Genomic DNA, 43370 nt, shown 5'->3' on the forward strand with positions numbered 1-43370 from the left:
GCCATAGAGCTTGTTGTGGAGACTAAATATCTCTGCGGCAAGCTCTTTTTTAATATATGTATATGAACGAACCGTATTCTATTTTGATGCAGAAAACTACCGAGAATGCTCCAGTCAAAGACAGCTTGGCGCATTTTGGAATTGTGTGCACAGAATTTCCGTTCAAGCCGGGTGGGGAAACGAAAGATTTACCCAAACGGGATTGGCCGGATGAAGACGGTGAAGATACTTACATACCCGATAAGCTGCTATTAAAGGCATACGACTTGGAAGCCGAGATGTGCTATAAGGGAGATTTGGGTACTGCATACGATAAAATTATGGCCTTTCAAAACTATCTCACGGGAGAAAATGGTGACGGTGCCACCTTGAAAATATATAACTCGCACACGGGTATCGGGCGGCAAGGACTTTACTTACTGGAGGTTGGAGATTTTGAATTTAATAAGTCCAATATGGATGAAGTCTTGACCTTCCCGGTAAAATTCAGAGTAACTGATCCTCGAACTCAAATAATCCCCTCGTATAGTGTTGCGGAACCGACAAAGATAGTTGCATTGGTTGAAAAAGTATAGCTGTATGGCATGGAAGGTTTATGATAAAACTGGCAATACGGTACGTTGTACACTGAAAGGTTTGGAGTATAATGGTACATGGATGGGTGCATGTTTTGTGACAAGCACTCTGAAAAGTGCCGTACCCATTCTTTTTGAGATAGGTGACTATGTTATGTACCGTGGTGAGAAGTTTGAGATAAACTATGATCCTACGGCATTAAAAAAGGCGGCAAGAAAAACTTCGGGAGAAGCGTTTGTCTATGATAACGTAAAGTTCAACTGGCCGGGAGATGAATTGACGCGATGTGATTTTCTTGATTATGTGAAAAGTGATAATCAGATACACTTCACTTCTTTGCCTAAGTTCAGTTTCTTCGCTTCGTCTATACAAGATTTGGCAGACCGTGTTCAAGTAAATCTTGACCGTATATATACCGGAGCACAAAAATGGACGGTTGCCGTACACCCTGAATATGTGAGCACTACCAATGTAAACATTGATGTGAACAATATAAAGGTATGGGGTGCATTGGAGTTGTTCAATTCAAAATTTGGTGCGAACTTTGTTATTCGTGGCCGAACAATAACAATCGGTACTGCCGGTATTGCTGTGGGCAATATTTTCAAGTATGGACGTGGAAACGGTTTGTACGAAATTCAACGTACAGCCGATGCGGATCAACAGATTATTACGCGATTGCGTGCATACGGTAGTACAAGAAATATGCCTAACCGGTATTATAATAAGCTCTCAAACAGTTCTCTTACCAATTATTTGCCGAATAACATGGCCGTGGAAAATCTGATGTTACCTGATTTTCCTAAGACAACGCTTGATCCATATATTGACAGTAAGAATATTGCTGTGCTTGGCATTCGGGAAGGGAGTGTTTATTTTGACGGTACCGGTGGTTTGGAGGAAATATGTCCTTCAATGGAAGGTATGACCGCCGAACAGTTGAAAGATGCAGGTATTTATGTATCATTGGATGCCGGGGATAATGGCAATCTTGACGAAGTGGCTGATGCCGAACAACTGACAGATGATGGTACAATGGATAGCCTGAAGGAAGGTGAAGATGTCCCACCTTTTACAATAACGCTAAAAGATGTTGGTTTCAATATAAACGATTACCTGACTTCTGAAACAGCCACCATTAGCATGAAAAACGGCATGTGTGGTGGCCGGGATTTTGAAATAACCAAATGTGAGAAGAAGGGCAATAAATATGTGCTGACTTGTAACCGTGTATATGATGAAAGTCTGAAATTATATTTCCCATACAAGGATTACAATATAAAGTCCGGTGACAAGTTTGTCCTGCTTTATATTGATATGCCGGACGTTTATATTCAGGCCGCTTCACAACGGTTGCTTGCTACCGCGAAAAAATATCTTGCAAAGAATGACTATGTGCGCTATTCGTATGAACCGAAGGTGGATGATATTTTCATGGCACGCCAACATGATGAGGCTGTTGCAAGGGGGGAAGCAAGCATACATGATACTTTGAAAGAAGGGGACTTGATGCTATTCACTGATAGCGATCTTGGTATTGAAGGCAGCATCATTATTGATACCCTTATTATCAAAGAGGGAGAAGATATGATACCGAAGTACACTATGACACTTCGGGAGGAAAAGGCTGTTGGATCGCTTGAAAAAATCCAAAATCAGATAGACTCTATTGCAGGTGGTGGGCAGGGAACCGGTGGCTTGAATACCCAACAGATACAGTCTATCATCCGTTCACTGGGCAATCAGCTTTTTCTTTCGCGCACCCACAATGATACGGCAGCTGGGCTTATCGGCTTCTTAGCCGGTGCTATCTTTGGTGCAAGCGGTTTTGCAGAGGGTTTGACCGGCTTTGGGGCGAAAATAGACAGCATGGGACGTGGGTATATGGAAAGCCTCACGTTACGCAGGTTTTTAGAGGTGCCGGAATTGCGTTTTAACCGTGCTGAAATTGTGCTTGGTGACAAATGGCGTTCTCCCGGTGCTGGAATTATAGAGAGTGTTGAGCCTGATTATGATGCTGATGGTAACTTGCTACGTTCCGGGACAATAAGTTTGAAATTACAAGACGGTGAAATAGGTGCTGTGGCTGTGGATGATATTTGCATGGGGTATTTCCATGACTATGAAACGCCGGGGAATAATGCGGTATCTGATATAGATGATAGCCGTGGCAACCGTATGTTTGCCGGTTTCTGTACAATCTATTTTCGTATTACAGAAATATTGGATGCCGGAACAAACAAAAGGTTTCGCTATGTGCTTCGTGGTGTTTCTGATCGTTGGCAATATTCTTTCCATCCGTGTGAGGCTTTGCATTTTGTCGCTTATGGCAACTTTACAAACAAGGAACGCCAGACTTCCGCTTATGAGACGAGGACATACCGCCGTTTCTTGGTAGGGGTAAATGACTGGGAGTTTACAAAGAGTATGGTTGCAATGCAGGATGGGGATTTGAGCAATCTCAACATCTTCGGGTTGGATATGACCGGTTATTCTGCTTATCTGAATAACATTTATATGACCGGCACAATCGAACAGTTACAGATAGATGCACCGGTACGCATTGAGATTGATACGCAAGGTGACAATTTTCTTGCTTATGGTGAATCAATGGAAATTACTTGCAAGGTCTTTAAAGGTTGGGAGGATATTACAGACACAGTTAGACAATGGGCTATCCGAAGGGATAGTGGAGATACCGCCGATGATGAAGCTTGGAATATCAAGCATAAGGATTTCAACGGTTCAATAACGATACATAACACAAAGGAAATTAGTGATTTAGGAAATAATTCAGTAACAGTGGTAAGTACCTTGTTTACCATAACGGCAACAAATGATACTGCATCAGTAGAAGCAATTGTGACGATATGATAGAGAGTGAAAAGAAAAGAATCAGAAAAGAGTTTCAACCGCTTACGATTGCAGTAAGCTTGAAGATAATGACACCGAACAGTCCGGCCAATCAGGTCTATAATCCGGTGGCAAATGAATATGATCCTGACCGTGGGGTTACTCCGCTGGTGATTTTACCGGAAGTCATAGCGAATGCCGCTGACGGTAGCTGGGATATGCCTTATGTTAATTCTTTGTTGGCAGAAATGAACTGGTTTGCTAATGGAGAGAATATTTCTGCAATCAGTTCATGGAATGGGAAGTACAGTATAGATACGGTTGGAGATACACGCGGTGCCATTACCATAAGCAGAAATGTGGCTCCGGGTGAAAGTTTTGAGTTGTATTTTGAAGGTCTGATAGCTGATACCCGGCTTGGGGTGAATATTCCCGTTAAGACTGACTCTATCATGTTGACAACGGTAGATAAGAGTGAAGATACCTACGGTTTGTCTATTGGGGATAGTCAGATAATCCAGTACAATCCATTTCTTGACAAGCTTTTGTTGTATGATTACAAGGTAGCCAACAATTTGATTTCCGCATCTACGGCCAATAGGAATGCAGCTTTGGATGAAAATTCATACGAGCGCACCATTCCACTTATGGTAACAAAGGGAGTGAATAAAATAACTACCGGATATACAATTGAACTTTATCAGGTGAACAGCATATCAAGTCAAACAATGCTGACTACCGCAAACCATGAAATAGTGGCTTTGTCCTTAACCAGCCTGATAATGGACTTGCGTTTGGTCGAGAAGGGGGATTACTTGCTGTTGGTGAAGGTTGGTGGAAAGGAGGTTGCAAGACAGCAATTCTCCGTCAATCGTGTTTATCCAAAATTTACGTGCATACCGGCAAGTCAGGCTTCCATCAATCCTGATGAAATCCTGCATAGGAATATAGCTATGGTACAGTGGAATGGAGAAATTGTGCCGATACCGGCACCGATTATCCGCATGGTATGGTTTACGGACAGTGCAAATAAGACCGGGGTACAATGGCAGGAGGGGGAAAAAACTGTGATAATGTTGGATGGAACCGGTATTGGTGAAACTTATCTTGACGATTGGTTGGACGTGTACATTAAGGCCGAGCAAAAAAAGGCTTTCTCTGTATTGACTGATGGGACAAATGAATATACGGACAGTAACGGGAACATATATATAAATAATTGATATGAGGTATGTTGTAGCAAATAAGGAAAAGGCTTTGGATGCCGGGGTTCTGTTGTTGGGGCACTTGGTAAAGGGAGAATCCATCATCTTGAATGAAAAGGAGGTAATGTGCCTGCCTTCTCTTGATGGAGAACTGGAAGATAGAATACTGTTGTTGGACGGTATCGTTTATACTAATACAAGCATGAATCAAATTATATCAGAAGGAGGTTGGGAATATGGCAGAAAATTATAGTGCCCAAAATAGCATCACGATTAAACGTCTTCGTTCCAATGACAGCCTGATGCTGACTTTTGAAAATAATGGCATTCCATTGTTTCAGGCCGTAGATGAAGAAAGTGGGGCTGTCTCTCCTGATTGGAGTATAGCTGCGAATCAGCCGGTACGGACACCCAAAGTAACTTCGGCACGTGGGTTGGCGGTCAGTTTGTCTGGTCATAGTTGGGCTTACAATGGAGTGGCTTTAAATTTTAACGGTGCGGAAAGTGGAGGTTGGAAAAAAGACAGTACGGGCAAATTCTCTTTGAATACCAGTACCGGTGCCATTAAAATTGTCGGAAACTTGGCAAGCAAAACGAATATTGCAGGAGATACATTGACTTATTCATGTGTCGCTTCTACGGCAGGTGTTGAGTATAATTTGACCGGGGAACTGCCTATTGCCATTCAGAATATGGGAGCCAGCTCTTACTATCTTGCTATTCTTGCAAGTACCGAACAGTTAACAAGCAAAGTAACAAGTTGTACTCTGACTACCAAGCTGTATGCCGGTGCCAATGCCATTACCGATTACTATATAAAATGGTATAAGGACACGGCGGCTTGGACTGATAAGAACGGACAGAAAAGTGTAACTGTTACCCGTGGTGATGTGGACGGTACCCAGTTATTCATAGCAGAAGTTTATCAGTCTTCAAGTGCTTCACAACCGATAGCACGTGCCGGGGTACGTATCATTGATACGGCAGATGAATTTCAAATTGTATGTTATATAACTTCTTCCAACAAAGAGGTTGATACCGGACAACCCGTTACAGTAAGTGCCAAGATTGTAAATATGACTACGGGGTCAACTTATACTCCTACTTCCGCATCGTGGACTATGGATGTGATGGATAAGGAAAACTGGAAGAGTTTGAAACATTCTACAACAAATTCTATATCTGTAACAACAACGGAAACTGACAGAAACGGGACTCAATATGATGTTGATGTTTTGGCAGAATGTCATTTTAATTAACATAAAAACAAAATAATATTATGGCAACTAAAGGATTAGGAAATGAAACATTGGTGACCTCCATTCTGCGTTCCAATACAGTATTGGTGGAAGTTGGTGGTAGTGTCAGACGCATTACCGTGGAAAACTTCATGAATGCTATTAATAATGGTGACGAACAAATGTTGAGGCAGGTGGCTTGGGGGATTCCAATCAAACAATCAACCCAAAGTAGCACGAACTATGGTGTGATAGGTAATACAGCCGCATGGACAGAATACAAGTTGTATTGTGGCCGTTATCTCGTAACGAATGATGGAAGGGCTGCTAAAATGTCCCCTACCAATAGTGCGGTGTTTGCTGATGGTACTGCGGTGGATGAAACCAAAGGGCATGTGATGTGGATAGGGCCACGTTTGTATTATCGTGTACAGACTGACAGTGTAAGTGGTGTACCAGTCTTATGGCTCTCGATGCTACCTATTGGCGGTGAGTTTATTGGTGGGGCAAATGGTGGAATGTATAACTGTATCGGTGCATACAAAGGCTCCATGTCAGGTAGCGCACTTGTTTCACGTTCAGGAGTTGCACCGGCAGGCAGCAAGACAATCAACGCATTTTGGAATGCTGCACAAGTGAACGGTAAGGAATGGGGACTGACCGATTACGATCAGAGAAAGCTTATTATGATGTTGGGGCTGTCCCAGTACGGAGATACCAATATTCAAGCCAAACTTGGTTATGGTGTGGGTGGTAGCTCCAGTAAAGACTTGTGGGCTGCTGCGGCAGCATTGCAAACTGGCGCAACAAAGAGTCTCGGTGACAATTGGGGCAAAATAGCTATTTCTGTGGTGAATGGAAGTAATACTGGAGTGGATTGTTCACGGGTGAACATGATGGGTATAGAAGATCCTTATGGGTGGCAGTGGGAATTTCTGCAAGGAGTATTTTGCGGTAGTTCCAACAATAGTGCTCAAAGTGGAACGGAAATTTTCATTTACAAAGGAAACCGTTTACCGACTACTGCTGAATTAGCTGCGCATCCAAATGGTGAATACAGACAAGCTACCCGTCAGACAGCTTCCGGTCAAGTGCAGGAAATAATTCTTGGGGAGCATTTTGATATTTTCCCGAAAAAGATTGGTGGAAACAGCACTTCTTATTGGGCTGATTATTCATGGGCAAACACTACTGGGCAGCTGGTTCTTTGGGGCGGTGCTGCGGCTTACGGTGCGTCTTGCGGCCTCGCTTTTGCGGCCTCGAATGCCGGTTGGTCGCACTCGTCTGCGAATGTCGGCTCTCGCCTTGCGTATTTTGGGAATTTAACATTTGTTAGCGGTGCATCTTTGATGGCTGCATGATAGATTTTAAAATATTAGTTCTTTGAATTTCAGTTAATTAAAACCCGTCCACCTTCTCGTTTTACGACAACGGATAACGGGACGAAAGCCGAAAGGCGTGGACGGTTGGTAGAGGGGAACAAGAGCTGGTTCTTTGGGGCGGTAATGCGAATAACGGTGCGAATTGCGGCCTCGCTTATGCGAACTCGAATAACGATTGGTCGAACTCGAATGCGAATATCGGCTCTCGCCATACTTATTTATCGTAGAGTAATCTGCGAGTTCTCCGAGCCATGACCTTGCAGGATTTATATCGTTGCAACGTAGTAATCAATTGGTTACGATGTCAGAAAATCAAGAATGCGGAAAGGTTGCCCAATTTGCGAAAGGCAACAAGCGGTGTTAGTAGGTTGGTTCTCGAAAGCTCCGGGCGAATTATTCAAGCAAGTAAAAACAGCTTGCAGTTATCGGAATAATTAAAATAGTCTGAACAAGACAAAATTGGAAGTATGGTGTAAATTTTAAAACAAAGCAGCAGTGAATATTGGAAGAAGTGATATTGATTGGAAGAGTCTATCGCATAATGAAATTGATAGAATTATAGCGGAAAGGATAGAGGCTGACAATAAACGGATAGAAGCAAACGGTGGAAAGAAATCTAAAAGAGCCGGGTATATTCTTGAACGTATAGCAGAGATAAATAATTTACGTGAAGCGGACAAAGAAGCACAAGATGGGAAGGTTAAGAAAAACCGCTTTATCAGGCGGCATAATCTACACCCGGAAGAAGACCTCCGAGCTTTGCAGTTGATGATCCTGACATTGGATTTTCCGGCACCGGATTATAGCGTAATGAGAGTAAAAAGTGATGCAGGAAAGGTTCGAGATATTGTCAAACAGAAATATTTCCCGTGGCGTATATTGCACCATGCAATTATGAGGGTGATTGAAGAAGATGTTTATAGAAATTTGATTTATGATACAAGTGCGTGTATCAAGGGAAAGGGATTACATTTTGGAGTAAGGAGAATGAAACGTTTTCTTCACCGGTACCCGGAATACAAATGGTTCGTAAAGACTGATTTCAAAAAGTTCTATCAAAGTATTCTTCATGAGCTTATTGTTGCTGCATTGAGAAGGAAATTCAAAGATGAACGATTTATTAAATTGATCGAGATAGCTGTTTTATCGTATGACAGCGGAACAGAGTTAGTTGACGTATTGGAGAATGAAGTTGAACGGAAGAAGAGGTGTTCCGATTGGAGCATTTACAAGCCAACCTATCGGGAATTTTGCGGCAAGCCGGATAGATCATACAATGAAGGAGAAATATCGTGTCAAATGCCTGCATAGATATTGCGATGATAATGTTATGCTGGCTCGTTCTAAGGCCGAAGCGTTGTTTCTTATTCGTGCGTATGAACGGGAAAGTGCAAAAGTTGGGTTGGTAGTTAAAGCAAACAGTTGTATTGCTCCGATAGGAACAGAAACAAAAAATGGGAACAAAAAGCATAGAAAGCGAAAACGTAGTAAGAGGAAGAAGGATTAACTTTTTGGGCTATTGCTTCACGAAAGATAATGTTCGGATGCGTAAAAATATGAAAAAGAACTTTGCCCGAAAGGTGAAACGAATAAAAAGCCGGAAACGTAACCGCGAGATACGAGCTTCATACTGGGGCTGGTGTAAGTGGGGAGATTGTAAGAATTTATGGAGAACAATAACAAATAATGATATGAGTTTTGCAGATAAAGGTATCAAACAGAGTGGTAGAACAAAGGACGGAAAGAAGTTCTTCGATGTAAAAGAGACAAGATTGATGGATATTCTCAATGTCCCTATAACAGTGGTGGACTTTGAAACGAATGTGAAGACAAAGCAAGGTGAAGGTAGATATTGTGTTCTTTTTGAACAGAACGGACAACGTAGCAAATTCATAACGAACTGTTACAATCTGAAAGATGTGTTGGATCAGGCTCGCGAAGCGGAGAATAACGGTCAGAAGATTTTTCCAGTGGAAAATGTGATTGTCAAGCGGCGTTCGTTAGGTGACGGGAAGAGTGCTTATTATTTTGAAGAATAATTATAAAAATGGAGGTAATTTATGAAAAGTTATGGAACTCTTGTAGGAGAACTGCCGACTGGTATTGAATTTGTAGTTGAAGGTGCGTTGCTACGCATTTACTTCGACTTTGAGAGAAGAGAAGCTGTTCAAAAGGCCGGTTCGGAAGATGTGGTGGTTGAAGACCAGTATGTCTGTGAAAACGTGGATGTTGAAGGGGAACATGATTATGACAGTATTGTAAGTGCCATTATCATGGAACGTTATGATGCGAATAAACGTGATGCCATTTTCGCCAACTTGGAAATGGCACGTGATATGGCTTCGGAACTTGACGAAGGTAAGCGTGCCGAATATCTGAAAGAATACACTGATTATCAGAGTTATCGTATCAAGGCTAAGGAGATCGCAAAAGAAGTATTAGCAAAATTGAAGTAATCCGGTATGGAGGCGCAAGGGCATATATTAATACGAAGAAAGGCCAAAAATGGAATTGACGGTACTAATGGGGAACCGGGGAAAAACGGGCTGCAAGGCTGTATTCTCCGGCAATCCGAATGGGCTAAAGGCATAGAGTATCGCAATGACGAGGCTTTGACTTCCGGTACCCGGTACTTGGATATTGCAATTGTGACTACCGGTGCTAATACGTTTAATGCGTATAAATGTCTGAAAACTCATACGTCCAGTGATTCCATTCCGGTGACAAATACAACTTATTGGCAGAAGTTTAATTCTTTGGTGCCAGTGTACACTCCGCTTATCATGGCTCAAAATGCTATTCTACGGTTCATGCAGGGTAATCAGCTTTTGATAATGAAGGGCGATAATAAAACGGTTGCAGCAGGTCTTGTTGGTGGTGACTATCCGTTATGGGTTGGAGCTACAACACCGACTGATGCGCCATATAAGGTGAGTATAGCAGGGAAACTCTATGCGGCTGGTGCGGTTATTTCAGGTGACAGCACTTTTGAAGGTACATTGAAAGGTGTATCAGGCTCTTTTACAAGGTTGAATTGCGTGAATGCTGCTGGTGATGCGGTTGGAGGAATCAGCTTTGGAAGTGATGGAAGAATGTGGTTTGATGGTGATATGTATCATCAAGGTACTAAGGATAACCGGTCATTACGTTTCTACACTTCTGACTTATGGTGTAGAGGCGTGTTTGGCGCAAGGGAAAGAAGCATTATGGTAGTTTACGGCTCCTATGCCTATGTGTACACAAAAGGTGCTGATAAAACCGGTACTTATATACCTTTGACTTCCGGGACTTCCTCTGCTAACGAAACTTATTATACAGTTCCTTGCTATTCGCCAAGATACGATTATAACGGTGAAACTTCGGGTTTTCCAGTTGATACGGTTATATTTAGAATAACATCGAATGTAACCTACCGTTATCTTTTGAGTCTTGCCGTCACCCAAAGGATATTCGTGGTTAATGCAAATGACAATTATAATAATGTTCAGATATATGCGAATGGAACAAAGCAAACATTGAATGGCGGTTCCATGCACCATTGTATGCAGTTGGTGGATTTTATGTATCCGTCACCGAACTCTGACTGGTTGGGAAGAGGACTGATGTTCGGTGCTTCAAATGATAATGATTGGAAGTGATTATGAAAAGGATAAATTTTGAAAGAATTGAGATATTTGTTGATATTGATAAGACGAGATGTTCCGTTGAGAACTACAAGAAGGATTTTGCCAATATCATTTATCAACTTGGCAGGGGAATAGAGGCTCATGCCCTCGCATTTAAAATATTCAACTCCAATGGAGAAATTGAGTATAACGATGAAGAGTGTAATATGATTAAGGAATACGCAAGTTTATGTTCCCCAGCCTTTATTGATGCTATCAACAAATTACTATTGGAATAAAAATAATAAACGCAAACACAAAAGGATATGAACGACATTATTGAAACATTCATTCACGACCATTTGTTTTTACATTTGGTTTTGATAGCGGTAAGTATGACAGCTATCATAATCGCAATGGGGATAGATTTTATTTCGGGGATTCAGAAGGCCAAACAGCGTGGGGAACTTCGTACCTCGAAGAAGTACAAAATGACAGCGACAAAAGCGAAGAAATATTTTAATCCGTTTCTGACACTGGTTATGATTGACCTTATATGTTGCATCGTCATTCCATTTCCAGTATTCGCTATGTTATGGGCGGTTTATTGCGTTTTCTGTGAGTTCAAATCGGTACGTGAGAAATCATGGGAAAAGGCCGAGCTTCGGAAAGCGGAAAAGACCATGAGTATAATCATTGAGAATAAGGACGATATAGCACGACTGGCCGCACAAATATTGTTTGAAACACAAAAAGAAAAGGAGGATAAAAATGACACGGGGACTACGGAATAATAATCCGTTAAATATACGGAGAAATAATACGAAATGGCAGGGGTTGTCTGCAACACAGACAGATAAAAGTTTCTTTCAGTTTAAAACTATGGCATACGGTTATCGTGCTGCTTTTAAAACTCTTCAAACTTATATTCTTAATAAGTATGATACTGACAAAGACGGCACGGCCAATGAACTTGAAGATGTTATTATGCGATGGGCACCGCCATGTGAGAACAATACTGAAGTGTATATTGCCACAGTCGAAAAGCGTTCAGGCATATCTCGTCATACAATTCTGAACAGAAACAACCGGGAACAACTTATTGCGGTGGTGGCTGCAATGAGTTATGTTGAGAATGGTGTTCCTGCAAACATGGATGAGGTAAGGAAAGGTTGGGAGTTGATATAGGAAACAAACATATAAACACATAGAAGATATGGCAAACTTGAATTTTACTCTTAAAGAAGAGGATTGGTACGAAAGCCAACCTATACAGTTATCTACTGGGAAATTTGCTATTAGCATCAATTTTGGAGATGCAGCAAACAACAGAGTTGTTGTGTACAAAAGTTCTAATGGAAAGGATTATGTACCTTACAAAACAGCACTTGGGGTTGGAGAGTTCTGTGATATGAATGTCGACGGGTTGATAGCCGGACAATATGTTATGGTAGGATGTAATGAACTTCCTATTTCATCTTCATTTTTGGAAAGTTCTGATGGTAGCAGCAGTGCGAGCAAATCGGATATTTTAGCAGAAAGCGGACGTGCTCAACTGGCAGAGTCCCAACTGGAACAGTCCATAAATGCGGTGAAGACCGCTTTGGATGAATTGGTTGGTACTGTTGATGCGACTACGGCCATTGACACCTTCAATGAAATTGAAACCTTCCTTGCAGGAGTAACCAATGAAAAAACTCTGACTGGAATGTTGGCTGTTACTGATGGAAAGGCCGTGACCGCACAAACAACGGCTGATGCTGCAAAAAGTACAGCTCAAACAGCTCTTAGCAAAGCCACTGCCAATGAAACAAAACTTAATACAATACCTGAAATGCCGGAGAATGACGGTAAGATATATGGTTTCTGTAATGGTGCATGGGTAGTTATTGCGGAAGTTGGTAAAAATGTATATACAGATTGATTATGAGATTGAAGATAGGTATAGGAGTAATCTTTGTGTTACTCCTTGCGGCAACCTTTTTGATGTACCGGTTGTGGCAGGAAGAGAAGAAGGAAAGTGCCCGACTTTCAGATAATATGAAAAGTCTCTGTACTGGGCTTGAAGAATATAAGATTAGGGATAGTCTAAATGTGGTTGAAAACCATGTTTTACGGCTTAACATAGAAGAATTGAAAGAGCTGCGGAGTGCGGATGCAAAACTAATAAAAGAATTGAATCTGCGTCCAAAAGAAGTCGAATATATCACAACCACAAAAGTTGTCACTAAAGACAGTATTGTATTTGTTCTGAAAGACAGCTGTTTCAATTATTCAGATAAATGGGTGGATTTTTATGCAAATATTCCTGACAGCACATTTACTTATGAAGTGAGAGACAGTCTTTCAAGTGCGATAAGCCGGATATATAAACACAGGTTCCTATGGTGGAGATGGGGGACAAAGGGGTATAAACAAACGATAGTCAATCATAACCCACGAAGCAAAATCGTTTATAATGAAATTGTAAAGGTGGAACATTAATTAATAAGAAGGGAGCCGAAATGCTCCCTTCTCCTTTTTCTTTAGAAAGGCAAATCGTCTTTTTGTTCCCCAAAATCCACTGGCGGTTGAGGTATGGCAGTTTGTACGGGTGCCGCGGTGGATGATGCCCCCTGATAATAAGTTTGGGGCTGTTGCGCTGCGGTAGGCTGTCCTGGATTACGGAGTGTTGCTTTCCAGCAAGTAATGGAGTTAAACCATTTTCCTTGCCATTCATTCGCATTAATATCTATTTCAATATCAACGTCTTGCCCGACTGCTAATCCAAAATTCTGAATATTGCTATTCATTACTGAAAAAGCGACTTTTTTAGGGTATTGGCCAGGAATTTCCAAAACGAAATCTTGTCTTTGCCAGTTGTTACCATTTTTTGAGACACCCGATTGTATCGGTTGTGCCACAATAATTTTTCCTTCTAATTTCATTGTTCGCTTATAAATAGTTAAACACTATATGCCCGGCCTTTTCAAGTTTACGGGCATAATCTAACATTCTTTCTTTAGTGCTGAAACTTTCATCATTCCACCAAATGCCAAATCTTTTAATCTGACACTGATAGCGTTTGTCTCCTAATAGATTCTCGGATATTCCTATACGATATTTTGCCATTTTTATTCATCATCCCCAGCCGGATTTAACTTGTCTGACTCATTGATTGCGCGGCTGATAATATCACAATCAGTAAGTTTTCGTTGTATGATAGCCATCCCCCTTTTGCAATTATCACTTTGATTGAGGTCACAATACCCTCCCTTATATAAAATATCAGAAAGTTCGTCCAATACTTTAAGTGTGTCAGTGAGCCGGAGATATGTTATTCCGGTTACTTCTTTGTTGTATGGACGGACTTCTTCTATCCGTTTGTCAAGGGATAGACAAGCAAGCTCTGCCATACATCTTGTAAGTTCTACTTTGGCAAGTAAGGCACTGTTTTCAATCCGGCATTTGTCAAATTCCAGTTTAATGGAGTATTCCATTTTAAGCAGATCAGGTTGTACTTCATCTGCAATATACTGGTTAGCATCAGCCATGAAAAAAGCCCGGTGTCCAGCTATTTTATTGATTTTCTTTTCATATTGAAGCATCAACTGTTCCAGTTTATTTCCTTGCTGCTTTACGCGGAAACGACAAAGCCTTGATTTACGTAATTCACTTAACATTTCTACAATTAAGGAACAAACTATGTCATTGGTGAACAATATGTTATATATTGCTGCCAGTGTGATATTTTCAGCTTTTAACTTCTTGTCTTTTATATCACCTATTTTTCTTTCCATAAGTTCATGAAATCTTTATAGACACATGGTAGTGCAAAGATAAGGACAAACGTCTCAACAATCAACTTTATTAATTGTCCGGTTCCTATATCAATCCATTCTGTTTTTATTATAATTCATTTTGGCTTCAATGAGTGAATCAATGTCACATTTGAAATGATGTAGTGTACTTAGGGCAACAATGATTACATCTGCCAGTTCTTCTTCTACATCTAAATACTCTTTAATATGTGGAGATTTCTCACCCGTACACTCAAAGACTTCGGCAACTTCTTCAAGCAGATCGCGGTGAAGATTGTTGTTGCTATCATTGTCGGGATCAATCTTTCCACGTCTTACGGCACATTCATAAGCTTTCTGCGCGATCTCATTTAATTTTCCCATTATCAATATGTTTTATCCAGTTATTATCTTTCTCCAAAAACCATTGCCAGCCATTTTGGGGCTTGATTTTTCGTTTTATATACCGGCGAACTGTGGCATAATTCAGATTTAGCTTTTGGGCGGCTTGGGTTATTGAATCGAATCTATACCATTTGCCTTCGGGAGTGATTGCGATACACGCAAAGGCATGGGCGTTTCCATTAGACCAATATCTATGTCCTTTCAAAGCCTCGCTGTGTCTTTTTCTTATTTCAACAGCTCTCTCTTTGCCATAGTATTCTTCATAGGTTTTTCCTCTTAATCCGTGGTGATAGCCTTTATTGAAAACATTATGTCCGTTGACAACCCGTGTGACCGGTATTTCAGGGTCTAATCTTAATTCCATATTATTCCTTATTTTTGTAATTATCTCTTCTCATTTGGTGATAGCGATAGTACATGGATAAGTCGAGTTTACGAATGAAATTATCATCCGCTTTCATGTCAGAAACTTTTTGGGCAGGCTTGACTACCTCAAAGAAAATTCTCTTTACCGCATACCTTCCCTTTTCAAGAGAATAACATTGCACTGATCCTTCATAAGCATAAATAAGCCCGGCAAAATCAGGGACTTCATCGGGCTTTATCAAACTTTTTGGTACTATATAATAAAAATAATTGGTACGTTGGCCGGAAGTGACAACATCAAACTTGTTCTTGCCATATTTATCACTTTTCTTTTTATCCTTATGGAAATCACATCTGCTTACTTTTACTTCATATTCATAAGTCAGGCGTGACCGGGTAACTTCCAATAAGTCAGCTTCCCATTTCCCGACAAAAATATTGGGAAAGATGCGGTTTCCTTTTTTATCACGAAAAACATGATCGCAAAAGCCTTGTATAATATCAAGTGTTTTCATTTGATCTTTCCATGTTCCTTATCCAGTTCATACTCAAAAAATCCTTTTGCCTTATCATAAAGTCCGTCCTTTATATCAGAGAAATACATAGCGGCATTAAAGGCTTTCAATGCTGCCACACGAGCTTTCTTCTTATAATAGTCTGCCCGTTTGATCGTATTTTCTTCTTTTCTACGTTCTTGCTGTTCCAAATATCGGTCAACCGCTTCTCGTCCCCAACGGAACATGTCTTCTTTGTCGGCAAAGGTGGCAGATTCTTCACGGATCAGCCTTTTCTCCGAGGAAATGACATAAGCTGATATTCCTTTGTATCTACGAATGGAAACGGCTATGTCGAAACCTTTATAATTTTGCTGTTCAACATAGCCGCCAAGAGTATATGGGAAGTCTGTCTTTTCTATCATACAGCTTTGATATTGATTAGTGGCACAATTGTATCAATAATTTCTACCGTAGGTTCTATAAGCTCTTTTATTTCCTGAACATTTTTGTATGCCATAGGACTTTCATCCAATGTCCCTTCACATACGGAAGTGGAATACACTTTGCTCATTTGGGTTTTGAATGCGTCCATTGATAATCTTTCTTTAGCTTCGGAACGGGAGTATAAGCGTCCTGCACCATGTGGTGCAGAATAGTTCCAGTCTTTGTTTCCCTTACCACGACAAAGAAGAATACCGTCTGCCATATTCATAGGAATCACAACGTAATCATTGGCGTATGCGGCAATAGCCCCTTTACGGATTATCATATCATCAAAGCTGATATAGTTATGGACTGTCTCAACGGATATTGTAGCGTTCCAGCTCAAAGTTCTGATTATACGCTGTATAATCAACTTGCGGTTGAATGCGGCATATCCTTGTGCGATCACCATGTCACATAAATAGTGGAGCATTGCTTCATTTGTGAGATACCCGGAATATTCGGCAAATTTTTCCTTCAAACGTAGTATTTCAGTTTGCATGAATTGTGGCTCAACAGTGGACTTCAAGCGTTGAATTTCATTAGAAAAAGCCTTTTTATCAAATTTTGCTATTTCTGCATGGTATTTACAGACCTTCACACCAAAGTTGCGCGATCCGGTATGTATTGTAAGAAATATATTATTGGTTGACTCGGCACGCCCCAGTTCTATAAAGTGGTTTCCACCTCCCAATGTACCTAAAGAGTTGTAGAATGTGCCTTCATTTATCCCCACCTTCTTACAAAGTTGTGATACATATTCTTCATTAATAACTGGTTTGGTTAGTTGGTATTTAGAGCAGAACTGATCCATTCTGATAGATAAGAAGGTAAACAAATCTTCCTTTTCTTGTTTGGATAAGGGTTGTTGGTTAATCTCAAATCCCATAGGTATGATGGAACGGATTGCATGATTAATGTCCGGGAAAGACTCTTCTGTTATTGCATTTTCAATTTCTACACACAACATTCCACAACCAATATCCACTCCGATATGATTGGGGTTGACACGATCTGTAACTGGCATGGTGAATCCAATCACTATATCTACTCCCTGATGGGTATCAGGCATAATACGAACCGGAACACCAGTCGTAACCGGATTGTTCAAAATGTTTTGTATCGTTCCAATAGCTTCATTTTCTATTGCATTTGTAAATATTTTACAATCTTTGCCGAATTTTCCTTGTAATTCAATCATAATCAAATCTTTTCGTTAAGTTTTTCAAGAAGTTCATTCGCACAGTTCTTTGCGTATTCTTCATCTTCATCATGAAAGGACTTGACTGTTATCCAAATCCCTGCAAATTTAACTTGTACTTTGTAATCAAGAAGGAGGTATTTCTCTCTGTTTCCGCTGCAATTATCTTCTACGAAGGTAGTCGTTTTATTGATTCTGTACTGTTTCATCATTATTTATTTCTTTAGAGTGGCAATTTCTATCAAGTATCTTAATGCACTGTTTAATTCCAGTATCAAATCCTTCTTTATAGCCTTTGGTATGCTCACCTAAAACATATATAGTCATTGACAGCCAAAATAGAAGTATGCCAACGGATTTATACCAGCATGGTAAAGATACAGAAAAGGGTTTTAAGGTGATAGAGAAATCACCGATCCACAGAAGACCGGCAATGAGCATGAGTAAATATAAGACTTTCATCATTTATCATTGTTAAGTTCAACATATTTGCCTTGTAAAGAGCAGTTCCTTAAAATTTCGGCATTTTCCCGGCCAAATGCAATAAGAACACTACCGCAACCGGGGCTGTCCCCACGTGTTCCATCGGGACGGAAGAATTTTATTCGATTCCTCAAAAACATCATACCGGTTGCTTTCGTGAAGATGATGTCTTGAAACTTATTGCTGTCACACCGGTTAAAAAGTAGTGCTATACCGTTGCCGTGTTCTGCCAATTTCTCTACAAACTGCCATATAAGCGGTTTGGAGTACGGAGGGTTAAGCCAAATTCGCCCCCCCCAATTTTGTATAAGACCATTGTCCTGCTTGTTGTACATGATTTTTGCGGTAGGCCAAAGAGGGTGCATGGGAGCACATGGATCAAGGTCAAATTCACCTAATGCTTCAATGATTTCTCGTGGTGTGTACCATTCATCGGAAGCGTTTGCAGATCGTTCAAAAGATGTATTCATGTATTACTTACATTTAGGATTTTACGAATTTCTATATGATCGCAATTTTCATCAGCCTTTTTCAGAATATAAGCAATTTCTTCTTCCTTACTCATGTTCTGTGGACGTTTCGTTGCTTCTGCTCTCAATTCAGAAATAATTTTATCTACTTCGGGATTAGGAGTTTCATATAATTTTTTAAGTTCAGCGGCTCTACGTTTAATAAGTCGCTCTGTCTTTTTGTTTAATTTCATCTTACAACATTTTAAAGTATTCCTTGCATAAAAATCCTTTTCTTGGTGAAAAGTCTTTGAAGTCGCAACTCATGTATATTTCCTTCCTATCAGCCCAATGTGCCATATCTTTCTGCCACTGTGGAATAATTTGGTGTGGATTGTTCAGATCACGAAAGGGTTGACAATGTGGAAGAAAACGGCGGCTTTTAGATTTCCAGTAGTTGACGCGCGCAAACGATTCTTTAAAGTCCATAAGGATGCAATACAAGAAATATTCCCCTTTATATCCATACTTGTCTATTAAAGCGGAAGCACGTTCAACTTCTGCAATCTGTCCCGGTGTATCGCATCCAAAGCGAATACGTTTAATCCATTTTACTTTTGCAAGTAGCCGAGCGATTTCATCCGTGATTAAACGGGCATCCAGTCCTTGATTAAAATCCACTTTGATACCCAGTTTGATGATTTTCTCTATTTGCTGCAAGCCATAGTTTGAGGCCAGTATATTATTATCCATAAGGATAGCTTTTTTCCGTCCGGCTGTTATTTCCTCAATATCCATATAAGGTGAGATTTTTCCTTCTTTTTTAGGAACAACACACCATTTACACCGATTGGGACACCCACGTGTCAGAAATCCATAGGATAAATTGGAGTCAATATTGTAGATCGAGTAATCAGGTTGAAGACGATCAACCTCAACTGGAAGAACTTTTTCAATATCATATCCGGTACCACCTTTTTCTATTTGGTTAGTATTGATATAATAGTTATAGTCGGGTGTGAAAGTGAAAACTTTAGCTGCATATACTTTATCATATTCACATAGTGGATTATACCATTCCACTTGATCGCCTCTTGCTTTGTGGTAAGCACTGATCTTCATAAGTGCTAAATTGGGGGGGGGGAATTGCTATCAACGGCTAAAATTCCAATATTCATTATTCTTCAAATTTAGGTTTTGGCATCCATGCTATCGGTTCCCATGACGGAGGTATGCTGCTCATTGAAGAGTAAATTGGGTTACCTTTGTACGTATCATAGATATAACCATCCATGCAAAACCATACATTGTTGCTATATGTACCGTTAAAAATCGCACCATGTTTACATAGAATGATGATGTCTTCATTTTCATCCGGCAACCGTTCTTTCACTGATACCCACGGAAGTTGTTTTGTCTGCCATCTGGCTCCTTCTTTAAATCCTATTCTAAAACAAGTTATTTTATCCCAGTCAGGATGTACGCCTCCAATTTCATTTACGGCTTCTTCTAATGTCTGCTTCATATTCTATGAATTTAGAATTTAAAATTATTCCATACACTTACGGTATTTAAAATCATAGGTCACATGACCTAAGGCACGGAGAATGCCTACGACATCTTGTTGAAAAGGATTTCCCCGACTATTTGCTACATGATTTTTTGCCATTTTATTTTTAATGCGTATATTTGAACCTCATTTGCAATGTCGCAAATGATTAATTTTTTTAATTATGAAAAATTTAATTAGAAAAAGCATTCTATAGCTTTACTACCGTACGGCTATGGCAATGCTTAAAATTGAATAGACGGTAGGTTGGGACTTTGTGCTAAACTGTGTTGATCTTTTGTAGTGGTTGATTGAAAAAATTATTTAGTACAGCTAAGTCCTTAATTTAGGTGGTTATAGCACAAGGGTTCCACCTCTTTCCATTCCGAACAGAGAAGTTAAGCCTTGTCACGCTGATGGTACTGCATAATTGTGGGAGAGTAGGTCGCTGCCATTTTCTTTTAAGCCTTGTTATCTTTATTGATAGCAAGGCTTAAAACATTTACATTAAAGGTTTATCACCAATAGTTATTTCTTTCATTTTATCAGATCACTTTAATTCATCTTCTAATATTAATCCTCCATTTAGAATATGATTACGCATACCTTCACTCAATGACATTGTTTGCTCCAAATTGGGACGTACCCAATTATAAACTTTCACGTATGACGGTGGAGCCTGCTTTGAAGATTTCGTATGCATCATATCCCCTCCGCATTTACATCTCATGATGAAGGGAGTTACACCTTTGTCTTTGTATAGAGTTACCTTATAATTATTGCATTTATTACATTCATATAGGTTATATTCTCCCCGGCCATCATAAATTTTAGCATCTTCAATACTTGCAACCATACTATTGTATTGTTGAGCTATATTATTTTTACTCATTTAATCTATATTTTTCATTAAACATGGAATCCGCTTCTTGAAACTGTTTTGTGAAGCGATTCTTTTTATAATCTCTTGGTGCAGTACATCCAGTTAACAAAACAAGGAGTGTACAGATAAGTAGTATTTTCTTCATAATATTTTTATTTATTCGCATAGTCCATGAAACATACTCATGCAGGCATATCCACCTTCCGGCTCGAACATATCAGGGGTATGTTCTTTAACGTACTCCAAAACTTCCTCTACATAAGGATATTGTTTGTTTTTACAGAATCTTTGAGGTATGTATGATGGAGGAAAGAAGGAATGTCCCACGTTTTTCTCTGCTTGAATCAGACGTTGACACATTTCAGGATCGTTTTTGGCTATAAGTTCAATTTCTTTATGCCGACACATGATACACGGGAAACATCCAACACGTGAGAATCCACGATAATACAATGGATTCGGTTTCTGCCCTGCATCCAGTATGCAATCTATAACTTGCTGTGCACTCCATTTGAAGATCGGTCTTAGAACAGAAGCGTCAAATTGGGAACACCATTCTTTGACATCCTTACTTCGGTAGTTTTCAGTTCTTCCTTTCTTATTAGGTTGAAAATACGATTTGAAGTACATACATTCCTCTTCCATTGCCGCACGTGCTGTACTTTCTCCGGCTCTGATACCTTGTATAATAATGCAGCTTTCTTTCAAAGAAAGTACATAATCAATCATTGGCTTCATTTTTAGTTCACTGGTACAAAACCGTGCATTCGTGGAAGGAAATCTTTTCTTGTGAACTGCCAAAGACACAAAATCGTATTTTGATTTGAGAGTTATAAGTCTTACTCCCATTTGCAGACAAACATCATTCACATGTTTATATGTGTCAGGGTGTTCCCAGCCGGTGTCACAAAACACAGCGGTTAAATTCCCCCCCCATATTGTTTGAAGGCTTGGATCAAACATGCTTGTGAATCCTTACCACCTGAAAAACTTACTAATATTTTCATTTTTATGTCATTTCAATTTTTACATATTCATTTTTATTAATCCCGGCACTACCTTTGGGAGAATACACTAATCGGCCTCCATTATCCAATATCTTTTGTACATCTTTCATAGCTTGGTGTGCTTGGGTATAGTCTTTGTATTCTTGGTGGCCTATTGGGTATTTACAATATCTTCTGCCACCGTCAGGCATGATGCTGATACCGAATACTGTTTCACGAGTTTTTCGGTTGAAATTCTGTTGAGTCCTTACTTTCATTTTTTTTGATACATTTTCCCAGTTTAAGTATAAATACACATTCGTTATCCGGTGCTCCCCAATTGGTGTTACCAACTCCGATGGTTATAGATTCAAGTTCAAAAAGCATTGTCCGTTTGGTGTAGCCAAAACGGAAGCGAACATGAGTGTATTCTTTGGGGTGAAAGCCGTTTCCACGTGTAATACAAGAAAAACAAATACCTTTCTTACAATAGAAACCTGTCTTTTCATAGGAATTGCGACCTCCACATTTTGCTAATCTTCCGATCCAGTATTTCTTGATCTCTCTGTATTCTTCTTTCTTATTTCCGGATTCGATCATTTCATACCATTTTGCTTTTAATGGCAGGTCAAGGATTTTCATATTAACCATAGTCTAAAAGAGTTGCGGATTCTGTTTGTCGTGAAGGATTTTTTGAACACGTTCAATTTCTTCATCTACTTCACGCTCAATTTGTTTACTTATTCGTAAATCTATCTGTCTCTTATTTTTTAAATATTCTTTTTGGCAACGGCGCATTTCCACCACTTTGTCGAAAAATTCTTTTGGAGTCATAGATTTAAAAGGTATGGAAAAGGCCGCTTTGATGCGGCCTCCCCAGTGTGATTACTTTTTTCCAATCAGAAAGTCTTTCCACAATTCTTTGAATTGTTCTCCAAAGTAAATTGCGATTTCACTTGATTTTACAGCAAGGCGAGAGCCGAGATTCGCATACGAGTGCGACCAAGCGTGATCCGAGTACGCACAAGCGAGGCCGCAATTCGCACCGTTACTCGCATCACCGCCCCAAAGAACCAGCTGATTACGATCCTCTTCGTCCATTTCATCAATTTCTTTCTGATTATAAAGATAAAACCACGGCGTATAACGGTATTCATCTTTAGTAAATCGTGGAAAATCAGGATCGTTGTTCAATGCACGAGCAATTGTGCATAGTTTGATGTAGGCGAGGTGTGCAATATCAGCCACTTCTTCTTTGTGTCCGTCTTCATCCTCAACAAGTAGGCGAACAATAGGTTTTACACCTATTGCTTCACAAGCATCTTCGTAGGTTTTAATATTGTGATAATCTGTATAATCCGGCTTTTGCTTTCCGAATAGGGCTGTTAGAATACTAATTGCTTTAGGACAGTCGTTTGCTTCACTAAAAGCGGATGTTACCTTTTCTTGTGTGATTTTAAGTTCTGACATAATGTAAATTATTTATTGTTAATACTATATCCGAATAATGCAAAATCTCCCCGGCACGGATCATCCGGGAAAATTGTTTTCATGTAATTGGTTACTTGTTGAACCATTTTCCAGTCCTCTGTTTTGCGTGTTGTTATCCCAAGCTGGTGTGCCATTTTTGCAACATGTGCATCCAATGGTATGTATAATTCTGTCGGGTGAATAATATTCCAAATACCTAAATCCACCGGCGATTTTCGTACTACCCACCGTAGAAACAGACAAATACGCTTGCATGGAGAATCACGCTCCAATTTTGGAATACCTTTTACGCCACCAAAATCTGTTTGTATTTCACGGATAACATTGTTGTAACCCTCATAAAATACTTCCAAATCATCCCATTCCTGATATATGTTGTACAACCGCTGGCAAATGCAGAAGAAGTCATGGTAGGTGAACATACGGTAGAAGGTATTTGTATTTTCTTTGTATTGTTCCCATACTTTGTTCATAATGAAGGCATAAGGAGAATTACCCATTAGATTATCCAAAATTTCTGCTTGCTGCATTATCAGTTTGCGATTCCCGAAAGCTATCCATGAAGTAAGAAAAGCACTGATTTCTATGTCCTTTTTATCATTGTACTTATGTGGAAAAAATATAGGATCATCTTTTATAAAATCAGGTGTTTCAAATTGTTTCGCCCAGTCAAGTAGTTTGTCTCTTAGTTCTTCCATAATATTCTTCTTTCCATTTTTTGAAAGCGGCTTCTTTATCATTTGATTTCATCCTTTGTATGAATGATTGATGGGATTCCAATAATTCTTTGGCCTCTTCATCTCCATTTTCCGATCTTTCAGTTAGATGTTTGATATATTCTCCGTAGAACATTCCAGTGCTGTTATTATTTTGTTCATGGGCTTCATTAATTGAAAGAGAAGAAACAATTTCATCACGCTGTGCATCGTATTCATTTAACCAGCCGAGAATGATATTACCGTCCAGTCTATCGTAAATCTTACCGGAAGCCATAGCATTACGGAAACACAATTTGATTTCCTCCAATTTGAGATAATAGAATCTGTCTATTATTAGATCAGCGGTAAGTGCCACTTGAACATCATTCATCGTTTTTCCAACATTGAAAAAAGACACAAGCTCGTTAATCGCAATTACCAGTATGGCTCTTGCGCCAGCCAATGTGATTTCTTTTCTTATAACGGAGAGTGGTAGGTTAGGAGTGTTGAGAACAGCTTCTTTAATCGAACTTACGTGCAATCCCTTGTAATACTCCGCTTGCAAGGTCAGCAAGTCTTTCAACGCTTTCTTTTCGGTTGCCGGGAGATTGCTGTTGACTTGAATTAAGTTGTTTCCCATACTTGTTAAAATCATTATTAGACCATCTGACTAAACGTTTGGAAACTTCAAATGTACGTTCCTTCTCAAAGCGCATTTTCCGGCCTCCGCATTCAGTCCAATACTCAAAAAAGTCCTTCAACATATCATCAGGATATTTTCCTCTATACATGAGGACTTCACTTCTGAATTTGTCTTTCCTTGCAGAAAGAGAATCCTTATTCATATTCATCTTATGGCCTAATCCGGCCATGAATGCTTGTTCCAATGTTGCATCGGGATGATCCCGACACCATTGGGCTGCTAATTCTTCTGATTTCATTTGATTTATAATTTAGATAACCAATATTTCCATACTCGTGAGGCTACTTGTGCCATCATAACGGGTGGTACACTCATTCCACAGATATAATGTGGGGATTGGTTGAGGAAATGATAATCTTGTGGAAATGTGGATATATTACATACTTCTGACCGTGATAAATATATAGGCTGCTTAAAAGGAATAATTGAGTCTGCATGAGTTGTTAGGGTGTAGCTTACTTTGTTCTCATATAGATATTGTTGATTAAAAAAGCCTCGTTTTCCAGTTTGTTTCTTATAGGCCTCTGCCAAAGCAATATCTCCTGCCACTCTCTGCTCAAATAACTTTCTCATTTTTACGCCAATAGGCTTTCCCTTGTAATCCGCATATTCCCCATAATATATTTCCGATTCATTAAATTCCATGTCGATGTATGGCTCAACATTGAAGAGGTCTGAAACTTTTAGGAAATGGGCTCCCAAATCATGTCTGATACATATAAAGAATACACGTTCTCTTTTTTGAGGTACTCCCATTTTAGAAGCATCAAGAAGAAAATGCTGACAGTAATAACCAGCTTCCTCAAAGCCTTTGTATATACGTCTGACATAATCAATCGCATTCCCTAAAAGAAGTCCTTTTACATTTTCAGCAATAACGACTTTAGGTTTTAAGCGTTTGGCAAGTGCAATAAAATCAAAAAAGAGCGTGTCTAAAACTTGTGTCTTTTGACCTTCCTTGAATTTCTTTTCTTTACCCCACGCATCTTCACGTAATCCCGACATGCTAAATGTACTGCAAGGTGGTGATCCGTCCAATATATCTAAATTGTACAGTTCTTCGGGAAGATTATTCCTTTTCACTAAATCACGAATATCTTCCAAATAACTATACTGGGGATGATGGTTTGTTTCATAGCATTTCATCATTCGTGGATCAATCTCATTACAGCCAATAACATCGTAACCTGCTATTTTGTAACCCATAGTAGAGCCACCGCCACATGCAAAACAAGAAAATACCTTTCCCTTATCTTTAGTAAAAACAGCATCTTCTAAAGACCAGCGATAAGGATAGAGATGTTGTGTATGGGGGGGGGGTAATTACATCTTTCATCATTCCACCTCCCATAATTCAGCTACTCTTTTGAACTCTTCATCAGCTGGAACCGGGCAATCTTTGATCCATTGCATATCTTTTACTTTCCATAACGAAAGGTCTGTGTTGTCAGGAATATGCTTTTTAATATCAGGAAAAAGATTGAGCCGAAGAGATTTACTTTCCATAAGTTCATCTTTGTAATCCAACAAAAAATTATTGGCCTCCAATAAACTATGAACATCATTAACAGAATGTGGAGTGTAAACAACTCCATCGAAGTATCTGATATAATTGGGGAGCATATCAGCCAGTGCCGTATATAGAAATAATTTTCCTTTATTTCCATAGGCCAATTTTTGAACGGTTTTGATACTTTCAGCCAAATTTGCCAGTTTTTCAGGAAACAAAAGTGGTTCTCCACCAGTTATCATGATCTCTTTGTAATTAAAGTGCTCAACAACTGGTAATTTTGAAAAATCCCATGAGTTGTTGCAACACATAGGACATTTGTTCGGACATTTGGTTGTAACCAATAGACGTAACTTTTCCATTTATAATGATATTGTTTGGGTGTATTTCAATTCTCCGGTATATCCACGTGCTTTCAATTCTGCGATAAGTTCCCGTGGAGAAAATTTTGCCAATTCAGGATTGGAATATATTTTCTTCAAATTCCCCCCCCGGAGTTTTCTTACGGTTTCTGGCATAAACATTACCGCACTCTTTACAATATGTCTGCAATCCATCTTCGGTTGAAGCATTTTTCCAAAACTCACTGACCGGAAGTTCCCGGCCACATTTGCTACATTTTTTTAATTTTTCCATTATTCCTTTTCTTTAATTCTACCATATTCACATATTAGTAAGGCATCCGAAGTTGCCAATGTAACTTTTGCATACGGGAACAGCTGTTGGGCTTTCTTCTTTAAGATGTTTTTCCATTCTGTCTTACCCAATTTGTCTGTATTTCGTAATCCTATAGTTTTTTGCCAAGTTTGTGGAGATACTGTTACTGTCGGAATCCCACAAGCTATCAATCCCATAGTCAGCTGTCCGTAACCTTCTCCAAAAACAAAAGAGGCAGAAGCACTTTGTCCGGTCATGCCATTCACTCGTTCCAAATAACAAACGCTATTTTCTTTGTATATGGAGAGAAAATCTAATAAGTCTTTGGGAGTTGGTGGCATTTTGATACACTCCAATAATTTGTTATTCTCGGTGTCGTACACTACAATACCACCGTTTTTGCCAACATCTATACCTATGATCCTTCGTTTCATAAATTATACTTTTTTGTTTATAAATCTTTTGAGCTTAATTACATCTTTCTTTCCAAGCCTTAGTGCTTCACTGGTCTTGATGTCAGAAGGTGAAGCTTTACAATTCTCGGTTATCCTTTCAAAATGTCGGATAAAGGATTTTAGGAAATAGTCGGGAATTTCAACTTTCATAATGATTGATTTATGAGAATAAGCCCGGACTCGAACCGGGAACTGTTGCAATCAGGATTTTCGTTTCTGCTTCCGTTTGTACGTATGTCAAGTGTTAATAGCATGATTACCTGACTCGTGATGCTATTCGTGCATTTTTACCACAGAAACTAAGCGTCTTCCAATTTCGCCACTTATTCGTTTGCCTCCACAATAGAGGCATTCTTATATGAACAAAAAGACTCTTTGTAGTATCTACCGCCGTGGAGCGTATGCAGCGTACTCGGCTCGACTTGCAAAGAGAAGAAAAAAGGTGAGGCATGATAGTTCCCGGATAGGCGGTCAAGCCACACCGGGAGAAGCTGATTATTAATCGGGTTAATAATTATTATTTTGTTATTTTTAGAAATTCAGGAGCAATACCATACAAAGGGCTTGTTCCATCCCATTTGTCAATGAACTGTTTATATAATATTTCTTTCGTCAGACCTCTTGACTGAATTAGAGCCTGCTCGGTTTTTAACTGTTCCAGTTCATTGCGCTTCTTCTGTTCCTCAATTTGTTGATCCAACACGGAGATATTGGTATTCACTTCATTTCTACTATCAATTTTTTCGCGAACTTTATCGGAGAACTCCAACTGGGCAGAGAATGTGAGTAATTGCAGACCTCTTTTTTCAAACTCTTTGTCAACTATCTGTTCCAATCGTTTCTCAAACACTAATGAGCCTCCATCAGCCATTAAACTGTCAGTCTTATGTTTCCGACTTTCCTCTTTTATCAAATCATATATACGTGGCTCCAAAATGTTATCTTCTAACGAAGACATGAAATCACTTCCACGGCCAATATGCTTGTTGTCAAAGACAACATCAATGGCACGGTTCTTGATAACTTTATAGCTATATGTGGGACGTGCCTTGAACTCTGTATTATCGGCTGCTTTCAGTGTGACAGCTTCGGCAAATTCTCCACGCTGATCGAATAGCGGAACTTGAAAAAGCTCTGTGCCTAATTCCCATGTAGATACCTTACCGGAAACGATTTTAAAATCTTCTTTCCCTTGTTTGCCGTAGTTCTCCATAAGGACACCGGCATAATTGGGAGCAACTCTTTCGCATGAAGCAAACAAAACAACGGCAAATAATGCCACAATCAAAAAATCAATCTTTCTTTTCATTTTCTACTTTTTTAATGATATTATAAACTATAAATGCTACAGTCAGCATGATTATTGAAATTCCAAGCCACGCATTTATGTGATTGAATACGCGGTTGCCAATGAAGAAAGCCGATACGACAAGTACCGGCTTCCAGTATTTCTTTACAGACTTCATTGTTATTGTTCGATAATGGCAATATCCGGTGCCAATTTACGAATTAACAACAATTGCTCGTCAATGGCCTTATTACGCTCTTCTTCCACTATTACTTCTGCACCGGGAGAGCAAAGGGATAATCGAATGTTACGCCCATCCACATCTGCAATGATTTCCACTTCAATTTCTTCTGCCGGGCGACCTTTGAAAATCGGAACAATAAGATTGAATGAGGCCGGAAGATTGGAGTTGACAACTTGGCTGTAATTGTCAGTGCGACTACCGTTGTCTTGTCGGGAGTTTTCCACTTTTGAGTCAATGCTGGCTTTGAAGTTCTTCAAGACTGTTACCAGTTCCATGTTGTATTGTGCATCCTTGAAGAAGGCACGATTCATTTTGAAGAACTTTGAAAGCTGCACCGGTTCCCATGTCTTGCTTGTGTTAATACCAAATTCAAGAAACTTGGGATAGTATTTCAACTCACCTCTTACAGTAGCTTTATTCCTACTGTCAGTTTCATTGGTGACAAGTTTAAGTGTCATTTTCTCCCGATCAACAAGAATATAGCAACGTTTCTGATTGATCTGCTCTTTTTCAGAGATTCTTTTCAAGAGAAATTCATGAACACTTCCAATTGTTCCGGCTAATTCTACCTTATCAGGCTCCAGTACCGGTAACTCATTTTCTTCGTGAAGTTCAATAACTCTAAGGGTTGCTTCGGTCATACCCGGAGCAAAGTTCACTTGCATCTTTTCGTTTCCCATGCTGTTCTACAAATTTTTAGTTCTGTTTTTAAATGATTTGGCAGGTTTGAAATGTGGAGTATAATGCTCCGCTATGACAATAGTCTCGTTTTTGTGTATGTTACGAGCAACTTTTCGTTTATAGTGTTTGGGTGACAGTGTGCCAAAACCTCTGATATAAAGAGTCTTTCCATTAGCTACTGCATCCACGGTCTCTTTCAGTGCTGCCTCTATGACAGTTCGGACTTCACAAATAGCGATACCGGTTGATTCGGCTACTTGCTTGATAAGTTCTTCTTTCCTCATAGCTTATCCCTCCGTACCAGTAGATTCCATGTCCTCGAAGACTGTTTTCTGCATCTCTTGTGCTTCCATCGGACGTTCTTTAACCAAGTCACCATTACCATTGTAATATCCGGTAGTACGGGTGCTACGTTCCATGAACTTAAAGCATTCATCCGTAATTTCCTCATAACCACGCTTTATATCGGTAAGCAACGTTTTTTTACGCTCTTTTTTAGGTTTCATCTTGTCTTTGTATGCCTGCATGAAAGCTTTCTTTTCTTCTTCCAGTGCGGCCATATCAAGATCAATATTTGCCAACTCCGTTTTCCGTTCACCCATTTCTTCCTCACTGAAAGGAGAGGTATAGGTGATTCTTTCAACTGCTGCGCAATTGTCTTCCAACATTTGTCTGCGAAGCAATGGATTCTTGTCTTTAAATAGTTCTTTATCCATATCATAACGGTTTTAAGCCATATCGGGCAGAACCGACAAATGGCTGTGGGTTAGTCCTTATGTTTGCTTTGTGTATATCATCTGTACGATGATTGAATAATCGGGGTAATCCCGTTATTTTGTCATATACAACCAGTTCAGACGATACATAACAAATAAAGCCTTTCAGTCGCTCTTTCAACCATGCGTTCTGATAGGCTCTGCGTTCACGATACTCTTGGTAGCTCATTCCTTTGGGACGAGCTGTGAGAAGGGGAGTGTAATTTCTCGCCCCCCCCGATTTAGATTTACTCTTTCCCATCAATCAAATTTTTATATTGTTTTTCTGAAACGAACTTGTCGCAGTTCTTATACCAAGTGCCATCATTTATTTTGTATGGGTTGCTCGTTTCATCCACTTCATTCATAATACCGACTACCGCATTTTCTTTGTTGTTATCATCCCATACAATAACAACATCGCCGACAGTCGGGATATATTCAGGCTGTAACTTCTCAAAATTGAAGGAGTAATGTTTTTCTTCCTTCATGGCGGCAAGCATCTTTGCCTTTTCCTCTTCTGTAGCTTTACGGAATCCCTTCATGCCTCCGATACCAGCTTCGGGTGTGAGTTTTACAAAAACTCTGTCACCTTCATCGTTGGAAGGAACATAAGCGACAAGGCCGAAAGGTACTTTTATTGCTGGTAAAAAAGGAAGCGGCCTTTCTTCTCTAATTTCAGAGAGAATCATCATGCTGCCCCCTCCGCGATTTGGATTGATAATTACGTCACCGGGGATGAATGTCTCACCTTCAAACTCAAATTTACCCCCCCCCATAACTTTTTGGGTAGATTGCATACTTTCTTCTTTCACGATTTTTACCATGTGTCCTTCGGGCACTTCAACTGTTACTGTTCTCATTTTAATTTGATTTTAAACTGGTTATTGTATTCTATGTATTTTTCCGGGCAGGTTGTTTCTATAATTCCGTTCATTGTAGGAATACGAAACAACTTGCCGGATTTATGAAGCTCTTTTTCAAGCTGTTTTGCTTTATGTAAAGCAGCCAAAGAACGTGTTTCATTTTCGATCAGTTCTTTAGCCGCTGTGATACTGTTACTAATTTTTTCACATGAATCCATTACTTGACTTCTTCTGCGTATGGAGTATCGTCTTCCTCAAAATCGTCCGGTTTCTGACCTTGTGCCTTTTTCCAGTCTTCAAACATTTCATCATCCAACTGGCTCTCTGTTTCAAGAACTTTAATCATGGAATCTGAAATGCCGGTTTTGGGCAGGAATTTGAAAGCCCAGTTCACGATTGTTTTTCGAGCCATTTCTTCAAAGTCTGTGTCCCACGGGGATTGCTTGCCTTTCTTGACAGCCTCACTACGACTTTTTATTTCTTCAATACGTGCTTTGGGCATTGCATCGAATTTTACAACACCGGAAGTCAAGACTGCAAAATAGTAGCCTCCAAGAAGATCACCACGTTCTCCGAATACATTGGGTTTGTGGATGATAGTGCCACCGGTACCTTTTGTCATGCTGAACTCGTCATTAGCATAAACCAAATCAGAATAAATATCTTTTACAACACCGGTGCGGATCAAAATATCAACTTTACCCATGTATGAAGCTTGGAACTTCACTTTGCCTTTGTACGGTACAAGATACCCCAACCTTAGTTCAGGATTGAGCGTCAGACCGGTAAGAGAAACGTTTTTGATTGCTTCGACAAGATGATCGGGATATTGCCGGGCACAGTCAATCAAATAAGGATTATTCAACATTGCCTGCATAGCGAAATTGACTTCACGGGCAAATTGCTGTTCTGTGCCACCAGCTGCTATAAATGCCTTTTTAGGGGAGATAAAACAGCTTTCCAATCCTTTCAGTTGTACTGGAAAGGCTGGTGGGGTAGAAGGAACGGGCGGTTGTGGTGTGGAAGGTGTTGGGGAGACCGGTTCTGTTTTTGTTGGTGAAGGAGCATTGTGTTGTTCCATTCCCAAGTTCCCTTGTTGGGGGGATTGATTCTCTGTTTTACTCATTGTTCTTGATTATTATAAAAGTTAAACATCTTGTTCTTTTCAAATGCAGGTGTGTCAGGTATCATTATTCTTCGTCCTTTGAATCCCGGCTGAATAAATATCTGTGCACCGTCAAAATCATTGTTTTGTGTACAGTAAACATGCTGGTCTAACAATTTCTTGAATGCCAATGCGCTTGCCCCCATTTTCACAATTCCGTCTTCCAAATGGAAAGCCCAGTTAGCTGCACTGACAAATACTGCGTCATAGGGAGCTGTCTTTTGTTGCATAACCCAGTAGAACTCCTTCCATACTCCAGTACGTTCATGTTCAAAAAACTGGTAGAAGGCTGCCGAAATACCGTAATGAAATTTGGCGATAGTCCGGTTAACTGTTTCTTCATGAAGATCATCAACCGCCAATGTTTTCCAGTCAACAATTTTTTTGGCCGTTTCCACATCAGGGCGATATTTGAACTTGCATCCTTCGTATTCAACGAAATGGCTAACTTCGGCTTTTCCCCATTTTAATATCTGCCTAATCTGTTTGGAGGTGTCCCGGCAATTATTAAGAAGCTCATAAACCATTGTTTCAACCAATTGTATATCGGTTGTGCTTGTCAATGTTTTACCGGGATTTGATTCTTTGGCCTCTATTAGTGCAATCTGATATTTTTGGGTGTCTCGTCCATACGGACAGCCAGTTTTAGGATTTATAGGTGGCTCAAATACAAGAAGATTGTTTCTCCATTTGTCAAGTGTTCCAGTATTAACAAGACTTTCCATTGCATCATGGTACAGCGAGCCTTTTTCAGAAGCTTCAATACTGATCTCGAACATTTCAGGGTGCAATGCCTTGTATCGGGCAAACTTTGGGGACACCATATAATCTTTAATCTGCGTACTACTTAGGAAATCTTTGAATCTTTCTCCACGGTGGTATTCTTCATTTGGCAGATTGTAAATTGTATCTTCTATATTACTCATATAATGAATTTGGAGTTTTACAAAAAACTCCCTACTTTCGCAAGCAAGGAGCCAATAACTAACTAAAAAACTTATTCATCACTTGTAGATAGTAATTCTTTGTAATTCTGTAATATGTATTCTTTTTCTTTATCTGTAAAAGAATAGGCTTTAGCCATAAATTTCATTGCCATATCCTCATTGTGATCGGAAAGGGGATAATAGTCAGTAGCGAATTTGTAAGTAAGCCTATTCAATCGCTCATACTTAACTTTGACCTCTTTAACCCGTCCGCTTATTTCCGAGATAATACCGGACGCTTCTTGCATCTTTTCGTCATATTCTTTTTGGTCTTTCGCTGCTTGTTCTTTCATAACCTTGTTCTGTGCGGCAAAGTTTGAAATCTTTTCGTATAGTTCACTTGAATATACAAAGCCACAGTTAACCTCAAAGTCTGGCTTGATAGAGTAATTGTATTTATCTTTCTTGACGAGATATTTGTAGTCGCTTCCGAGTTTGTTCCAATCGTATTCAACTTTGCGAAGGGTTTTCGCATTACGTAATGCTTCTGCTACCGCATTCGCTTCTTCCATGTCTGTAAAAGCGTAACCTTCAAAGAATGGGATCGTGAACACTTTCAAATCAGCAGGTTCAATCTCAAACAATTCGGGAACCTCCGGCTTATCCATAATTTTGATACCTTCCTCCATCATGCGGAGTTTAATCAATTTCTGTACATCTTCCTCCGTTAACGCAAGAATCTCTTGCTCGGTCATTTCTGTAAATCCTTTCATACTTTTAGCATTTAAAATGTGTTCCCGTCCGCGTTCCGATGGATTGTTGGCCGTAGCTTTTTAGCGGTGACCGCTTCTTGCGAAGCACGGGTATATATATCATTTAAAGTATCTATTCAGTTAAGAATGTATTTATAAACGCCCTACGTTTACTTTGTCATAATATAAGTTGTTTTTGATAACTTAGTGATTCGTGTGCTGCATCTTCTTATTGGCAGTCCGTATTCACACTCTTTTCACTAATCCGCTTTGGCTACTTTGTCGGTCTATTTCGCCCTTTAGATAAGCAGTAAACCTTGTTTTAAGTCTTTATTTGTTCAGACTATACAATATGTCAAAGAACGTTTTGTTAGTTCCCGGAAAGACGGCCAAATCCGTCCGGGATTATTTTCTTTCCATGAATTTTCTCAAAGCTGATTTGGTAAAAATGAGACTCTTGCCATTTTTGGTGTGAGGAATATCATGTATTCGATTGTATAAGGTTTGCAACTTCCATCCAAGAAATACAGCTGCTTGTTTGGCATTCAAATACTCTTCGGTTTCAACAGTCGCCATTTCAGTTACAGCCTTTCTCACATCATTGCGAATAAACTTGTGCAGTTCTTCTGCAATCATTCTGGCATCTGAACGGTTCATTTCTTTATCGCTTCGATGGTTATCTGATTTTTATCTTTGTCGATGGATGTTGAATATCTTTCAACGTCTTCACGGGGATCAGTAAAAGCTAATTGATAGGCGTAGCTTCTTGCATTGACGCAATCCTTGTAAGAATCCAGCTGCATTACTTTGGAAGAACCAGCTTTAATACTTAGAATATCTTTCTTTGTTACTTTCATACTATTTTCTATTTTATACTTAAATTTTCCACAAAAAAATTTGCATAAAAGAAAGCTAACAACTACATTTGCCAATGAGATATGTAGTAAGTGGCTTTTGAAGTCGCCAGCTTTCTTGTTGTTCAAACTTACACTCTTTGTTTGTTTGACGTTGCAAATATACTTCATATTTTCAGAAGTACAATAAAATGCTTCATAAAATTTGTAGTATATCGTATGTTATAAAACATGTTTTAATATAAGTTGCTGGTTTATAAAATGTTATACAAGTGAGGCTTGCGTAAAAAGAAAGCTTTCTGAAAAAAAAGTAATGTCGTTCTATTAGTATTGTAATAATTGAAGAAGTAAAAGACGATCTCATTCGGTAAGGTGCTGGATTGCTGCATAGTTAGCCCTTAGACGGTTTCCCGTTTTTGCTATATGCAGCATAAGAAATGTCTCGTTCGTATAAGTACGCCGTTCTTAGCTGGCCGGGCATTAACAAGTTACCCGACTTCCCGGATTTTTCGCTTACTTGTAGCTGTGCAGGCATCCCGGTTTCGTTTGCCTCTCAATATCGCACGCCTTTCGCAGTATTGAGTTGTAAGAGTGTAACCCTCTGTCTCTCCGCTATGCGGCCTACCGCCGATTACACAATGTGGAGAAAAAGAAAATCCGCAAATAGGTAGCAGCTATTTACGGATTTCTATATATAAACTCCAAATAGGATGTTTAATCAATTTATGTGGTAATACTGCTACTATTACGGATGCAAATATACTACTTAATTTATGAAGTATGCAAGAAGTTGACGATAAAAAATTGAGTGATCTCTCAAAAAGGTTTTTGCAAGCAATTTCATATTGTGGTTTGAGTGGGTATAAATTGAAGAAAGACAATATTATATCCAGTGAATCAACTCTTACCAGTATAAAAAAAGGGATTCAGTTACCAAGTAAAAAAACAATTGATGCTTTTTGTGAGAAGTATGATGTGAGCAGAGCATGGCTATATACTGGAGAAGGTTTGTTTGCAAAGACTCCATCAGGACAGATAGAACCTTCGGAGAAGGATATTAGGGATGCTCTGAAAAATGCGAGAATGCAATCAGACTCTACGATTAGTAAAGTAGCTCCTTATCTTCAAGATATTCTTGTAAAAGTAAAATATGTTCCGATAGATGCTGCGGCTTCATTTGTCGAAAGCTTATATAACACAGCTTATGAAATTGATTCTTATGGTGTCATGCCGGAAGAAGGTGAAGTGCTTGATGATTCTTATATGGTCTTTCAAGTACGTGGTGACAGCATGGAGCCAACTATACCGGACGGAGCTAAAATTCTTGCTCGCAAAATAGAAGAAGGTTTGTGGGAAAGCGCGTCAGGAGTTGTGAGTATTGTGTATGGGAAAACACTTTCAGTCAAGCGGATATTGAAAAACAGTCTTTTCTTGGATAATGTGCTGACTTTAAAGGCTGATAACCCCAAGCATGGCCAGTTAGATGTCGAGAGAAGAGAAATAAGGGGGATGTGGCAAGCATTACGCATAATAAGTCAAAAGATTATTTGATATGGAAGAAAGGGCTATTGACAGATTACGAAAATTTGCAAGGTATGCACGTGATAAGGGAGTTGTCAAAGGTGAGAACTCGTTTGAGGCTTATTGTGAATTATCAAATAGATACATTTATAATTCCATAAGGAACGGGAAGGGGGCTATTGGAACTGATATAATAGCTCGTATTGTGGATAAGTTCCCGGAATTGAATGTGAAGTGGCTTTGTACTGGCAAAGGGAATATGATTGAGACGGATATTGATGCGAATGTCAACTACAAAGCAGCTTATGAAGGTGCGATGATGCAGATAGAAGCACTGCATAAAATTATAGAAGAAAATAAGCGGAGATGATATAAATATGATACCATTAATATATTTTTAATAAGTATTTTATTGATTATCAGTATAATAGCAAAATGTGTTAGTCCCGTACGCACCGCAATCTTATGAAGCAAAATCAAGAAAAGTTCTGAAGTTCAATACTTTGGGACTTTTTTGTTTTCTATAATTCCTAATAAAAAGCCGCGGAATGGCGCAGTTGGCACTGGCTTATCCGTTGGACTTTTTAAAGGATTGAAAAGTCCAACGATTTGGATTTGTTTTCGCTGATTCTCAGTATTTTGCATAGCCTGATTTGGGACAATGGAATTTAACTTTGTACCACTTAAAATGCAAAAAGTATGGGAATTGAAAAGAGACGTAGTACACTGAGTGTGTTGTTTTACATCAAGCGGCAGAAACTGCTGAAAAACGGGGAGGCTCCCGTATGTATGCGCATTACCGTTGACAAGCGGAAAGCGGAAATTATGATCAAGCGTAGCGTACCTGTAGAACTTTGGAACCAGTCAAAAGAATGTTCCAAAGGAAAAGACCGCAATTCGCAGGAACTTAATCATTATATAAGTTCTGTTCGTGCCAAAGTGTTGCAGATACACAGGGAACTTGAAGTAGATGCAAAAATGGTTACGGCAGATGCCATCCGTGACAGATATTACGGTCGGGATAAAGTGCAGCATACGCTTTTGGAAATCTATACAGACCATAACGAGAAATGCCGGGCTTTAATCGGTAAGGAGTACACGGAATCAACCGTGACAAAATTTGAGACTTCCATAAACAGGTTGAGGGAGTTTATCCGTTTTGGATATCACAAGGATGACCTGTTCCTGAATGAACTGGACGGGCAGTTTGTTCGCGATTTCGAGTATTGGCTGAAAACGTCCATCGGATGCCAGAACAATTCCGCATTGAAACATTTGAAGAACCTGAAAAAAGTCATACGCATCGCATTAGCCAACGGATGGATAGAAAAAGACCCGTTTTATGGCATTCATTTCAAGATGGATGAAGTCAATGTGGAGTTTTTATCCCAAGAAGAACTGGACAGGCTGATGGAAAAGGATTTTGAGATAAAACGGCTGGAGCAGGTTCGGGACGTGTTTGCCTTTTGCTGCTACACAGGTCTGGCTTTTGCAGACGTGCATCAGCTCAGCAAGGAACATCTTGTAAGGGACAATGACGGTAACTTGTGGATTCGTAAAGCCCGCCAAAAAACAAAGCAGATGTGTAATATTCCAGTCATATCACCCGCCCGTAAATTGATAGACAAGTATTCGCACCAACCTGATTGTATTGCCAAAAATGTGCTTTTGCCTGTATTGAGCAACCAGAAAATGAACGCTTACTTAAAGGAGATAGCCGACATCTGTGGAATACAGAAGCGTCTGACCACACACGTTGCCCGGCATACTGCGGCTACCGTCGTGTTTTTGGCAAACGAGGTAAGCATGGAAAATGTCGCTAAAATCTTGGGACATTCCAATATCCGTATGACACAGCATTATGCCAAGGTACTGGACACCTCTATTTTACGCGATATGAAAAATGTAGAACGGAGTTTTTTGAAACGACAAGTATAGGGAATTATGGACAGAGGGATTATAACCATCAGTGAAACGGGAGCAGTCACTATGCCAACTACTCCCGTATGGATGACATTGTTTGAAATAGCCGACTTGTTTGGCGTGTTTTCTTCGGATGTCCGAAAAATTATCCGCTCTGCTTATAAAAGTCGTGAGTTGGATGAGCAGATTACAATGCGATATATAAAAAACGGCAATCGGATAAGCATGGATGTCTATTCTCTTGAAATGATAACAGCCATTTCGTTCAGGATATGCAGTAGAGAGAGCACCTTTTTCAGAAAATACGTGCTTAAAAAACTGCTGCGTGAAAATAAAAACATTAATTACCTATTGCTTGGGTTGAATGAGAAGAATGGCAGTTATTCAAATCCCAGCTGAGAACAAATGAATCCCATACGGGAAAAGGGGTATGCACCTACATAGGTGATGCCCCTTTCCTATTTTTTAAAGGTCTGTCAAATAGGCTTCCCTATACCCGTCTTTGAGCAACCGTTCAATATCACTTTCCTTATATATGATTTTTCCTCCCAGCTGAATGTATGAAATACGCCCTTCATTCCGGTATTCTTGTAGGGTACGCCTGCTGATTCTCAACCGTTCAGCCACTTCCTTGTCCGTAAGAAAATTCTCGCCGCCCAAAGTGGGACGGCAATCCTTTTTCATCCGTTCCATTTTTGCTATTATTCGTTCTATACTACTTGTAAAATAGGCAATCCATTCACTTTCTTTCGTTATCAATTGGTTATCATTCATAGGCTTTCTGCTTTTTGTTATCATTTGTCTTTTATTTTTCGTTTTTCCACGATAGGCAGCATACGTCCGACATCTTCTGGAAGATAATATGTCTTATGGTTTATCTGTGAATATGCCAAGCGTCCGCTGTCACGTAAAGTCTGCAAGGTGCGTGGACTGATATTTAAAAGGACACAGACATCCTGACTATCCATCCACTCACTCATTTTTTTGTCTTCAAAGCATAATGCTTCGGCTTTTGCAACAAGGTTGTCAAATTTTGAAACCATCTCTTCAAAAGTCTTTTTCTCAATGCTAATAATTTCCATATTTCATTTGTTTTTGATTACTATGCAAGGATTTGTTCCAGTAAGTATGTTTGTTCATAGCCTCTTATCCGGGAATCCGGCATAAAAGTAATACGCTTTCTATATCTACGTTCCATTTCTTATTGACTGGCTGCTTGTTGCGTCGTCTGTCCGGGTAACGGAGCCATTCCCTAAAAAAATTATACGTGAGTCACGTAGTGAGTTGTTAAAGCCGCTTTTGCCCTTTACCGAACTTTGCCTCAGAAACAAGAAAAACGGAGGACATAAATATGGAAATAGTTACCCGAAACAATTTCGAGAGCTGGATGCAAAAGCTGATGGAACGGCTCGACCGGCAGGACGAACTGCTGCTCTCCTTGCAGCCGTCCGGCAAAGCCCCGGACCCGATGGAACGTATCAGGATGTTCGACAACCAGGACCTCTGTATGCTGCTCCAGATCAGCAAGCGCACCCTGCAACGCTACCGCAGTATCGGCGCGTTGCCGTACAAGACGCTCGGCAAAAAGACCTATTACAGCGAAGAGGACGTGCTGACGTTTCTTTCCGGACACGTAAAGGACTTCAAAAAAGAAGATATAGCCTTCTACAAGGCCCGTATCCATAATTTCTTTCAAAAATAACCCATTAAAACATTTTTCAAATGGCAAAGAAAACAACTGAAAAGGACGTGCTGATAGTCCGTGACGAGAAGACGGGCGAACTCAGCGTGGTAGCCGGGCTGGATGCCGACGGTTCCCCCAAGCGCACCCCCGCGAAAGCGGAGAACGCGCAGAGTTTCCTGCAATTCGACCGCCACGGCGACGTGCTGGACAACTTCTTCAAAAACTTCTTCCGGCAGTGCAAGGAGCCCAGCCGCTTCGGTTTCTACCGTGTCGCGGCAGACCAAGCCGACAAACTGATGGAGGTGATGAAAGACCTGCTGAAAGACCCCGAAGCCAACAAGGAACTGCTCGCGCCCCACAAGGTGGACACCTCCGGCTACGAGAAGCAGGTAAAGGAAGAACAGACCGCCGGAAAGACGGAACAAAAGCAGGAAGAGCAACCCAAAGAAACCCAAAAACAGGAAGAAATGGAAAAGAAGCAGGAACAGAATCAGGAAAGCCCGCAACAACAGGCACAGGGCAGACGGGGCTACCAGCCCATCGACGAGAGCAAAATCAACTGGCAGGAGCTGGAAGAGAAATGGGGCGTGAAACGCGATGACCTTGAAAAGTCCGGCGACCTTACCAAAATGCTCAATTACGGCAAATCCGATTTGGTAAAAGTGTCGCCCAAGTTTGGCGGCGAGGCTTTTGAACTGGACGCCCGCCTTTCCTTTAAGAAAGACGGTGAAGGCAATGTCAGCCTCGTGCCGCACTTCATCCGCAAGGAGCAGAAACTCGACGAGTACAAGGAACACAAGTTTTCGGACGAAGACCGTAAGAACCTGCGCGAAACGGGCAATCTCGGCAGGGTCGTGGACATCGTGGACAAGGAAACGGGTGAAATCATCCCCTCGTTCATCAGCATAGACCGCAAGACAAATGAAATCACGGACATACCAGCAAACAAAGTGCGCATACCGGAGCGCATCGGAAAGACGGAAATCACCAAACAGGAACAGGATATGCTGCGTGCCGGGCTGCCCGTGCGCGACAAACTTATTGAGCGCAACGACGGCAGGAAATTCGTCACCACTCTTCAAGTGAATGTAGAGCAGCGAGGCGTGGAGTTCGTACCGGGAACCGGCAGGTCGCCGCGTACTGCCCAGACGCAGGAAGCCAAGAACAATCTCACACAAGGACAGGCTCAGGGCATGGAAAATTCCGCAGCCCCACAGAAAGAGCAACGCCGCAACACGTGGACGAACGCCGACGGCAGCATCCGCCCCATCAGCAAATGGAGCGGCATGAACTTCACCGACCAGCAGAAAGCCGATTATGCAGCGGGTAAGGCGATAAAGCTGGAGAACGTGACAGACAAACAGGGTTTCCATGCCACGATGTATATCAAGTTCAACCCGGAGAAGGGTCGTCCTTATCGCTACGACACCAATCCTGACAACGCACAGAAGGTAGCCCCCTCCAACGAAAGCCGCACACAGGTGGCGGTGAACAGCGAGGGCAAGACCAACGAGGCGACCAAGAACCTGAAAGAGCCGTTGCAGAAGGGACAGACCGCTCCGAAGGACGACAAACAGCAACAGCAGCAGGAGAAACCACAGAAGAAAAACAACAAGGGCATGAAGATGTAATCTCCCGTGTCCACCACTAAATCCAAAATAGAATCCAAAGTATCACTAAAAAGTAAGAAAACATGAAGACAATCATTGCAGAAAAGCCATCCGTGGCACGTGAAATCGCCCGCATCGTGGGCGCGACAAAAAGAGAGGAAGGATATTTCGAGGGAGGCGGCTATGCCGTGACATGGGCATTCGGACACCTCGTCCAGCTTGCCATGCCCGACGGCTACGGCATACGTGGTTTCGTCCGTGGTAACCTGCCCGTCATCCCCGGAACCTTCACGCTCATTCCCCGTCAGGAAAAGACAGAGAAAGGCTACAAGTCCGACAGCGGCGTGGTGTCGCAGATAAAAATCATCGCCCGTCTTTTCAAGGAAAGCGAGCAGATCATCGTGGCGACCGATGCCGGACGCGAAGGTGAGCTTATCTTCCGCTACCTCTACCACTATATCGGATGTACCACTCCTTTCGTGCGCCTTTGGATAAGCTCGCTTACCGACAAGGCTATCCGTGAGGGACTGCGCAACCTCGAAGCGGGCGACAAATACGACAACCTCTACCTTGCCGCCAAAGCACGGAGCGAATCCGACTGGCTTGTGGGCATCAACGGCACGCAGGCACTCTCCATCGCCGCCGGACACGGCACATATTCCGTCGGACGGGTACAGACACCTACGCTGGCGATGGTATGCGCACGTTACTGGGAGAACCGCCGTTTCACGGTAGAACCGTTCTGGCAGCTCCATATCGCCGCAGACGGAGGCAACGGTGATACCGTGAAATTCTCGTCCTCCGAGAAATGGAAAGAGAAAGAGCCTGCGACGGAATTATATAATAAAGTAAAGGAAGCAGGCACAGCCACCGTCACGAAAGCGGAGCGCAAGGAGAAGATAGAGGACACTCCGCTCCTGTACGACCTGACCACGCTCCAGAAGGAGGCCAACGCCAAACACGGCTTCACAGCGGAGCAGACACTCGAAATCGCGCAGAAGCTCTACGAGAAGAAACTTATCACCTATCCGAGAACCGGAAGCCGCTACATCCCCGAAGACGTGTTCGTGGAAATTCCCAAGTTGCTCGCCTTCATCGGCAACCTGCCCGAATGGAAAGACAAAGTCAATCCGAAGGCAGTGCCGACACGCCGCAGCGTGGACGGCGGCAAGGTAACAGACCACCATGCCCTACTCGTCACGGGCGAGAAACCGCTGTTCCTCTCCAAAGAAGATAATACCGTCTATCAGATGATTGCCGGACGCATGATTGAGGCTTTCTCTGAAAAATGCGTCAAAGACACCGCTACTGTTACGGCGGAGTGTGCCGGAGCGGAGTTCGTGGTGAAAGGCAGTGTTATCAGGCAAGTCGGGTGGCGTGCAGTCTATGGCGAGGAAGAGAAAGAGGAGACCATCATACCCGGCTGGCAGGAAGACGATAGGCTGGCACTGAAAGCCGCCTCCATCACGGAAGGTAAGACCAAGCCTAAGCCGCTGCATACCGAAGCCTCCCTGCTGTCCGCAATGGAAACGGCTGGCAAGGAGATAGAGGACGACGCGCTGCGTCAGGCATTGAAGGATTGCGGCATCGGCACGTGTAGCTAACACTTGAAAAGGGACCCGGGTAGCATTTGAAACGTGTACCACC

At 40.8% G+C, this 43370-nt stretch carries 60 protein-coding genes, 1 rRNA gene and 2 pseudogenes; 23 read left to right on the top strand and 40 right to left on the bottom strand.

What is annotated here, in order from left to right; genetic code table 11:
* Positions 1–62 precede the first annotated feature (62 nt).
* The 15 genes from DW947_RS10440 (at position 63) to DW947_RS10515 (ending at position 13343) form a co-directional block, all read left to right on the top strand.
* Positions 63–575, top strand: a complete 513-nt coding sequence (locus tag DW947_RS10440; RefSeq protein ID WP_007846598.1) for a hypothetical protein — start codon at positions 63–65, stop codon at positions 573–575.
* 4 nt (positions 576–579) lie between these two features.
* The gene (locus DW947_RS10445) at positions 580–3450 is read left to right on the top strand and encodes a hypothetical protein (RefSeq protein ID WP_009132273.1); all 2871 of its coding nucleotides are present in this window, start codon (positions 580–582) and stop codon (positions 3448–3450) included.
* Positions 3447–4652 (top strand): hypothetical protein, encoded by a 1206-nt coding sequence (locus tag DW947_RS10450; RefSeq protein WP_005794386.1) that lies wholly within the window; start codon positions 3447–3449, stop codon positions 4650–4652. Before DW947_RS10445 ends, DW947_RS10450 begins: the two co-directional genes overlap by 4 nt.
* Before the next feature lies 1 nt (position 4653).
* On the top strand, positions 4654–4887 hold the full coding sequence (locus DW947_RS10455; RefSeq protein WP_005794383.1) for a hypothetical protein: 234 nt from the start codon (positions 4654–4656) through the stop codon (positions 4885–4887).
* Positions 4871–5893 (top strand): hypothetical protein, encoded by a 1023-nt coding sequence (locus DW947_RS10460; protein ID WP_005794381.1) that lies wholly within the window; start codon positions 4871–4873, stop codon positions 5891–5893. The genes DW947_RS10455 and DW947_RS10460 overlap by 17 nt, the downstream gene beginning before the upstream one ends.
* Before the next feature lie 20 nt (positions 5894–5913).
* Positions 5914–7233 carry a hypothetical protein gene (locus DW947_RS10465; protein WP_119958495.1) on the top strand — a complete coding sequence of 440 codons (1320 nt, stop codon included), beginning with the start codon at positions 5914–5916 and terminating at the stop codon, positions 7231–7233.
* A 516-nt stretch (positions 7234–7749) separates the two neighbouring features.
* Positions 7750–8565, top strand: a complete 816-nt coding sequence (locus tag DW947_RS10475) for a hypothetical protein (protein ID WP_005794376.1) — start codon at positions 7750–7752, stop codon at positions 8563–8565.
* 245 nt (positions 8566–8810) lie between these two features.
* On the top strand, positions 8811–9293 hold the full coding sequence (locus DW947_RS10480; RefSeq protein WP_224205385.1) for a hypothetical protein: 483 nt from the start codon (positions 8811–8813) through the stop codon (positions 9291–9293).
* Positions 9294–9314: 21 nt separating this feature from the next.
* Positions 9315–9710 (top strand): hypothetical protein, encoded by a 396-nt coding sequence (locus DW947_RS10485; RefSeq protein ID WP_005794372.1) that lies wholly within the window; start codon positions 9315–9317, stop codon positions 9708–9710.
* 6 nt (positions 9711–9716) lie between these two features.
* Positions 9717–10892 carry a hypothetical protein gene (locus DW947_RS10490; protein ID WP_004326739.1) on the top strand — a complete coding sequence of 392 codons (1176 nt, stop codon included), beginning with the start codon at positions 9717–9719 and terminating at the stop codon, positions 10890–10892.
* Between the two features lie 2 nt (positions 10893–10894).
* Positions 10895–11158 carry a hypothetical protein gene (locus tag DW947_RS10495; RefSeq protein ID WP_004326738.1) on the top strand — a complete coding sequence of 88 codons (264 nt, stop codon included), beginning with the start codon at positions 10895–10897 and terminating at the stop codon, positions 11156–11158.
* Between the two features lie 27 nt (positions 11159–11185).
* Positions 11186–11653 (top strand): hypothetical protein, encoded by a 468-nt coding sequence (locus DW947_RS10500; RefSeq protein ID WP_005794369.1) that lies wholly within the window; start codon positions 11186–11188, stop codon positions 11651–11653.
* Positions 11631–12047, top strand: a complete 417-nt coding sequence (locus DW947_RS10505) for a hypothetical protein (protein ID WP_005794367.1) — start codon at positions 11631–11633, stop codon at positions 12045–12047. The genes DW947_RS10500 and DW947_RS10505 overlap by 23 nt, the downstream gene beginning before the upstream one ends.
* 28 nt (positions 12048–12075) lie before the next feature.
* Positions 12076–12783, top strand: a complete 708-nt coding sequence (locus tag DW947_RS10510; protein ID WP_005794365.1) for a hypothetical protein — start codon at positions 12076–12078, stop codon at positions 12781–12783.
* Complete coding sequence (locus tag DW947_RS10515) at positions 12780–13343, top strand: DUF6549 family protein (protein ID WP_005794364.1); 564 nt, start codon at positions 12780–12782, stop codon at positions 13341–13343. The genes DW947_RS10510 and DW947_RS10515 overlap by 4 nt, the downstream gene beginning before the upstream one ends.
* 41 nt (positions 13344–13384) lie before the next feature.
* Here the strand turns inward: DW947_RS10515 and DW947_RS10520 are convergent, their stop codons facing one another.
* The 13 genes and pseudogenes from DW947_RS10520 to DW947_RS10580 all read right to left on the bottom strand — a co-directional run bounded on the left by DW947_RS10520 (position 13385) and on the right by DW947_RS10580 (position 20047).
* On the bottom strand, positions 13385–13786 hold the full coding sequence (locus DW947_RS10520; RefSeq protein WP_004326735.1) for a DUF3127 domain-containing protein: 402 nt from the start codon (positions 13784–13786) through the stop codon (positions 13385–13387).
* Positions 13787–13972: 186 nt separating this feature from the next.
* Positions 13973–14638 (bottom strand): hypothetical protein, encoded by a 666-nt coding sequence (locus DW947_RS10525; RefSeq protein WP_004326734.1) that lies wholly within the window; start codon positions 14636–14638, stop codon positions 13973–13975.
* 90 nt (positions 14639–14728) lie between these two features.
* Positions 14729–15022: a MazG nucleotide pyrophosphohydrolase domain-containing protein gene (locus DW947_RS10530; protein WP_004326733.1), complete on the bottom strand. Its 294-nt coding sequence runs from the start codon at positions 15020–15022 to the stop codon at positions 14729–14731.
* On the bottom strand, positions 15006–15407 hold the full coding sequence (locus tag DW947_RS10535) for a hypothetical protein (RefSeq protein ID WP_005794355.1): 402 nt from the start codon (positions 15405–15407) through the stop codon (positions 15006–15008). The genes DW947_RS10530 and DW947_RS10535 overlap by 17 nt, the downstream gene beginning before the upstream one ends.
* Before the next feature lies 1 nt (position 15408).
* Positions 15409–15924 carry a hypothetical protein gene (locus DW947_RS10540; protein ID WP_004326731.1) on the bottom strand — a complete coding sequence of 172 codons (516 nt, stop codon included), beginning with the start codon at positions 15922–15924 and terminating at the stop codon, positions 15409–15411.
* On the bottom strand, positions 15921–16328 hold the full coding sequence (locus tag DW947_RS10545; RefSeq protein ID WP_005794352.1) for a hypothetical protein: 408 nt from the start codon (positions 16326–16328) through the stop codon (positions 15921–15923). Before DW947_RS10545 ends, DW947_RS10540 begins: the two co-directional genes overlap by 4 nt.
* Complete coding sequence (locus DW947_RS10550) at positions 16325–17590, bottom strand: RNA-splicing ligase RtcB (RefSeq protein ID WP_007846611.1); 1266 nt, start codon at positions 17588–17590, stop codon at positions 16325–16327. Before DW947_RS10550 ends, DW947_RS10545 begins: the two co-directional genes overlap by 4 nt.
* A gap of 2 nt (positions 17591–17592) precedes the next feature.
* Positions 17593–17802, bottom strand: a complete 210-nt coding sequence (locus DW947_RS10555; RefSeq protein ID WP_007857030.1) for a hypothetical protein — start codon at positions 17800–17802, stop codon at positions 17593–17595.
* Positions 17777–18052 (bottom strand): hypothetical protein, encoded by a 276-nt coding sequence (locus DW947_RS22015; protein WP_007846615.1) that lies wholly within the window; start codon positions 18050–18052, stop codon positions 17777–17779. Before DW947_RS22015 ends, DW947_RS10555 begins: the two co-directional genes overlap by 26 nt.
* Entirely contained in the window at positions 18052–18543 is a 492-nt protein-coding gene (locus DW947_RS10565; protein WP_117696789.1) for a DNA N-6-adenine-methyltransferase, read from the bottom strand. Before DW947_RS10565 ends, DW947_RS22015 begins: the two co-directional genes overlap by 1 nt.
* Entirely contained in the window at positions 18540–18776 is a 237-nt protein-coding gene (locus DW947_RS10570; protein WP_005794343.1) for a hypothetical protein, read from the bottom strand. The genes DW947_RS10565 and DW947_RS10570 overlap by 4 nt, the downstream gene beginning before the upstream one ends.
* A gap of 1 nt (position 18777) precedes the next feature.
* Positions 18778–19700: pseudogene (locus tag DW947_RS10575) on the bottom strand (radical SAM protein).
* Complete coding sequence (locus tag DW947_RS10580; RefSeq protein ID WP_007846625.1) at positions 19700–20047, bottom strand: DUF551 domain-containing protein; 348 nt, start codon at positions 20045–20047, stop codon at positions 19700–19702. The pseudogene DW947_RS10575 and the gene DW947_RS10580 overlap by 1 nt, the downstream one beginning before the upstream one ends.
* Before the next feature lie 370 nt (positions 20048–20417).
* Between DW947_RS10580 and rrf the strand changes: the two genes are divergently transcribed.
* Positions 20418–20528 (top strand): 5S ribosomal RNA (gene rrf, locus DW947_RS10585).
* A gap of 93 nt (positions 20529–20621) precedes the next feature.
* Here rrf and DW947_RS10590 read toward each other — a convergent pair.
* The 25 genes from DW947_RS10590 to DW947_RS10715 all read right to left on the bottom strand — a co-directional run bounded on the left by DW947_RS10590 (position 20622) and on the right by DW947_RS10715 (position 34988).
* Positions 20622–20963, bottom strand: coding sequence for a hypothetical protein (locus DW947_RS10590; RefSeq protein ID WP_007846629.1), 342 nt, complete (start codon positions 20961–20963; stop codon positions 20622–20624).
* A complete protein-coding gene (locus tag DW947_RS21600) occupies positions 20956–21099 on the bottom strand; it encodes a hypothetical protein (protein ID WP_165859467.1) in 144 nt (47 codons plus the stop codon). Before DW947_RS21600 ends, DW947_RS10590 begins: the two co-directional genes overlap by 8 nt.
* An 11-nt stretch (positions 21100–21110) precedes the next feature.
* The gene (locus DW947_RS10595; RefSeq protein ID WP_117711814.1) at positions 21111–21917 is read right to left on the bottom strand and encodes a phosphoadenosine phosphosulfate reductase family protein; all 807 of its coding nucleotides are present in this window, start codon (positions 21915–21917) and stop codon (positions 21111–21113) included.
* Positions 21918–21963: 46 nt separating this feature from the next.
* Positions 21964–22218, bottom strand: a complete 255-nt coding sequence (locus tag DW947_RS10600; RefSeq protein WP_007846633.1) for a hypothetical protein — start codon at positions 22216–22218, stop codon at positions 21964–21966.
* Positions 22175–22540 carry a hypothetical protein gene (locus DW947_RS10605; protein WP_007846634.1) on the bottom strand — a complete coding sequence of 122 codons (366 nt, stop codon included), beginning with the start codon at positions 22538–22540 and terminating at the stop codon, positions 22175–22177. The genes DW947_RS10600 and DW947_RS10605 overlap by 44 nt, the downstream gene beginning before the upstream one ends.
* 54 nt (positions 22541–22594) lie before the next feature.
* Positions 22595–22774, bottom strand: coding sequence for a hypothetical protein (locus DW947_RS10610; protein WP_007846636.1), 180 nt, complete (start codon positions 22772–22774; stop codon positions 22595–22597).
* Between the two features lie 51 nt (positions 22775–22825).
* Positions 22826–23410, bottom strand: a complete 585-nt coding sequence (locus tag DW947_RS10615) for a hypothetical protein (RefSeq protein WP_119958496.1) — start codon at positions 23408–23410, stop codon at positions 22826–22828.
* Between the two features lie 8 nt (positions 23411–23418).
* On the bottom strand, positions 23419–24129 hold the full coding sequence (locus tag DW947_RS10620; protein ID WP_007846638.1) for a TIGR02757 family protein: 711 nt from the start codon (positions 24127–24129) through the stop codon (positions 23419–23421).
* Positions 24101–24769 carry a hypothetical protein gene (locus DW947_RS10625; RefSeq protein ID WP_117700611.1) on the bottom strand — a complete coding sequence of 223 codons (669 nt, stop codon included), beginning with the start codon at positions 24767–24769 and terminating at the stop codon, positions 24101–24103. The genes DW947_RS10620 and DW947_RS10625 overlap by 29 nt, the downstream gene beginning before the upstream one ends.
* Positions 24651–25070 (bottom strand): hypothetical protein, encoded by a 420-nt coding sequence (locus tag DW947_RS10630; protein WP_009132280.1) that lies wholly within the window; start codon positions 25068–25070, stop codon positions 24651–24653. The genes DW947_RS10625 and DW947_RS10630 overlap by 119 nt, the downstream gene beginning before the upstream one ends.
* Positions 25071–25075: 5 nt before the next feature.
* Positions 25076–26038, bottom strand: coding sequence for a DNA cytosine methyltransferase (locus DW947_RS10635; RefSeq protein WP_009132281.1), 963 nt, complete (start codon positions 26036–26038; stop codon positions 25076–25078).
* Positions 26039–26167: 129 nt separating this feature from the next.
* Positions 26168–26704: a hypothetical protein gene (locus tag DW947_RS10640; protein ID WP_005794323.1), complete on the bottom strand. Its 537-nt coding sequence runs from the start codon at positions 26702–26704 to the stop codon at positions 26168–26170.
* Between the two features lie 94 nt (positions 26705–26798).
* Positions 26799–26978 (bottom strand): hypothetical protein, encoded by a 180-nt coding sequence (locus tag DW947_RS10645; protein ID WP_117945563.1) that lies wholly within the window; start codon positions 26976–26978, stop codon positions 26799–26801.
* Positions 26978–27433, bottom strand: a complete 456-nt coding sequence (locus tag DW947_RS10650; RefSeq protein WP_005794319.1) for a hypothetical protein — start codon at positions 27431–27433, stop codon at positions 26978–26980. Before DW947_RS10650 ends, DW947_RS10645 begins: the two co-directional genes overlap by 1 nt.
* A 538-nt stretch (positions 27434–27971) precedes the next feature.
* Entirely contained in the window at positions 27972–28763 is a 792-nt protein-coding gene (locus DW947_RS10660) for a hypothetical protein (protein WP_009132285.1), read from the bottom strand.
* Positions 28764–28922: 159 nt separating this feature from the next.
* Positions 28923–29666, bottom strand: coding sequence for a hypothetical protein (locus tag DW947_RS10665; RefSeq protein WP_009132286.1), 744 nt, complete (start codon positions 29664–29666; stop codon positions 28923–28925).
* Positions 29667–29672: 6 nt separating this feature from the next.
* Positions 29673–29951 carry an HU family DNA-binding protein gene (locus DW947_RS10670; protein ID WP_009132287.1) on the bottom strand — a complete coding sequence of 93 codons (279 nt, stop codon included), beginning with the start codon at positions 29949–29951 and terminating at the stop codon, positions 29673–29675.
* 3 nt (positions 29952–29954) lie between these two features.
* A complete protein-coding gene (locus tag DW947_RS10675) occupies positions 29955–30383 on the bottom strand; it encodes a hypothetical protein (protein ID WP_009132288.1) in 429 nt (142 codons plus the stop codon).
* A gap of 287 nt (positions 30384–30670) precedes the next feature.
* On the bottom strand, positions 30671–31285 hold the full coding sequence (locus tag DW947_RS10685; protein WP_009132289.1) for a hypothetical protein: 615 nt from the start codon (positions 31283–31285) through the stop codon (positions 30671–30673).
* Positions 31282–31506 (bottom strand): hypothetical protein, encoded by a 225-nt coding sequence (locus DW947_RS10690; RefSeq protein ID WP_004326701.1) that lies wholly within the window; start codon positions 31504–31506, stop codon positions 31282–31284. The genes DW947_RS10685 and DW947_RS10690 overlap by 4 nt, the downstream gene beginning before the upstream one ends.
* Positions 31506–32414 (bottom strand): recombinase RecT, encoded by a 909-nt coding sequence (locus DW947_RS10695; RefSeq protein ID WP_117928593.1) that lies wholly within the window; start codon positions 32412–32414, stop codon positions 31506–31508. Before DW947_RS10695 ends, DW947_RS10690 begins: the two co-directional genes overlap by 1 nt.
* Positions 32411–33379 carry a PD-(D/E)XK nuclease-like domain-containing protein gene (locus tag DW947_RS10700; protein WP_009132291.1) on the bottom strand — a complete coding sequence of 323 codons (969 nt, stop codon included), beginning with the start codon at positions 33377–33379 and terminating at the stop codon, positions 32411–32413. Before DW947_RS10700 ends, DW947_RS10695 begins: the two co-directional genes overlap by 4 nt.
* A gap of 71 nt (positions 33380–33450) precedes the next feature.
* The gene (locus DW947_RS10705) at positions 33451–34152 is read right to left on the bottom strand and encodes a hypothetical protein (RefSeq protein WP_117797000.1); all 702 of its coding nucleotides are present in this window, start codon (positions 34150–34152) and stop codon (positions 33451–33453) included.
* 384 nt (positions 34153–34536) lie between these two features.
* Positions 34537–34788: a helix-turn-helix domain-containing protein gene (locus DW947_RS10710; RefSeq protein WP_009132293.1), complete on the bottom strand. Its 252-nt coding sequence runs from the start codon at positions 34786–34788 to the stop codon at positions 34537–34539.
* On the bottom strand, positions 34785–34988 hold the full coding sequence (locus DW947_RS10715) for a hypothetical protein (RefSeq protein ID WP_005794293.1): 204 nt from the start codon (positions 34986–34988) through the stop codon (positions 34785–34787). Before DW947_RS10715 ends, DW947_RS10710 begins: the two co-directional genes overlap by 4 nt.
* Positions 34989–35765: 777 nt before the next feature.
* Between DW947_RS10715 and DW947_RS10720 the strand changes: the two genes are divergently transcribed.
* The 4 genes from DW947_RS10720 to DW947_RS10735 all read left to right on the top strand — a co-directional run bounded on the left by DW947_RS10720 (position 35766) and on the right by DW947_RS10735 (position 38828).
* A complete protein-coding gene (locus tag DW947_RS10720) occupies positions 35766–36536 on the top strand; it encodes a helix-turn-helix transcriptional regulator (protein ID WP_004326695.1) in 771 nt (256 codons plus the stop codon).
* 1 nt (position 36537) lies between these two features.
* The gene (locus tag DW947_RS10725) at positions 36538–36876 is read left to right on the top strand and encodes a hypothetical protein (protein WP_004326694.1); all 339 of its coding nucleotides are present in this window, start codon (positions 36538–36540) and stop codon (positions 36874–36876) included.
* A 329-nt stretch (positions 36877–37205) separates the two neighbouring features.
* Positions 37206–38444, top strand: coding sequence for a site-specific integrase (locus DW947_RS10730; protein WP_008141558.1), 1239 nt, complete (start codon positions 37206–37208; stop codon positions 38442–38444).
* Positions 38445–38450: 6 nt separating this feature from the next.
* Positions 38451–38828, top strand: a complete 378-nt coding sequence (locus DW947_RS10735; protein WP_008141557.1) for a hypothetical protein — start codon at positions 38451–38453, stop codon at positions 38826–38828.
* Positions 38829–38894: 66 nt separating this feature from the next.
* On the opposite strand, the gene DW947_RS10740 is transcribed toward DW947_RS10735, so the two are convergent.
* Both DW947_RS10740 and DW947_RS10745 read right to left on the bottom strand, forming a co-directional pair.
* Positions 38895–39203 (bottom strand): helix-turn-helix domain-containing protein, encoded by a 309-nt coding sequence (locus tag DW947_RS10740; protein WP_040311225.1) that lies wholly within the window; start codon positions 39201–39203, stop codon positions 38895–38897.
* A 20-nt stretch (positions 39204–39223) separates the two neighbouring features.
* The gene (locus DW947_RS10745) at positions 39224–39511 is read right to left on the bottom strand and encodes a helix-turn-helix domain-containing protein (RefSeq protein ID WP_008141555.1); all 288 of its coding nucleotides are present in this window, start codon (positions 39509–39511) and stop codon (positions 39224–39226) included.
* A 269-nt stretch (positions 39512–39780) separates the two neighbouring features.
* Here DW947_RS10745 and DW947_RS10750 point away from each other — a divergent pair, with 269 nt between their 5' ends.
* The 3 genes and pseudogenes from DW947_RS10750 to DW947_RS10760 all read left to right on the top strand — a co-directional run.
* Positions 39781–40131 (top strand): helix-turn-helix domain-containing protein, encoded by a 351-nt coding sequence (locus DW947_RS10750; RefSeq protein WP_008141554.1) that lies wholly within the window; start codon positions 39781–39783, stop codon positions 40129–40131.
* Between the two features lie 20 nt (positions 40132–40151).
* Positions 40152–41744 carry a DUF3945 domain-containing protein gene (locus DW947_RS10755; protein WP_054858099.1) on the top strand — a complete coding sequence of 531 codons (1593 nt, stop codon included), beginning with the start codon at positions 40152–40154 and terminating at the stop codon, positions 41742–41744.
* 62 nt (positions 41745–41806) lie between these two features.
* A pseudogene (locus tag DW947_RS10760) lies at positions 41807–43318 on the top strand (DNA topoisomerase); the annotation flags it as partial.
* Between the last annotated feature and the right edge of the window lie 52 nt (positions 43319–43370).

The organism is Bacteroides sp. AM44-19 (assembly GCF_003603395.1).
Classification (GTDB): Bacteria; Bacteroidota; Bacteroidia; order Bacteroidales; family Bacteroidaceae; genus Bacteroides; species Bacteroides uniformis.

What these genes read in the sequence shown, in the direction of transcription:
- DW947_RS10645 (WP_117945563.1), bottom strand. Translation starts at nt 26,978, where the DNA reads ATGGAAAAATTAAAAAAATGTAGCAAATGTGGCCGGGAACTTCCGGTC.
- DW947_RS10525 (WP_004326734.1), bottom strand. Translation starts at nt 14,638, where the DNA reads ATGGAAAGAAAAATAGGTGATATAAAAGACAAGAAGTTAAAAGCTGAA.
- DW947_RS10490 (WP_004326739.1), top strand. Translation starts at nt 9,717, where the DNA reads ATGGAGGCGCAAGGGCATATATTAATACGAAGAAAGGCCAAAAATGGA.
- DW947_RS10640 (WP_005794323.1), bottom strand. Translation starts at nt 26,704, where the DNA reads ATGGAAAAGTTACGTCTATTGGTTACAACCAAATGTCCGAACAAATGT.
- DW947_RS10540 (WP_004326731.1), bottom strand. Translation starts at nt 15,924, where the DNA reads ATGAAAACACTTGATATTATACAAGGCTTTTGCGATCATGTTTTTCGT.
- DW947_RS10715 (WP_005794293.1), bottom strand. Translation starts at nt 34,988, where the DNA reads ATGAAAGTAACAAAGAAAGATATTCTAAGTATTAAAGCTGGTTCTTCC.
- DW947_RS10720 (WP_004326695.1), top strand. Translation starts at nt 35,766, where the DNA reads ATGCAAGAAGTTGACGATAAAAAATTGAGTGATCTCTCAAAAAGGTTT.
- DW947_RS10595 (WP_117711814.1), bottom strand. Translation starts at nt 21,917, where the DNA reads ATGTTTGATCCAAGCCTTCAAACAATATGGGGGGGGAATTTAACCGCT.
- DW947_RS10455 (WP_005794383.1), top strand. Translation starts at nt 4,654, where the DNA reads ATGAGGTATGTTGTAGCAAATAAGGAAAAGGCTTTGGATGCCGGGGTT.
- DW947_RS10500 (WP_005794369.1), top strand. Translation starts at nt 11,186, where the DNA reads ATGAACGACATTATTGAAACATTCATTCACGACCATTTGTTTTTACAT.
- DW947_RS10550 (WP_007846611.1), bottom strand. Translation starts at nt 17,590, where the DNA reads ATGATTGAATTACAAGGAAAATTCGGCAAAGATTGTAAAATATTTACA.
- DW947_RS10630 (WP_009132280.1), bottom strand. Translation starts at nt 25,070, where the DNA reads ATGAAATCAGAAGAATTAGCAGCCCAATGGTGTCGGGATCATCCCGAT.
- DW947_RS10565 (WP_117696789.1), bottom strand. Translation starts at nt 18,543, where the DNA reads ATGAATACATCTTTTGAACGATCTGCAAACGCTTCCGATGAATGGTAC.
- DW947_RS10605 (WP_007846634.1), bottom strand. Translation starts at nt 22,540, where the DNA reads ATGATCGAATCCGGAAATAAGAAAGAAGAATACAGAGAGATCAAGAAA.
- DW947_RS10730 (WP_008141558.1), top strand. Translation starts at nt 37,206, where the DNA reads ATGGGAATTGAAAAGAGACGTAGTACACTGAGTGTGTTGTTTTACATC.
- DW947_RS10505 (WP_005794367.1), top strand. Translation starts at nt 11,631, where the DNA reads ATGACACGGGGACTACGGAATAATAATCCGTTAAATATACGGAGAAAT.
- DW947_RS10510 (WP_005794365.1), top strand. Translation starts at nt 12,076, where the DNA reads ATGGCAAACTTGAATTTTACTCTTAAAGAAGAGGATTGGTACGAAAGC.
- DW947_RS10735 (WP_008141557.1), top strand. Translation starts at nt 38,451, where the DNA reads ATGGACAGAGGGATTATAACCATCAGTGAAACGGGAGCAGTCACTATG.
- DW947_RS10635 (WP_009132281.1), bottom strand. Translation starts at nt 26,038, where the DNA reads ATGGGTTACAAAATAGCAGGTTACGATGTTATTGGCTGTAATGAGATT.
- DW947_RS10610 (WP_007846636.1), bottom strand. Translation starts at nt 22,774, where the DNA reads ATGACTCCAAAAGAATTTTTCGACAAAGTGGTGGAAATGCGCCGTTGC.
- DW947_RS10620 (WP_007846638.1), bottom strand. Translation starts at nt 24,129, where the DNA reads ATGGAAGAACTAAGAGACAAACTACTTGACTGGGCGAAACAATTTGAA.
- DW947_RS10450 (WP_005794386.1), top strand. Translation starts at nt 3,447, where the DNA reads ATGATAGAGAGTGAAAAGAAAAGAATCAGAAAAGAGTTTCAACCGCTT.
- DW947_RS10615 (WP_119958496.1), bottom strand. Translation starts at nt 23,410, where the DNA reads ATGTCAGAACTTAAAATCACACAAGAAAAGGTAACATCCGCTTTTAGT.
- DW947_RS10570 (WP_005794343.1), bottom strand. Translation starts at nt 18,776, where the DNA reads ATGAAATTAAACAAAAAGACAGAGCGACTTATTAAACGTAGAGCCGCT.
- DW947_RS10690 (WP_004326701.1), bottom strand. Translation starts at nt 31,506, where the DNA reads ATGGATTCATGTGAAAAAATTAGTAACAGTATCACAGCGGCTAAAGAA.
- DW947_RS10625 (WP_117700611.1), bottom strand. Translation starts at nt 24,769, where the DNA reads ATGGGAAACAACTTAATTCAAGTCAACAGCAATCTCCCGGCAACCGAA.
- DW947_RS10495 (WP_004326738.1), top strand. Translation starts at nt 10,895, where the DNA reads ATGAAAAGGATAAATTTTGAAAGAATTGAGATATTTGTTGATATTGAT.
- DW947_RS10660 (WP_009132285.1), bottom strand. Translation starts at nt 28,763, where the DNA reads ATGAAAAGAAAGATTGATTTTTTGATTGTGGCATTATTTGCCGTTGTT.
- DW947_RS10590 (WP_007846629.1), bottom strand. Translation starts at nt 20,963, where the DNA reads ATGAGTAAAAATAATATAGCTCAACAATACAATAGTATGGTTGCAAGT.
- DW947_RS10520 (WP_004326735.1), bottom strand. Translation starts at nt 13,786, where the DNA reads ATGAAATTAGAAGGAAAAATTATTGTGGCACAACCGATACAATCGGGT.
- DW947_RS10700 (WP_009132291.1), bottom strand. Translation starts at nt 33,379, where the DNA reads ATGAGTAATATAGAAGATACAATTTACAATCTGCCAAATGAAGAATAC.
- DW947_RS10755 (WP_054858099.1), top strand. Translation starts at nt 40,152, where the DNA reads ATGGCAAAGAAAACAACTGAAAAGGACGTGCTGATAGTCCGTGACGAG.
- DW947_RS10545 (WP_005794352.1), bottom strand. Translation starts at nt 16,328, where the DNA reads ATGATAGAAAAGACAGACTTCCCATATACTCTTGGCGGCTATGTTGAA.
- DW947_RS10705 (WP_117797000.1), bottom strand. Translation starts at nt 34,152, where the DNA reads ATGAAAGGATTTACAGAAATGACCGAGCAAGAGATTCTTGCGTTAACG.
- DW947_RS10460 (WP_005794381.1), top strand. Translation starts at nt 4,871, where the DNA reads ATGGCAGAAAATTATAGTGCCCAAAATAGCATCACGATTAAACGTCTT.
- DW947_RS10740 (WP_040311225.1), bottom strand. Translation starts at nt 39,203, where the DNA reads ATGAATGATAACCAATTGATAACGAAAGAAAGTGAATGGATTGCCTAT.
- DW947_RS10745 (WP_008141555.1), bottom strand. Translation starts at nt 39,511, where the DNA reads ATGGAAATTATTAGCATTGAGAAAAAGACTTTTGAAGAGATGGTTTCA.
- DW947_RS10650 (WP_005794319.1), bottom strand. Translation starts at nt 27,433, where the DNA reads ATGAAACGAAGGATCATAGGTATAGATGTTGGCAAAAACGGTGGTATT.
- DW947_RS21600 (WP_165859467.1), bottom strand. Translation starts at nt 21,099, where the DNA reads ATGAAGAAAATACTACTTATCTGTACACTCCTTGTTTTGTTAACTGGA.
- DW947_RS10445 (WP_009132273.1), top strand. Translation starts at nt 580, where the DNA reads ATGGCATGGAAGGTTTATGATAAAACTGGCAATACGGTACGTTGTACA.
- DW947_RS10695 (WP_117928593.1), bottom strand. Translation starts at nt 32,414, where the DNA reads ATGAGTAAAACAGAGAATCAATCCCCCCAACAAGGGAACTTGGGAATG.
- DW947_RS10535 (WP_005794355.1), bottom strand. Translation starts at nt 15,407, where the DNA reads ATGGAATTAAGATTAGACCCTGAAATACCGGTCACACGGGTTGTCAAC.
- DW947_RS10685 (WP_009132289.1), bottom strand. Translation starts at nt 31,285, where the DNA reads ATGAGAACAGTAACAGTTGAAGTGCCCGAAGGACACATGGTAAAAATC.
- DW947_RS10480 (WP_224205385.1), top strand. Translation starts at nt 8,811, where the DNA reads ATGAAAAAGAACTTTGCCCGAAAGGTGAAACGAATAAAAAGCCGGAAA.
- DW947_RS10710 (WP_009132293.1), bottom strand. Translation starts at nt 34,788, where the DNA reads ATGAACCGTTCAGATGCCAGAATGATTGCAGAAGAACTGCACAAGTTT.
- DW947_RS22015 (WP_007846615.1), bottom strand. Translation starts at nt 18,052, where the DNA reads ATGAAAGTCTTATATTTACTCATGCTCATTGCCGGTCTTCTGTGGATC.
- DW947_RS10665 (WP_009132286.1), bottom strand. Translation starts at nt 29,666, where the DNA reads ATGGGAAACGAAAAGATGCAAGTGAACTTTGCTCCGGGTATGACCGAA.
- DW947_RS10530 (WP_004326733.1), bottom strand. Translation starts at nt 15,022, where the DNA reads ATGGGAAAATTAAATGAGATCGCGCAGAAAGCTTATGAATGTGCCGTA.
- DW947_RS10675 (WP_009132288.1), bottom strand. Translation starts at nt 30,383, where the DNA reads ATGGATAAAGAACTATTTAAAGACAAGAATCCATTGCTTCGCAGACAA.
- DW947_RS10725 (WP_004326694.1), top strand. Translation starts at nt 36,538, where the DNA reads ATGGAAGAAAGGGCTATTGACAGATTACGAAAATTTGCAAGGTATGCA.
- DW947_RS10485 (WP_005794372.1), top strand. Translation starts at nt 9,315, where the DNA reads ATGAAAAGTTATGGAACTCTTGTAGGAGAACTGCCGACTGGTATTGAA.
- DW947_RS10465 (WP_119958495.1), top strand. Translation starts at nt 5,914, where the DNA reads ATGGCAACTAAAGGATTAGGAAATGAAACATTGGTGACCTCCATTCTG.
- DW947_RS10440 (WP_007846598.1), top strand. Translation starts at nt 63, where the DNA reads ATGAACGAACCGTATTCTATTTTGATGCAGAAAACTACCGAGAATGCT.
- DW947_RS10600 (WP_007846633.1), bottom strand. Translation starts at nt 22,218, where the DNA reads ATGAAAGTAAGGACTCAACAGAATTTCAACCGAAAAACTCGTGAAACA.
- DW947_RS10555 (WP_007857030.1), bottom strand. Translation starts at nt 17,802, where the DNA reads ATGATGAAACAGTACAGAATCAATAAAACGACTACCTTCGTAGAAGAT.
- DW947_RS10580 (WP_007846625.1), bottom strand. Translation starts at nt 20,047, where the DNA reads ATGAAGCAGACATTAGAAGAAGCCGTAAATGAAATTGGAGGCGTACAT.
- DW947_RS10670 (WP_009132287.1), bottom strand. Translation starts at nt 29,951, where the DNA reads ATGAGGAAAGAAGAACTTATCAAGCAAGTAGCCGAATCAACCGGTATC.
- DW947_RS10750 (WP_008141554.1), top strand. Translation starts at nt 39,781, where the DNA reads ATGGAAATAGTTACCCGAAACAATTTCGAGAGCTGGATGCAAAAGCTG.